General features: G+C 67.4%; 42 protein-coding genes (2 of these 42 cut by a window edge). 13 read left to right on the forward strand and 29 right to left on the reverse strand.

What is annotated here, in order from left to right; translation table 11 throughout:
* The 16 genes from ACSFB7_RS31445 to ACSFB7_RS31520 all read right to left on the reverse strand — a co-directional run.
* Positions 1 to 9,537: the 5' portion of a filamentous haemagglutinin family protein gene (locus tag ACSFB7_RS31445; RefSeq protein WP_435476261.1), read on the reverse strand. It extends 3,240 nt beyond the left edge of the window; the window shows 9,537 of its 12,777 coding nt (coding positions 1–9,537); its start codon is at positions 9,535 to 9,537; the stop codon falls past the left edge of the window.
* Entirely contained in the window at positions 9,534 to 9,929 is a 396-nt protein-coding gene (locus ACSFB7_RS31450) for a hypothetical protein (protein WP_435476262.1), read from the reverse strand. Before ACSFB7_RS31450 ends, ACSFB7_RS31445 begins: the two co-directional genes overlap by 4 nt.
* Before the next feature lie 79 nt (positions 9,930 to 10,008).
* Positions 10,009 to 11,019: a FecR family protein gene (locus ACSFB7_RS31455; RefSeq protein WP_435476263.1), complete on the reverse strand. Its 1,011-nt coding sequence runs from the start codon at positions 11,017 to 11,019 to the stop codon at positions 10,009 to 10,011.
* Positions 11,019 to 11,567 (reverse strand): RNA polymerase sigma factor, encoded by a 549-nt coding sequence (locus ACSFB7_RS31460; RefSeq protein ID WP_435476264.1) that lies wholly within the window; start codon positions 11,565 to 11,567, stop codon positions 11,019 to 11,021. Before ACSFB7_RS31460 ends, ACSFB7_RS31455 begins: the two co-directional genes overlap by 1 nt.
* Positions 11,564 to 12,331, reverse strand: a complete 768-nt coding sequence (locus ACSFB7_RS31465; RefSeq protein ID WP_435476265.1) for an STN domain-containing protein — start codon at positions 12,329 to 12,331, stop codon at positions 11,564 to 11,566. The genes ACSFB7_RS31460 and ACSFB7_RS31465 overlap by 4 nt, the downstream gene beginning before the upstream one ends.
* A gap of 139 nt (positions 12,332 to 12,470) precedes the next feature.
* Entirely contained in the window at positions 12,471 to 13,664 is a 1,194-nt protein-coding gene (locus ACSFB7_RS31470; protein WP_435476266.1) for a substrate-binding domain-containing protein, read from the reverse strand.
* Positions 13,665 to 13,807: 143 nt separating this feature from the next.
* On the reverse strand, positions 13,808 to 15,043 hold the full coding sequence (locus ACSFB7_RS31475; RefSeq protein WP_435476267.1) for a substrate-binding domain-containing protein: 1,236 nt from the start codon (positions 15,041 to 15,043) through the stop codon (positions 13,808 to 13,810).
* Positions 15,044 to 15,255: 212 nt separating this feature from the next.
* On the reverse strand, positions 15,256 to 16,461 hold the full coding sequence (gspF, locus tag ACSFB7_RS31480) for a type II secretion system inner membrane protein GspF (RefSeq protein ID WP_435476268.1): 1,206 nt from the start codon (positions 16,459 to 16,461) through the stop codon (positions 15,256 to 15,258).
* Between the two features lie 14 nt (positions 16,462 to 16,475).
* Positions 16,476 to 17,921 (reverse strand): type II secretion system ATPase GspE, encoded by a 1,446-nt coding sequence (gene gspE / locus ACSFB7_RS31485; protein WP_435476269.1) that lies wholly within the window; start codon positions 17,919 to 17,921, stop codon positions 16,476 to 16,478.
* On the reverse strand, positions 17,918 to 20,545 hold the full coding sequence (gspD, locus tag ACSFB7_RS31490; protein WP_435476270.1) for a type II secretion system secretin GspD: 2,628 nt from the start codon (positions 20,543 to 20,545) through the stop codon (positions 17,918 to 17,920). Before gspD ends, gspE begins: the two co-directional genes overlap by 4 nt.
* A gap of 23 nt (positions 20,546 to 20,568) precedes the next feature.
* Entirely contained in the window at positions 20,569 to 21,174 is a 606-nt protein-coding gene (gene gspM, locus ACSFB7_RS31495; protein ID WP_435476271.1) for a type II secretion system protein GspM, read from the reverse strand.
* Positions 21,171 to 22,361 (reverse strand): type II secretion system protein GspL, encoded by a 1,191-nt coding sequence (gene gspL, locus ACSFB7_RS31500; protein ID WP_435476272.1) that lies wholly within the window; start codon positions 22,359 to 22,361, stop codon positions 21,171 to 21,173. The genes gspM and gspL overlap by 4 nt, the downstream gene beginning before the upstream one ends.
* Complete coding sequence (gspK, locus tag ACSFB7_RS31505) at positions 22,358 to 23,383, reverse strand: type II secretion system minor pseudopilin GspK (RefSeq protein ID WP_435476273.1); 1,026 nt, start codon at positions 23,381 to 23,383, stop codon at positions 22,358 to 22,360. Before gspK ends, gspL begins: the two co-directional genes overlap by 4 nt.
* A gap of 4 nt (positions 23,384 to 23,387) precedes the next feature.
* Complete coding sequence (gene gspG / locus ACSFB7_RS31510) at positions 23,388 to 23,843, reverse strand: type II secretion system major pseudopilin GspG (RefSeq protein WP_435476274.1); 456 nt, start codon at positions 23,841 to 23,843, stop codon at positions 23,388 to 23,390.
* 236 nt (positions 23,844 to 24,079) lie between these two features.
* Entirely contained in the window at positions 24,080 to 24,892 is an 813-nt protein-coding gene (locus tag ACSFB7_RS31515) for a class I SAM-dependent methyltransferase (RefSeq protein ID WP_435476275.1), read from the reverse strand.
* Positions 24,893 to 25,120: 228 nt separating this feature from the next.
* Positions 25,121 to 25,756, reverse strand: a complete 636-nt coding sequence (locus ACSFB7_RS31520) for a hypothetical protein (RefSeq protein WP_435476276.1) — start codon at positions 25,754 to 25,756, stop codon at positions 25,121 to 25,123.
* A gap of 210 nt (positions 25,757 to 25,966) precedes the next feature.
* Here ACSFB7_RS31520 and ACSFB7_RS31525 point away from each other — a divergent pair, with 210 nt between their 5' ends.
* Both ACSFB7_RS31525 and ACSFB7_RS31530 read left to right on the forward strand, forming a co-directional pair.
* Complete coding sequence (locus ACSFB7_RS31525) at positions 25,967 to 28,663, forward strand: bifunctional acetate--CoA ligase family protein/GNAT family N-acetyltransferase (protein ID WP_435476277.1); 2,697 nt, start codon at positions 25,967 to 25,969, stop codon at positions 28,661 to 28,663.
* Between the two features lie 122 nt (positions 28,664 to 28,785).
* Positions 28,786 to 29,244, forward strand: coding sequence for a M48 family metalloprotease (locus tag ACSFB7_RS31530; protein WP_435476278.1), 459 nt, complete (start codon positions 28,786 to 28,788; stop codon positions 29,242 to 29,244).
* 39 nt (positions 29,245 to 29,283) lie between these two features.
* Here ACSFB7_RS31530 and ACSFB7_RS31535 read toward each other — a convergent pair whose 3' ends face one another.
* The gene (locus ACSFB7_RS31535) at positions 29,284 to 32,496 is read right to left on the reverse strand and encodes an amidohydrolase family protein (protein ID WP_435476279.1); all 3,213 of its coding nucleotides are present in this window, start codon (positions 32,494 to 32,496) and stop codon (positions 29,284 to 29,286) included.
* 166 nt (positions 32,497 to 32,662) lie between these two features.
* Between ACSFB7_RS31535 and ACSFB7_RS31540 the strand changes: the two genes are divergently transcribed.
* The 11 genes from ACSFB7_RS31540 to ACSFB7_RS31590 all read left to right on the forward strand — a co-directional run bounded on the left by ACSFB7_RS31540 (position 32,663) and on the right by ACSFB7_RS31590 (position 44,670).
* Positions 32,663 to 33,673, forward strand: a complete 1,011-nt coding sequence (locus tag ACSFB7_RS31540; RefSeq protein WP_435476280.1) for an Lnb N-terminal periplasmic domain-containing protein — start codon at positions 32,663 to 32,665, stop codon at positions 33,671 to 33,673.
* Positions 33,673 to 35,586: an esterase/lipase family protein gene (locus ACSFB7_RS31545; RefSeq protein ID WP_435476281.1), complete on the forward strand. Its 1,914-nt coding sequence runs from the start codon at positions 33,673 to 33,675 to the stop codon at positions 35,584 to 35,586. The genes ACSFB7_RS31540 and ACSFB7_RS31545 overlap by 1 nt, the downstream gene beginning before the upstream one ends.
* A gap of 294 nt (positions 35,587 to 35,880) precedes the next feature.
* Positions 35,881 to 37,119, forward strand: coding sequence for an MFS transporter (locus ACSFB7_RS31550; RefSeq protein ID WP_435476328.1), 1,239 nt, complete (start codon positions 35,881 to 35,883; stop codon positions 37,117 to 37,119).
* A complete protein-coding gene (locus tag ACSFB7_RS31555; protein ID WP_435476282.1) occupies positions 37,116 to 38,000 on the forward strand; it encodes a dihydroorotate dehydrogenase electron transfer subunit in 885 nt (294 codons plus the stop codon). Before ACSFB7_RS31550 ends, ACSFB7_RS31555 begins: the two co-directional genes overlap by 4 nt.
* A complete protein-coding gene (locus ACSFB7_RS31560; RefSeq protein ID WP_435476283.1) occupies positions 37,993 to 38,943 on the forward strand; it encodes a dihydroorotate dehydrogenase in 951 nt (316 codons plus the stop codon). Before ACSFB7_RS31555 ends, ACSFB7_RS31560 begins: the two co-directional genes overlap by 8 nt.
* 10 nt (positions 38,944 to 38,953) lie before the next feature.
* A complete protein-coding gene (locus tag ACSFB7_RS31565; RefSeq protein WP_435476284.1) occupies positions 38,954 to 40,219 on the forward strand; it encodes a hydantoinase/carbamoylase family amidase in 1,266 nt (421 codons plus the stop codon).
* 116 nt (positions 40,220 to 40,335) lie between these two features.
* Positions 40,336 to 41,244: a helix-turn-helix domain-containing protein gene (locus ACSFB7_RS31570; RefSeq protein ID WP_435476286.1), complete on the forward strand. Its 909-nt coding sequence runs from the start codon at positions 40,336 to 40,338 to the stop codon at positions 41,242 to 41,244.
* A 23-nt stretch (positions 41,245 to 41,267) separates the two neighbouring features.
* Positions 41,268 to 41,954: an orotate phosphoribosyltransferase gene (locus ACSFB7_RS31575; RefSeq protein WP_435476287.1), complete on the forward strand. Its 687-nt coding sequence runs from the start codon at positions 41,268 to 41,270 to the stop codon at positions 41,952 to 41,954.
* Between the two features lie 63 nt (positions 41,955 to 42,017).
* Positions 42,018 to 42,344, forward strand: a complete 327-nt coding sequence (locus ACSFB7_RS31580; RefSeq protein ID WP_435476288.1) for a hypothetical protein — start codon at positions 42,018 to 42,020, stop codon at positions 42,342 to 42,344.
* Between the two features lie 174 nt (positions 42,345 to 42,518).
* On the forward strand, positions 42,519 to 44,195 hold the full coding sequence (locus ACSFB7_RS31585; RefSeq protein WP_435476289.1) for an ankyrin repeat domain-containing protein: 1,677 nt from the start codon (positions 42,519 to 42,521) through the stop codon (positions 44,193 to 44,195).
* A gap of 4 nt (positions 44,196 to 44,199) precedes the next feature.
* The gene (locus ACSFB7_RS31590) at positions 44,200 to 44,670 is read left to right on the forward strand and encodes a hypothetical protein (protein WP_435476290.1); all 471 of its coding nucleotides are present in this window, start codon (positions 44,200 to 44,202) and stop codon (positions 44,668 to 44,670) included.
* Here the strand turns inward: ACSFB7_RS31590 and ACSFB7_RS31595 are convergent.
* From ACSFB7_RS31595 to ACSFB7_RS31650, 12 genes are all read right to left on the reverse strand, one after another.
* Positions 44,663 to 45,427 (reverse strand): ABC transporter ATP-binding protein, encoded by a 765-nt coding sequence (locus ACSFB7_RS31595; protein ID WP_435476291.1) that lies wholly within the window; start codon positions 45,425 to 45,427, stop codon positions 44,663 to 44,665. The two genes, ACSFB7_RS31590 and ACSFB7_RS31595, sit on opposite strands and share 8 nt — an antisense overlap.
* Positions 45,428 to 45,454: 27 nt before the next feature.
* Positions 45,455 to 46,777, reverse strand: a complete 1,323-nt coding sequence (locus ACSFB7_RS31600) for an ABC transporter substrate-binding protein (protein ID WP_435476292.1) — start codon at positions 46,775 to 46,777, stop codon at positions 45,455 to 45,457.
* Positions 46,778 to 46,828: 51 nt separating this feature from the next.
* A complete protein-coding gene (locus ACSFB7_RS31605) occupies positions 46,829 to 47,845 on the reverse strand; it encodes a branched-chain amino acid ABC transporter permease (RefSeq protein WP_435476293.1) in 1,017 nt (338 codons plus the stop codon).
* Between the two features lie 3 nt (positions 47,846 to 47,848).
* Positions 47,849 to 48,730, reverse strand: a complete 882-nt coding sequence (locus ACSFB7_RS31610) for a branched-chain amino acid ABC transporter permease (protein WP_435476329.1) — start codon at positions 48,728 to 48,730, stop codon at positions 47,849 to 47,851.
* Between the two features lie 169 nt (positions 48,731 to 48,899).
* Positions 48,900 to 49,724, reverse strand: coding sequence for an ABC transporter ATP-binding protein (locus tag ACSFB7_RS31615; protein WP_435476330.1), 825 nt, complete (start codon positions 49,722 to 49,724; stop codon positions 48,900 to 48,902).
* A gap of 74 nt (positions 49,725 to 49,798) precedes the next feature.
* Positions 49,799 to 50,938: a dimethylsulfone monooxygenase SfnG gene (gene sfnG / locus ACSFB7_RS31620; RefSeq protein WP_435476294.1), complete on the reverse strand. Its 1,140-nt coding sequence runs from the start codon at positions 50,936 to 50,938 to the stop codon at positions 49,799 to 49,801.
* A 43-nt stretch (positions 50,939 to 50,981) separates the two neighbouring features.
* Complete coding sequence (gene msuE, locus ACSFB7_RS31625; RefSeq protein ID WP_435476295.1) at positions 50,982 to 51,584, reverse strand: FMN reductase; 603 nt, start codon at positions 51,582 to 51,584, stop codon at positions 50,982 to 50,984.
* A 286-nt stretch (positions 51,585 to 51,870) separates the two neighbouring features.
* Positions 51,871 to 53,331, reverse strand: a complete 1,461-nt coding sequence (locus tag ACSFB7_RS31630) for an LLM class flavin-dependent oxidoreductase (RefSeq protein ID WP_435476296.1) — start codon at positions 53,329 to 53,331, stop codon at positions 51,871 to 51,873.
* A gap of 16 nt (positions 53,332 to 53,347) precedes the next feature.
* Positions 53,348 to 54,601 carry an SfnB family sulfur acquisition oxidoreductase gene (locus tag ACSFB7_RS31635; RefSeq protein WP_435476297.1) on the reverse strand — a complete coding sequence of 418 codons (1,254 nt, stop codon included), beginning with the start codon at positions 54,599 to 54,601 and terminating at the stop codon, positions 53,348 to 53,350.
* Between the two features lie 41 nt (positions 54,602 to 54,642).
* Positions 54,643 to 55,920 carry an acyl-CoA dehydrogenase family protein gene (locus ACSFB7_RS31640; RefSeq protein ID WP_435476298.1) on the reverse strand — a complete coding sequence of 426 codons (1,278 nt, stop codon included), beginning with the start codon at positions 55,918 to 55,920 and terminating at the stop codon, positions 54,643 to 54,645.
* A 7-nt stretch (positions 55,921 to 55,927) separates the two neighbouring features.
* Positions 55,928 to 57,076, reverse strand: coding sequence for an ABC transporter ATP-binding protein (locus tag ACSFB7_RS31645; protein WP_435476299.1), 1,149 nt, complete (start codon positions 57,074 to 57,076; stop codon positions 55,928 to 55,930).
* Positions 57,077 to 57,104: 28 nt separating this feature from the next.
* A protein-coding gene (locus ACSFB7_RS31650; RefSeq protein WP_435476300.1) for a carbohydrate ABC transporter permease crosses the window boundary here: on the reverse strand, positions 57,105 to 57,671 show its 3' portion. It continues 330 nt past the right edge of the window; only the last 567 of its 897 coding nucleotides appear in the window; the start codon falls outside the window, past its right edge — the gene reads right to left on this strand; the stop codon is at positions 57,105 to 57,107.

A 57,671-nucleotide genomic window follows, 5' to 3' on the forward strand; every position in this document is an offset into this window, starting at 1 on the left:
CAACCGGATGGCGCCTGCCGAAGCGGGGTTGAGCGCACGCCGGTCGGCGGCGCCGAGGTCGGCACCCGCCACCAGCTTCAGGTCCCACGAGGTGGCGCCCGCGCCCAGCATCGGCGCGACGGCCCAGTTGCGGCCTTGCGTGCCATCGACCACCGGCCGCAGGTTGACCGGCAGGCCATCCAGCAATTGCACCGTGGTCATCGACGGGATGACCGAGCCCCGCTTCAGCTCGATCTGCTCGGTCGTGATCATGGCCGCCGGCAAGGGCACGCCCTTGGGCCAGATCAGTGCGGCCACGTAGGCGTCCGAGCGCAGCGTCATGCCCGCGCCCAGTTGCATGTCGACCCCCAGCACCACGGCTGCCGACAGCACCGTGCCCGCGGCATAGGCCACGGTCCCGTCGGCGTTGTAGATATCGGCCCCCACGACGGTGCCCGCCGGCAGGTTCATTTCTCTCGTGAGCACGGCATTCACGGGCAGCCGCGTGCCGGCCGGCAATGGCGTGTCCGCATCGGTCATCACGGTCACGGGGTAATTGAGGACCGCACCGGCCCGGAACATCGTGCCGGCCTCGAGCTTCACGCCATCGATCGGCACCACGATGTCGCCACCGAATTTGCTGCTGCCGGTGGTCAGCACCCAGGTGCTGTCGCCGGGCGTGGCCGCGGGCGGCGCGAAGCCGTCGTTGATGCTGCCGTTGATGTTGAGGCTGCCGGCGGCACGGATCACCAGCCGGCCGGGCTCGCCGAAGCCAAGCCGCGCCGGATCGCCGCGGCTCGCGTCGGGGCCGTAGCGGTAGCTCGAGAAATCGAGGTCGCCATCGACCGTGAGGTCGCCGTGCGGATTCTTCACGCTGTCGCTGACGATCTCCACGCCGGGGCGCAGGTGATAACGGCCCAGGCCCGCGAGACGGTTACTCAGGGCCGTGTTGCCGAGCGCAGCGTTGATGAAGGCCTGGCTGTCGCGGTCGATGCGGTCGAGTTCGGCCTGGTTGATGAGTTGCGGCGTGTAGCCCGACACATCGGTCTGGGGTGCCAGCGGCATGTCGTCGTAGCGGCGGAAAGCGTTGACCGCCACGCTCTTCGCGCCCTGCACGACCGGCGCCCCATTGACCGTGACCGCCACGTCGTTGGCGCCGACGCGCCGTGCATTCAGGTCGAGCGTGCCGCGCGCGCGGCCGTCGTTCTGACCCGCACCGGTGCCCACGGCCACGTCGGTGCCGGCGCGCAGGTCGATGCGCGCATCGGCACCCAGCGTCAGCGTGCCGTCGCTGCTTGTCAGATCGACCACCGCCCGGTTCGGGCTGTCGATGATCTTTCCGTAGCTGTCCACGCGCAGGCCCGTGCCGTGCGCATCGAGCGTGCCGTTGACCATGAGGTCGCCCTTGGCCGCCAGTCGGATCGAGCCGACCTGGTAGCCGCTCGCGTCGATGCGGCCGTCGACGCGCAGGTTGCCGCCGTCGAGCGCGATCGACACTTCGCGCGCCTTCACGCCGTCGCCCACGACAAGGTCGCCCTGCTTGACCTGGAAGCGGCGCGCGCCGAACACGGCACCTTCGTTCAGCCGGCTGTTCAGGCCCGCGAAGTCGCCGAGGGTCTGCGCGCGCACCGTGAGTTCGGCCGCGTCGTAGGGCACGACCGTGCCGCCGGCGTCGTAGCTGCCGCTGCTGGCGCCGCGGATCGCGCCGGCCAGTTCGACATGGCCGGCATTCGCACCGAGCGCCGTGGCGTCGATGGTGCCGCCACGGTTGAAGCGGGCCGAGACGTCGATGAGCGAACCGCCCGCCTGGGTGATGTTGCCGGCCGCGCTCGACAGCACGAAGTCCCCGCCCCAGCTGTACTTGTCGACATCGAACAGCGACACCTTGCGGCCCGACAGGTCGATGCGCGAGGCGCCGCCGAGCACGATGTCTCCGTTGGCCGACAGCACCAGCCGGCCCGAAGGCAGCGCGATGTTGCCGTCGACGGCAATGCTTTGCCCCTTCAGTTCCAGCGTCGCGCCCAATGCATCGCTCGATGCGCCCGCGCCGGAGGCGGCGGCCACGGTGACGGCACCACCCGCGGTGATGCGCATCTTCGACGCTGCCTGCCCGGTCAGCACCGGCGCTTCAATGCGCAGGTTGCCGCCTTCGTAGGCGTAGCCCTCGCCCGGCGTGTAGACGGCGCCCTGGCTCCGGTAAACGGCGAGCGTGTTGCTGCCGCGGGAAGTGACGCGCTCGGAAGCCGTCAGCTTCACGTTCCTGAAGCCCAGTGCGATGCGCTCGTCGGTGGTGAGGCCGTCCGGCTGCGCATAGGGGCCGGGCCCGAACACGATCGAGCGGGCTGCAATGTCGAGCGTGCCGTCGCCCAGTTGCGGGACCATCGCCGCGCCAGGCGCCGCCGGGGAGCCGGTCCAGACGAATTCGCCCGCGCGGATCGCGGCCACGTCGCCGGCCGCGCCGTAGCCATAGATGGCTGGCGTGCCGAGCACCAGCCGCTGCAGGCTCGATGCGTCGAGCTTCACGGAACCGAAGACATTGACGGCGTCGCGCGCATTGAGCGTCAGCGTTTCCAGGGCCGGTGCGCCGATGGCGGTGTTGCCGGCCAGCAGCTGGTCGAGCTTCGCCTGGTTCAGCACGAGGCCGCGCGGCAGTCGGCCGTTGGCGTCCGCGTTCGCAATGCCTGTGTCTTCCCCCAGATTGATTGCGGCCAGCGCGAGCGACAGGTTGCGCGTGCCGTAGGAGACCTTGGGCGTCAGCGTCAGCGAGCCACCGGTGGCGATTGCCAGCGTGCCTTCGGACACAAGGCGGGTCGTACCGCCGCAGGCGGTGCTCACGCAACTGCCGATGTCGATGCCCACCGTGGTGGTCAACCCGTCCGGCGGTTGCCTCAGTTGCAGGTTCAGCCAGCCGTTGGAGAGTGCCACCACGCCGGAGCCGGTGAACAGATAGCCCGCGCGCGAATCGAAGCCTCCGTTACCCTTGCCGATCGTGCTGATCGATGCGCCCTCCTCGATGACGATGCTGCGATCGCTGTCGGAATCGCTGCCACCCGTGAGGAAGACATCGCCAGCCGACAGGCTGGCGCCGCTGCGCAGCACCAGGTTGAGCCGAAGGATGTCGGCGACGACCTCGGCAAGGTAACCGTTCTTCCCATAGCCCGTGGCGATCGCACCATTGAGCACGAGCCGTGGCGCGTGAAGCTTGTTCAGTTCGTCCGCATGGACGGAAGCACCGATCAAACCGTCAGTGGCAGCCTGTCCCGGCGCCAGGACTTCGCCGAGCAGGCGCACATTGACCGTACCGCTGTAGCCCGGCGTGCCGGGCTCGGCACCCAAGCGCGTTTCGCCGTCGAACTTCAGGCTGGTGCGCTCAGTGTCCGCATCCGCCGGCTTCACCAGCGAGATGTCCAGCGTCTTCGCGTCCGAGGTGATCATGCCGCGCAGAAAGCTGTGCCGCGCCGCATCGCCCACCACGAAGGCGTTGTAGTCGGTCTCGTTGTAGCTGGAATGCCTGCGCACATGGCTGCCCGGGGTGACGATGAGCTGATTCGGCAGCGACTCGCGCACCGCGCTGTTGGCCACGCTCAACTGCCCGGCCATGCGCCAGGAGCCGCCACCGACGTCGCTGACGCCTGGAATGCCGAGCGGGCCCACGGCCCCGATCTCCACCCGGAACGCGCCCGGCAGCAGGGCGTAGTTGGACGGCATCAGCGTGTAGGTGCCGGCAGGCAGGCCCGGCACGCCCGCCGGCACGGTGATCTGCTGCCCGATGCCCGGCGTACCGAAACCCGCTTCGGGCGCCACCGGCGCATAGCTCCCCGCGTAGCCGGGAACGATCGCATAGACCGTGTTCTTCGCGCTGCTGTAGCTGTTGGCCGGATTGGCATTGGCCAACGGCGTGGCCAGGATGTCGACCGAGCCGCCTCGGCCCGCGACGAAGCCCGCGCCCGCGAGCGTGCCGCCACCCGACAGGTCGAGCACCGCGCCGTCCTGCACGTCCACATGGCGGCCCTTCAGGCCGATGCCGCGCCCGACAGTGGCGCCTCCGGATGCCATGCCACCGACGTTGTCCGGCGTCACGGGCTTGCCGTTGTATCTGTAGCTCAGGCCGTCGGTGGTGCCACCGTAGGGCATCGCCAACCCTGCGCCGCTGACCGAGGTGAGGCTGCCCGCAAGCAAGTTCACCAGGCTGGGCGTCGCGTTTTCCCCATAAGAGCCCAACATGATCCGGCCCAGCGGCGCACGCACGACGCCGCCCTGCTCGATGGTTTCGGCGCCGAGAAGGAGGCTGCCGAAAGCCGAGTAAGGCATGGCTGGATCGGTATCGCCCTGTCGGTGGATGGCCAGCACGCTGCCCGATGCGAAATTGCGCGGCTGGCCTGTTTCGGGATCAAAGCCCGGAAGCGGGAAGCCGGCCAGGATCTGGGCATTGGCACCGGTCGCCGGATAAATCTGCGCGGCGGTCAACGTCATGCTCCCTGGCGTCGAGAGTTCGGTGGTGATCTCGCCGCTGAGGCCGAGCCCCGGCACGCCACCGAGCAGCCGAATGTCGCCGCTGCTGGCGAGGTCCACCATCGCGAAGCCGCGCCGGTCCACGGTGTAGCCACCAATCCCGAGGCTGACGTTGGCATGGGTGCCGAAGCCGACACGGTCGCGCACATCGATCAGGTCCGCCTGGACCGTGAAGCGGCCATCGCCCGCCTGGAGCGAGGCTCCGTTGGCCCAATTGGCTGCCGGCAGCACGGTGGTGTTCGATGCATTGGCGCGCGTCACGCCTGCCAGGCGCACATAAGGCGCGGACAGGCTCACGCTCGAGGCGGGTGCGCTGTTCTCGCCATGCGCGTAGGTGCCCGCATACAGGCGCAGGCTCTGACCCAGGTGCAACGCGACATCGCCATCGAAACTCATCGGCCCGTGCACGAGCATCGACAGGTTGTCGAAGCCGCCCGCGACAATCCGGTCGACACCGATGCGCGCGCTGCCGGTGCGCAGCATGCTCCTTGCCTCGGCACGCGTTCGCGCCGCGGCCAACGGGCTGTTGCCCTGCACCTGCGCCACCGTCAGTTCACGATGGCGCAGCACCTCACCGCGGGTGATCGCGATTTCGTAGATCGCGGAGTCCAGCGCCACGGCGAGCGTGCCACCCGCGGCGCCAGCACCGCCCGACGCAGCACGCAGCGTGCCGTCGAGGTACAGGCCCTGGTTGGACTTGAGCACGATCAAGCCGCCCTTGCTTGCCACCGTCGCCGGTGCGGGCAAGCCGATACCTTGATCGATCACGGCACTGGCCCCGGAGGCATCGAGCAGCGCGCCCGACCGGATCACGATGAAGGACTCGGGCACGCTGGCCTCGCCCGTCTTTTCCCAGTCCAGCGCACCGCCGATGGTGATGGTGCCACCGTCGACCACACGTCCATACGAGCGGCCCGTGTTGTCCCGTGCCACTGCCGCGCGCGCCGCGACATCGAGCACCGCATGGTCGCCGATCCAGACCAGGCCGGGTCGCCTGGGCAGCCCGATGCCATCGATTGCAATCGTGCCGCCCGAAGCGGTGAGTGTGCCGTCGACCGTGACGTCGCGGCCCTTCAGCGTGATCGACTGGCCTGGATCCACCGAGACGGACGCGCCCGGTCGGACGTCGACCGGACCGCCAGGCGCGGGCCTGCCGCCCGGGGTCATACCGATGGTCGATTGAAGCAGCAGGTTCGCGCCGCCACGCTGCGTGAGCACGGCTTTCAACGGATCTTCCGTCCAGACCGGTGGCGTCCACAACTCCAGCGCGCTGGCGGGTCGCTCGCCGGTGGCGAAGTTTCGCGATGTTTCGGCGAAGCGATAGACCGGCATCTTCACGTCGAGCTTCGCATCGGCGGCCACGACCACTCCCATGTGGCCGTTGAAGTCGTAGTTGCCGAAGCCCGACTGGAAGATGGCGGGATCGACGGCCAGGTTCGTGCTGGTGCGCACCTGCCCGCTGAACACGCTGCCGGCCAGGACCTGCGAGCCGCTCTTGACCGTGAAGTCGGCGGGTGCCACGCGGCCGGCGTACACCGTCACGTCCTCGGGGGCAATGGCGAAGCCATTCGGAAACACGGCACCCGGCACCACATAGTCGATCGGAAAAGTGCTGGCATTGGTGTTCAGCCGTGTCACCTTGGCGCCAGCCGGAATCGTCACGCTCACCCAACTGGCGTCATCCCTTTGATAGGACGTGAAGACCTGGGTCCTGCCATTGACGATAGCCTGCACGGTATAGCTGCGCAGGCCGCCGGGAGCGGCAGGCGGCAGCGTCCAGGGCGCCGCGAGGATGACGGCATTCGCGTTGGCATCGAAGATGGGCAGCCTCGCGACGACCTCGCCCGGCAACGCGCGGGTGCGTTTGTAGGTGTAGTCGACCGGCAGGATGTCGCCCGCGCGGACCCGGTAGTCCTGCAGCAGGATCGCATCGGTGGGTACGGGCTGGCCGGCTTCCAGCAGGCCGGAACCCGCGTCCTTGCCACCAATGACGATCCCCGTGCCCGACGCCAGCCGCAGCGTGCCGCCGCCATTGACGCCATAGCCTCGGACCTCGCCATCGACGGTCAGCAACCCATGGCTGTTCTTGTCCACCGGCTGCACGTCGGCAAACAGCGTCACGTCGCCACCGCGCCCGCCGCGCGTCTTGCCGCCGGGCAGCACCGCGCCGCCCGATGACACGTCGATCAATGCGTCGGCCGAAAGCGTCACCGCACCCGAGCTGCGAATGTCCACGCTGCCGCCGTCGATGTACGGCAGGCCGCGAGCGTCGCGTCGCTCGAGCTGCAGGTTGTTCCACAGGCCGCGCGCATCGAGCTTCACACCCTTGGCCACCACCACCTCGATCGGCGTATCGACGGCCGCGGGCATCGGGCCGTCACTGATGCCAGTGGGGGTTGTGTTGCCCAGCACATTGCCCAGCACGATGTTGCCGCCGCGCGCCGTGAGGTCGGCATCGACCGCAACCTGTGTTCCGTGCAGTCGGATGCGCCCGCCGGGCACCACCGACAGCGCGCTCTCGACCTTCACGCTGTTGCTCGCCAGCGCCGTGAGCTCGCCGAGCCCGAATCCGTTCAGGCGTTCGCTGTCGATGTAGAGCGTTTCCTTGCGCTCGGGCGGCAACGGCGTGTCGGGCGAGAGCCCGGCGCCGATGTCCGGTTGCGTGGTGCCGAAGACGACGCGTTTGAAGGTCGGCGCCAACAGACGGAAGGCGCCCACAGGGCCCAACGACGCATCGGCGTTGTAGCTGGTGAAGTAGCTGCCGAGGATCAGTTGCGCCGCCCGCGCCGCCGCGTCGTGCGACTGTGCGTAGCCGCCGAGCCCGGCATCGGGCCGGCTCAGCTGCCCCGGCCCCTGGTAGGCCGTGGAGGTGACGCCGCCTTCCAGCACTGCCGCATCGGTGGCCACCACCAGCCGGCCCGCGTCGCGGCCCACCGTGTAGCCGTTCTCCAGCCGCTGCTGCGGGCCGATCAGCGGGTTGTAGAAGAAGCCCGTGGTCTTTTCGCCCCAGCGCTTGTGCTCGTCTTCGAAGCCGCGGTAAAGGCCGGTGTAGGCGATGTCGTCGCGCGCCTTCGAGACTTCGTAGAGCCGTCCGTCCGGCCCCTTGAGCCAGCTCTGGCGGATCATGCCGGTCTGCACGTCGAGCGTGCCGCCCGACAGGTTGATGTTCGAGCCCGCGTGCGTGACCACCTCGCCGCCGGTGAAGGTCACGCTGCCGCCCTGCCCCGCCCACTCACCGATGCTGTGGCCCTGCAGGCCCAGGTAGCCGCCGACTTCGAGCAGCCCGCCCGGCGTGTACCAGCGGTCCTTGTCATAGCCGCCCGTGCCCGCGGCCAGGCGCTGCAGCTTGCGGCGGTCGATCCACACATTGCGGTTGTTCAGCAGCGCGTTGTCGCGGTTCAGCGGCGAATCGCGCTGTTCGTTGCCCTGGATGTTGATCTCGATGTTGTTCGATGCCATCGCGACCTGCACGCCCACGGCGCCCGAGACGTCGAGCCGCGCGCCGTCGGCCACGGTGGTGCGGCCGGTGGCCTTGCCCGCGCTCACGGCGAGCTGGCCGCCGGTGGCCAGCGTGATGGAGCCGCCCTCGAACAGCACGTTGCCGCCAGAGACGATCTCGATGCGCGACAGGTCGCGCCGGTCGTCCAGCAGCGAGAGGTTGTCGAAGACACCGGCCACACTCGCCGGCTCGCGCGGCACACCAGTCATCAGTGCATCGCGCTGGCTGTCCAGCGCCGTGCGGCCGTTCCGGTCGTCGATCAGGACAGCGTTCAACGCCTTCGGTGTCACGGTGACACTGCCGAGCTTGTCGCTCGCCGAATTCAGCAGGTGGATCGTGCCGCGCGTGTCCACGGTGGTGGTGGCCAGCGCCACGCCGTCCTGCACCACCTTGCGGCCGGCCAGCGTGATGTCGCCTTCGGGCGCTCGCAGCAGACCGGTGTTGAGCACGTGGCCCGCTGTGCTGTCGGCGTTGAACTGCGGCGCCACTTCGTTGCCGCGCGTGGTGGCGCCCTGATTGGCCGCCGTGCCCTGGCCGGGCCGCACGATGAAGAAATCGCCCGCGGCCAGTTGCACCTGGCCGCGTGGCGTGGTGATGGTGCCGGCGTTGCTCACGTCCTGGCCCAGCATCAGCACGTAGCCGCCGCCCTGCTTGACGGAGGCCGGTGTGGCCGTGGTGATCTGCGCGCCCGCCTCGACCTTCACCGCGCCGCCCGCGTCGGTGAAGCTCGGCGCGTAGCTGTTGCTCGTCTTCGCGCTGTGGATGCCGCGCGCCTTGAACTGCTCGTCGCTGATCTTCGCGGCGGCGGCCACGAGGTTGCGCGTGTCGACCTGGCTGGTGCCGTTGAAGACGATGCCGTTGCGGTTGGCAATCAGCACCGAGCCGTCGGCCTTGATCTGGCCCTGGATCTGCGAAGGTCGCGCCTGCGGATCATTGACGCGGTTGAGCACGGCCCAATCGGCCTGCTGCTGGAACTGCACCGTGGTGTTGCGGCCGACGTTGAAAGTTTCCCAATTCAGGATCGCGCGGTCGCCGGTCTGCTGGATCGCGACGTTGGTGCGGCCGTTGACCTGCGACTGCACCGGTGCGTTGGCGTTGAGCCAGCCCGCGGTGAGGCTGTTCGTGTCGACGCGCAGGCCGCCCTCGGCCAGGCCGTCGGGCACCGACGAAGGATCGTCCTGCGCCGCGCGGCGCGCCGCGGCCTGCGCCGCTTGCTGCGCGGCGATGGCCTGTGCCGCGAGATTCAGGTTGCCGATCGAGCGCTGCAACTGCGCTTCGGCCTGCTGTCGCTGCGCGGTCGGTCCGTTGAGCGTGGACACCGGCATGCCGTTGGGCAGCCGGCCCGTCTGCATCGCGTCAGCCTGGGCCGCGCCCTTCGCGGCCATCCACGCAGGGCTGAAGGCCTGGCCCGCCTGCGCCGTGGCCAGCGTGCCGAGCGTTGCGAGCGCGACGGCGATGGCGCGCGCCAGCGGCGCCCGGTGAAGTTCGCTCCCATCCGTGGTGCGTCGTGCCGCGAACGAACGCGTGCGTGAGAGATGCGAATTCAAGACCATGATTGCCTGGATTGCCTGCGGCGATAGTGCGTGGAAGATGTGTCGGAAACAGTGCCGAGTCCGGCCACGCGGATGTCGCCCGGCATGCTCGCGATCAGCGGGCGACGGGCACTGCCCCGGCGAGGTGCGACCCGTGGCGCGGCGATGCTGCGCGCGGCAGGCAGCAGCAGCGCCCACAGCGCCACGGCCTCGCGCCAGGCCTGCGCGTGCGCCGCACTGCGTGCGCACCAGCGGCGCAGCGCACGCGCCTCCTGCTCGGCTTGCTCATCCGCATCGCTGGCGCGCATCCGGTTCAGGCGCACCAGCAGGTCGAGCGCCTCGTCCAGACATGCCTCGGCGTCGCGCAAGGCGCGCGTCGCAGGATCGTCGGAGAGCGTCTGTTTCATCCTCCATGACGATCCTGTGGAGGACAACCCGTAAATTATTTTTTGCGGGAAGACGGCAATGACGACGCGATGGGCGGCATCAGCTCAGCAGCACGATGCCGCCGGGCAGGTTGCGCAACCTCGCGCCATACAGCTCGCGGATCATCACCGGCACGTTGTCGATGCTGCGCAACGCCACCTGCATCCGCACCGGCGTGCGGGCCAGTCCCTCGTTGCGCAGGATGATCCGGCCAGGGCGATAGCGGTTGATCTCGGCGACCACCTCGGCCAGTGGCGTCTGGTCGAAGGACAGCGTGCCGCTGCGCCAGGTGCTCACGCGCGCCAGGTCGGCGCGCTCTACGTCCTGCATGCCCGCACGGTCATAGATCAACTGGCGGCCGGCTTCGAGCGGGCGCTGCTGCCCGGCCACCGACACCGACACGCGGCCATCGATGCAGGTCACGCAGACCTGCGGCCCGGTGTAGCGCACGTTGATGCGCGCGGTGCGCGCCTGTATGCGGCCACCGCCGGCCTCGACGAAGAAATCGTCAGCGCCCCTGGCCTGGATCTCGGCTTCGCCGCTCACCAGTTCCATGCCGCCGCTCTCGCTGCCGGCCTTGCGGTTGATGAGCGTCTGCGTGTTCATGCTGACGTTGACGCGCTGGCCGAGCGCCACCTGGCGCTGCTCGCCGGTGGCGGTGCGGTAGTCGGCCGTCAGCTCGCCGACCGAAGGCCACAGCCCCAGCGGCGGCTCGACCATCAGCACGCCCGCGGCCACCGAAGCCGCGACCGCGCCGCCGAAGAAGGCGCGGCGACCGGGCGAATGCAGCACCTGCGACAGCCCGCTGATGGAGGGCCATGTCAGGGAGAAGGCACCTCCGCGCGAGGCCTGGCGCCGGGCTTCCTCGGCCAGCAGCGGATCGAGCGCGGTCCAGGTGCGCATCACGTCGCGCCAGGCCTGGGCGTGTTCCTTGCTGCGCGTGGCCCACTGCCGGAATGCCTGGGCATCGGCGCGGGTCGCCTGGCCCGAATGCAGCCGCACCCACCAGGCGTCAGCCTGGCGGCGAAGCATGCCGGGTTCGTTGTCGGGGGAGGTCATGATGGCGCTCATCAGTATTTTCTCGCACCGATGTAAAGGCCACGTTGAGCCGCTTCCACCTGCGGCAGGTGCTTCTTGCAGAACTCCAGCGCCGCACGGAGTTCCTTCTCCACCGTGCTCACCGACACATCGAGGTGCCTGGCGATCTCGCTGTTGAGCTGCCCCTCGACCCGCGCCGCCACCAGGATCGCGCGGCGTCGCGCCGGCATGCGGTTGAGCACCAGGCTCAGCGCCTGCACGTCGCTGCGTGCGCTCGCGACGCGTTCGGGGTCGCTGGCTTCGTCGACGATGTGTACCAGCTCGGCGATCTCGCCACGCACCAGCAGCACGTTGTCCTGGCGGTACTGGTCGGTCGCGATGTTGGCGGCCATGCGCAGCAGGTAGGCGTCGGGGTTGTGCACGGTGGCGCCCTCGCCCATCGCAGCCAGCCGCAGCCAGGTTTCCTGCATCGCATCGGCCGCGTCGTCGCGCGAACCGACGATGCGTTCGAGCTTGCCTCGCAGCTCGGTATAGCGCGCGACCATGCGCGCGCGCAGCGAGGACGAAAGGTTGTCGTTCATGGCGCGCGCGCGGTGTTGCGGCCGCAGTCGGATTCCGCGCCCGGCCCCTCGGGCAGCAGCAGGATCACCAGCGGCTGCGGCAGCGAAGGCGGCGGCGGCGCGCCGACCGCCAGGCCGCGCACCTTGCGTTGGACCGCCGCATCGCGAGCCGATTCGCCGGTGGTGCTCAGCAGCCGGAAGCGCTCCACCGCACCCTGCGCATCCAGTCGCAACTGCAGCGCGAGCCGATAGCCGCCGGGCCTTGTCTGCGCCGATTCGCACAGGCTGCCGCGCAGCGCCTGCTGCACCTGGGCCGCATACGCGCGGTGCGCGCCGTCTCCCGTGCTGAAGCCCGATTCCTCGATGGCCGTTGCCTCGCCTCCCGCCGCGCGCGTCGCGACGCCCGGCGTGCGCGCCGCGCGGATCACGATCGAGCCCGCGTTCGCGTAACGCGCCTCCAGACCAGTTCCTGACAGCATTGCCTCCAGTGCCTCCATTGCAGTCAGCGTGCCCCGCACCGCGCTCGAAGAACGCTGCGCCTGCTCGCCATCGATCAAGATGTCCAGCCCCGTCGCCTTGCTGAAGGCCTCGATGGCATCGCCCAGACGCTGGGCCGTGATGTCGAATTCGATCTGCGCCACCGGCGCCGCCTGCAAGGCCGGCACCGAAAGCTGTTGTTGTTCTTGCGGCTGGGCATGCACGCCGCGCACGGCGAACAACGCGGCCGCACCGGCCAGACACCACGTCAGTGCCAGCACACTGACCGATGCCGAATTCGCTGTCATACCGTGTTGACGCACATGTTCCTGAGTTGCCGCGTCTGCCAGACCGCACACCCGGGTGTGCCCTACACACCGGGGTTACGTTAGTCCGGCGTGGTGACGTTCCCATGACATTCGTTACACACATGTGTGCTTATGTCATTCAGTTCTGCAGCGGCCGCCCGATGCCGTTGCAGACGTTGACGTTGCCGATGCCCAGCGGGTTGTTGATGTCGAGGAAGGTGTTCGCAATGGCCGTCCGCCACGTGGCCGGCAGTGCAATCAGGCCGTTGCCGAAGCTCGTGGTGCTGTAGAAGCCGGCCAGGAAGTTCCGGAGCTTCGTCTGTACCGCCAGGTTGCGATAGCACTGGCCCAGCAGCAACTGGGTGGTGCCGAAGATGGGATAGGTGGCACCGGCGCCCGTGGCCGGCACCGGCTTCGCATAGGGCGGCACCCACGCGAGCAGGTTGCCCGCGGCGGCAGTGCCCACGCCCGGCAATGCCTGGACCGCGAGCGCTGACTGGATCGATGTCGCGACCGGCAGCAGGCCGTTGACCTTCGCGACCACCGCATTGCTGGTGCCCGTGAAGACCGCATCCGGCGTCAGGTAGCCGATGCGCCCGTCGGTGCCGAACGATGCCGCCATCGCACTGTCGCCGGCCACGCCGACCCAGTGCGAGGGGATGAGGCCGCCCGCAACCGCGCCGGCCACCACGGCCGCGAAGTTGCCCGACGCCACGAAGCCCGCACCCGGACAGGCCGCGACCAGATAGCGGCTCAGCCATTCGGTGGCGCCGCTGCCGTCGGTGCGATAGACCAGCTTGATCGCGGTGGTGTCGCTGGTGCCGAGCACCTGGCCCCAGGTCATGCCGCCCGGCTTGTGGGAGAAGACGGCGCACATCTGCGCGTCGGACAGATCGAGGTTGCTGACGCCGGCGCGCTTGTAGGGAACCAGCACGGGTGCAGCGATGGCGGGAACCTGGGCCATGCGGCCCCAGGTCGTCAGGTGAGCGACGTTGTAGTTCGAGACTTCCGGTGCGGTCAGCATGAAATCGCTGTCGGCGAAGTGCACCGATTGCGTGGATGGCCAGGCGGGACGCATGGCAAGCGATTCATTCCTGAAGGCCGTCGCATCGTTGTTGAAGAAAGCCGCCTTCCCGGCTGCGCTGCCGGTGCCGGTGTAGCTGAAATCGGTGAAGCCCACGCCGCTGGGCATCAACTGGTCGTAGGTGGCCTTGGGCAGCACCGAGCCGCCGCCGACGGCCATCTGCGCATGGGCCGTGGCGCAGGCCAGCAGGCCCGCCATCGCCGCAGCGGCCGCGCACACGAACGCAGCCATCTTGTGCTTTGCACGCATGGAAAGCTCCTTGGGTCGCATGGACAGGAAAAAGCCTCGAGGGCCGGGGCCGCACCGCATGCGGCACAACCCGTCGCCTCGAGGCAGGTCCGGAACCCGCCGCACCGTGGTGCGCCAGGTTCAGGTCTTCGGCAACTCTTCGATCAGTTGCTCAGCGGGCGGCCAATGCCGTTGCAGACGTTGGTGTTGCCGATGGCCAGGCTGCTGCTCGACGTCAGGAAGGTGTTGACGAGAGCGGTCTTCCAGTCGTTCGTGCTGCCGGTGGTGGGCAGGTTGACGAAGTTGTGGGCCGTGATCTGGCTGTCATAGGTCGTGCCGAACAAGCCCGTCAGCAAAGCGACGATCCGGCCTTGCACCACGGAGTCCTTGTAGCACTGGTTCACCAGCAGGTTGGTGGTGCCGAAGATCGGGTACTTGGAAGTCCCGTTGGTCACCGGGGGCTTCGAGTACGCGGGAACCCAGGCCAGCGGATCCGAGGCGGCAGAAGCGCCACCGACCGGCAGCGGCTGTGCAGCAAGCGCGCTCTGGATCGAGGCGGCATCCGGCAGGCTGCCATTGATCGTGGCGACGATCGCGGCGCTGCCGCCGGTGTAGCCCGGTTCGGGGCTCAGGTAGCCGAGGCGGCCATCGGAGCCCGTGGCGCCCATGGCGCCCGAAACACCGCTGCTGCCCGAAACGGCAACCCAGTGGGCGGGCGGGGCAACAGCGGTCGTGCTCGTCGCGCCCGGCAGTGCATTGCCGACCACGGTCGCGAAGCTGTTCGACACCTTGAAGCCGGAGGTGGGGCAAGCGGCCACGAGGTAGCGGCTCAGCAGTTCGGTGGTGCCGCTGGTGTCGCTGCGATAGACGACCTTGACGGTCGTGGTGTCGACCACGCCACGCACTTGGCCCCAGGTCTGGCCGCCCGTCTTGTTCGAGTAGATGGCGCACATCTTCGCGTCCGTCAGCGGCAGGGTGGTGACGGCAGCGCGCTTGTAGGGAATCAGCACGGCGGTGGCCACGGCGGGCACCTGGATCAGCGGGCCCCAGGCAGCCTTGTGGGCGTTGTTGTAGTTGGTCAGCTCGGTCGAGGTCAGCGCGGAATCGCTACCGGCGAAATGCACCGATTGCGCGGCCGACCATGCGGGTGCCGGGTCTTGCGACTCGTCCTTGAAGGCGGTTGCGCTGTTGTTGAGGAAAGCCGACTTGCCAGCGCCGCTGCCCGTGCCGGTGTAGCTGAAGTCCGTGAGGCCCACGCCGCTCGGCAGGATCTCGTCATACAGGATCTCGGGCAGGGTTGCGCCACCGCCGACAGCCGTTTGCGCCGACACGGCACCAGCAGCCATCAAACCCGCCATCATCACGGCCGACAGGGCGACCGTCTTGAACTTTGCATTCATGGAAACTCCTTTGAATGGACCAAAAGAAATGAGCTACCAAGGACAGGCGTTGTTTGTGTGGTTCGCCTGCCCTTTCGCTTCCTGCGTCGCCCCTCTGGCGACGCCTTTGATCTTGCTTTTGGGAGGTGACAGCAGCCCGAAAAAAGCTCGGGAACAACGCGTTGAAAGTTCCCGAACTCATCGCGTTTTTTTCGCGCGATGCTCCCGAAGATTCAATGCACCATCTGGTTGATTTCCATGATCGGCATGAGCACGGCGAGCACGATCAGCATGACCACGCCGCCCATCGCAAGGATCATCACGGGCTCCAGCAAGGTGGTCAGGCGCATCGCGCGGCGCTCCAGGTCACGGGAGAGGTTGAGCGCGGCACGCTCGAACATGGCCGCGAGCGCACCCGTCTTCTCGCCGCTGGCCACCAGGTGCACGAGGTTCGACGGAAAAATCTTTTGTGCTTTCAGTGCCGCCGCGAGCGGCGTGCCCTCTTTCACGCGGCCGGTGGCTTCGAGCACGCAGCGCTTGAGCCATTCGTTCACCAGCGTCTGCCGCGCGGCTTCGAGTGCGCGCAGCAGCGGCACGCCGGCATCCATGAGGATCGACAGCGTGGACGCGAAGCGCGCGGTGTCCACACCCAGCGCATAGCGCCCCACCATCGGCATGCGCAATATCAAACCGTGCCAGCGCAATCGCCGCCCCGCGTCGCGCAGCGACGTGCGTGCCAGTACCCATGCGCCCACGATCAGACCGGCAGTGAGCCAGCCCCATTCGCGCACGAAGGCGCTCGCGGCCAGCATGAAGCGCGTGATGGCCGGCAGCTCCTGCCTTGCCTGCGCGAACGCGCCGATGACCTGCGGCACCACGTACCCCAGCAGGAACACGACGATGCACAGCGACACGAAGCCGACGATGGCCGGATAGATGAAAGCCGTGAGCACCTTGCCGCGCAGGTTGTCGCGGTTCTCCAGGTAGTCGGCCAGACGCTCCATCACGCGCGCGAGGTCGCCCGAGTCTTCGCCCGCGCTCACGAGTGCGCGATAGATCTGCGGAAAGTCGCGCGGCCGCTCACCCAGCGCATCGGCCAGCCGCATGCCGGCGCGCACGCTGTCGCACACGGCACTCAATGAATCGGCCACGTGCTTGCGCTCGGCCTGTTCGATGGTCGCGACCAATGCGGCTTCGAGCGGCAGGCGCGCGCCCAGCAGGCTCGACAGTTCGCGCGTGGCCCAGCACAGGTCGGCCGCGCCGAGCTTGGGGCTGAGCCATGCGAGCGCACCGCCGCTTGCGGCCTTCTCGCGAATGTCGAGCGGCGTGAGGCCGCGCTCGCGCAGTTGCGCACGCACCGAACGCGCGGACTCGCCCTCGGTGGTGCCGCGCTGGATCTCGCCACCGGCAGTGGCGGCCTCGAACTCGAAACGTGCCATGTCGTGCAGCCTCCTCAGGCGTCGCGCGTCACGCGCAGGATCTCCTCGGCGGTGGTGATGCCGTCGCGCACCCAGCGCTGCCCGTCTTCGCGCATGGAGCGCATGCCGTGCCGCACCGCCGCGGCGCGCATGGCCTGTTCGTCGCCGCCCTCATGGATCAGGCGCCGGATGTCTTCATGCACCACGAACAATTCGTGGATGCCGGTGCGCCCCTTGAAGCCCGAATGGCCGCAGGCCGGGCAGCCCACCGGCACATAAGCCACGCTGCCGTCGGGCTTCGTCTGCTGCACCTTGCATGCGGGGCACAGGCAGCGCACCAGCCGCTGCGCGAGCACGCCGAGCAGCGAAGAAGACAGCAGGAAGGGCTCGATGCCCATGTCGCTCATGCGCGTGACGGCGGACACCGCATCGTTGGTGTGCAGCGAGGCCAGCACACCGTGCCCGGTGAGCGAGGACTGCACCGCGATCTGCGCTGTCTCCAGGTCACGGATCTCGCCGATCATGATGTTGTCCGGGTCTTGCCGCAGCGCGGCGCGCAGGGCCGCGCCGAAGGTCATGCCGATCTTGCTGTGCACGGGAATCTGGCCGATGCCCGGCAGGTCGTATTCGACCGGATCTTCGACGGTGAGGATGTTGCTGGTGCTCAGGTCGAGCTGCCCCAGCGCCGCATACAGCGTGGTGGTCTTGCCGCTGCCGGTGGGGCCGGTCACGAGCACGATGCCGTGCGGCTGGCGCACCAGCCGCGTGAGTTCGGCCAGCGTGTCGGGCGCCATGCCCAGCCTCTCCAGCTTCAGGCGGCCGGCATCTTTTTCTAGCAGGCGCAGCACGGCGCGTTCGCCGTGCGCGGTCGGCACTGTGGACACGCGCACGTCGATCGGACGGCCGCCCACGCGCAGCGTGATGCGCCCGTCCTGCGGCAGGCGTTTTTCTGCAATGTCGAGCTGCGACATGATCTTGATGCGCGAGATCAGCGCCGCATGCAGCGCCTTGCGCGGCGCCACGACGTCGCGCAGCGTGCCGTCGACGCGGTAGCGCACCACCGAGTGGGTCTCGAAGGATTCGAGGTGCACGTCGCTGGCACCGTCGCGCGCGGCCTGGGCCAGCAGCGCGTTGATCATGCGGATGACGGGTGCGTCGTCCTGCGCGTCGAGCAGGTCGGTGACGGCGGGAATGTCCTGCATCAGGCGGTCGAGGTCGACCTGCTGCTCCACCGCGCCGACCACCGAGGCGGCGTCGTCGGCATCGGCATAGCTGTTGCCCAGCAGCGCGTCCATCTCCTGCGGGCTGACCTGGCGCAGCGGCAGTTCGCCCAGCAGCAGGCGGGCCTCGACGATGGCCCAGCCGGGCGTGCGTTGGCACACCAGGAGTGTCGGCGCACCGTCGTCGTCGTGCTGCACGATGAGTCGTTGGCTGCGCGCCCAAGCATGCGGCAGCGTGGCGGCCTGCAGCACAGCGCTCATGGCATCACCACCATCTCCGGCCGGTAGCCGAGTTCGCGCAGCACGGTGATGGCGTTGTCCACCGACTGCTGATCGCGCGGAACGTCCGCGCGCACCGCGTTGCCCTCTCCGCCCGGCCCGCCCACGATGTAGGCGCCGATGCCGCTGATGCGCACCCGCTTGACGATGCGCACCGCGTCCTGTTCGTCCTTGGCGTCGGCGATCTGCACCACGGCGAGCTTGTCGTTGGCGCCGCCATAGAGCGCGGCGGGGTCCGAATCGACTGTCACGCCCCTGGGCAACTGCGAGCGCGTCACCGGTGGCGGCGGGGCCGCTTCCGCCGGCATCTGCCGCGTCTGGCTGGCCGAGGCGGTGGGCGGCGGTGGTTGCTCGCGCGTGCGCTCCCAGTTCTGCGGGCGCAGGTCGACCTCGGGTGTGCGGCCTGCCGTGGGCACGTCCGGCGGGGGCAACGCAGGCCCGCCGAGATCGGGCAGCAGGCCGTGGGGCATCGGCTTCGAGCGTCCCTGCCGCGCGCGCATGAAGTTGTAGCGGTCGAGCGTGAGGTTGCGGCTCGCGTTGGCATCGCGAATGACGTAGGGCCGCAGGAAGACCATCAGGTTGGTCTTCACGCGCTGGCGCTTGTCGTAGCGAAACAGGTTGCCCACCACCGGCAGCGAGCCCAGGCCCGGCACGGCATCAGTGCCGTTGGTGACGTTGTCCTCCATCAGCCCGCCGAGCACCATGATCTGGCCGTCGTCGACCAGGATGCTGGTGTCAAGCGCCCGCTTGTTGGTGACGATGCCGCTGGCCGCGCTCGATGCCTGGTCGTCGATGCTCGACACCTCCTGGTAGATGTCGAGCTTGACCGTGCCGCCTTCGGAAATCTGCGGCCTGATGTTCAGCTTGAGGCCGATGTCCTCGCGCTGGATCGTCTGGAAAGGGTTGGTGCTGCTGTTGCCGTTGGTGATGTACTGCCCGCTCACGAAAGGCACGGTCTTGCCCACCATGATCGAGGCCGCCTCGTTGTCCAGCGTGAGGATGTTGGGCGTCGACAGGATGTTGGCGCCGCCCTTGGTCTGCAGCGCGCGCGCCAGCAGCTTGAGATTGAGGATCTCGCCCACGCCCGGCAGGTTGACGGTGCCGTCGACCACGCCGATGTTCAGGCCGCGCGGCATGGCCTCGATGGTGTTGCGCGCGTTCGGGTTGAGCATGGCACCGCCGAAGTTCGCGCCGCCGATCACGCGGCCGTTGCCCCCGCCGGCCATCCACTGGATGCCGAGTTCGGAGGCGTCGGTCTCGGTCACCTCGACGATCAGGCTTTCGACCAGCACCTGCGCGCGCCGCTGGTCGAGCGTGTCGATCACGCGGCGCAGGCTGCGGTACATCGGTTCGGGCGCCGCGATGATGAGCGTGTTGGTGGTGGCGTCGGCCTGCACGGTGACGCCACCAGCCGAGAAAGCGGTGCCGCCGCTGCCACCGCTTGCAGCGCCAGACTGCGTGCCCGTGCCACCCGCGCCCCCGACGCCACGCAGGCCACCGCTTGTCGAGTTGCTGCTGCTGCCGCCGCTGCCTGTCGTGCTGCCCGTGCCGCTCGTGCTCCGGTTCGCCGAACTGCTGCTTGCCGAGCCATTGCCCGCGCCGTTCGCGCCCCCTGCCCCGCTCAGCATGCCGCCCGCGCCCAGCGCCGCGCGCACCGAACCGCTGCCGGTGGTGGCCGGGTCCGGCGACTCGCCCGTGAGCAGCCCGCGCAGCACGCCCGACAGGTGCACCGCTTGTGCATTGCGCAGGTACACCACGTGCAGGTTGCCCGGATCGCTCTGCGCGTTCTCCAGCTTGGCGACCAGCTCACGCGCCAGCGAGGTCCGCCCCGGGCTGCTGGAGCGGATCACGATGCTGTTGGAGCGCGGATCGGCCAGCACCACGATGTCGCGCTTGCCCTTGTCGCCGCTGCCTTCCAGCAGTTCGGTGGCGAGCCCGGCGATGTCCACCGCCACGCCGTTCTTCAGCTTGATGACTTCGGAGTCCAGCGAGGTCGGCGTGTCGATGCTCTCGATGATGCGGGCCAGCCGTTCGAGGTTGTCGATGTAGTCGGTCACCACCAGCGTGTTGTTGGCCTGGTAGGCGGTGATGGTGTTCTCCGCCGCGATCAGCGGCTTGAGCACCGGCACCATCGCTTCGGCGTTCTCGTAGTTCAGCCGGAAGGTGCGCGTGGCCAGCCCGCCGCCGGGGTTGCGCGTGTTGACCGAGCCGCCCTGCATCTTGGCGTCGGCCACGGGCACGACGCGGCTGACCTCGCCCACATCGACGATCGCAAAGCCGCGCATGCGCAGCGCCGACGTCAGCATGCCGTAGGCCGTGGCCGCGGGCACCTCGCCTTCGGAGACGAGGGTGATCTGCCCCTTCACGCGCGGATCGAACAGGAAGTTGCGGCCCAGGAAACGGGCCAGCGCCGAGACCACGGAGGTGATGTCCGCATCGACGAAGTTCAGCACGACCTTGTCGTCGCGGCCGCTGCGGGCGGGTTGTGGCGCAGGCGTGCGTTCCACGGCACGGGTGGCCGGTGCAGGTGCGCCGGTTGTCGCGCCGGTCGCACCCGGCGGCAAGGCGGCCAGCCCGATGCAACAGGCCACGGTCCATCGGCGCATCGCTGCGCCTTTCTTCTCTCGTATCACGGGCCATCCTTGTAGAGTGCGGTGGACTGAAGCTCCACCACGCCGCGCACATACCCTTGCGGGCCGGCGGCAGGGTCTGCGGCGGCGCTGTCCGTGCGGTCGAGCACAGCGCCGGTGAGTTCGATGTCGGTGCGGGCAGACACGGCCAGCAACCAGGGGAAAAGCTTTGCGGCGGCGACGGGCTTGGCGAACCCGATCCGCCATGCCTTCGCGGGTGGCGCCTTGCCGGTGGTCGGCGGCGCATCGGTCACCAGCACATCGATGCGGTACAGGCCTTGCAGGCCCGCGCGGTCCAGCCCCGCCTGCGGCGATTCGCTGGCGCCAACGACAGGTTGCGCAGTGGGCACATCCGACAGCACCTGATCGAGTTCGGCGGATTGCGCACGCAGCCTCGGCAGGTCGTGTTGCCAGCGCGTGACGTTGTCGAGCGCCGGCTTCGCGAAAGCCAGCCACAGCACGGCGAGCGTCATCAGGAGGGCCGCGCCGCCGACCGCCAGACGGTCGCGCGAAGACAACGCCTGCCAACGGGCCGAGCCTTCCCTCATCCATTGCCGTGCGGGGGCCAGTCGATGAAGCATCGGGCGCAAGCGGTCGAGGATCACGGCGCGCCTTTCTTGACGGCCGCGCCGTCAGCGGCCGGCGCACCGCTTGCCACGGTCACGCGCATGCCCTGTGCATCGCTTTGAACGGTCAGCCCTTGTTCGGTGGCTTTCGCCTGCAGGGCGTGCCATGCCTCGGCACTTGGTGCCGCACCTTCGCGCCAGCGAACACGCAACTCGCCCGCCGCATAGCGCAGCCCTTGCACCTGTCCGGGCGCGGCCTGCGCCAGCAAGCCCGTGGCCGCGCGCATGAGCCCCGGGGCATCGCCGGTGGCAGACGGCACCACGCCGGCCGCGAGCGCTTCTTTCTGCTGCCTGGCCTGCTTCACCGGATCGACGACCACCGGCACATCCGGAAAGGCCGCCTTCACGCGCGCCGCCATCTGGCGCTTCAGCGTCTGCCCTTGCGATGCGAGCTGGTTCGCGTAGACATTCAACCCGGTCAGCCACACGGCGATGACGACGACGCCCCAGCCCACCGCCGGCCCGACCAGCGCCGCGCCGACGCCGCTGCCCGCCGCATCGCCCGCCGACAGCGCCCAGCGCCAGCCGTCGCCCGACCAGCCTTCGGCCGGATCGCCATCACCCACCCACTGCACGGCCGGGAGCGGCGCGTCGCCGTCGGCCTGCGCCGCCATCAGGCCCGCAGTGCGGTCCGTGCCTTCGGGCAGCCACTGCGTGAAGCCGTGGCCCGGCCCGGTGCGGACCACGAGCCAGCGGTCGATCTGGCTCGCGACCCAGCCCTGCGCCGGGCACGGCAGGAAGGCCGCGGGAAGCTGCAGCTCGCGCACCGCCAGCCCGTGTTTTCTCAGCAGCGCGAGCCAGCCGTTCATTGCTTGGCGCGCGATCCATGCGGCGGGCACCACACCGTCGGCCCCGCGCGGGCCAAAGCCGGTCATGAGCTTGTCCAGCGGTTGCAGCGCGCAAGGCTCGATGGCGCCCTGCACCGCCGCCTGCAGGCGCCGGCCCGACAGCGGCGGCAGCGTGAACGCGGCCATCGGCACATCGCCGGGATGCAGGGCCACTTCCAGCCGCCTCGCGCTGAAGTCTGAGGCGATGGACGACAGCGCCCGCACGCCGCCATCGCGCCAGCGCCCGTCGGGCTGGCGGTAGCCGCATCGCACGGCGACATCGGGCGCATCGCCACCGGTCCACGGCGGCAGCATCAGGCGCAACAGGTCGACCTTCACACGCCCTCCCGCAGCCACACCACGCGCGGCAACGAACGCTTGTCGTCATGCAGCAAGGCCGTCAGCACGAACTTCGTGCGCACGGTGTCGAGCACGCTCGCCACGCGAAACCAGTTGCTGGTGATGCCCATGCGCAGCTCGGTGAAGTCCTGCTCCGGCATGCGCAGGCGCTGGGTGAAATCGCCACGGTTGATGAACCACTGGCCCTTGTCGCGCGCCGCCAGCAAGGCGCGGGCACGCTCCAGCGAAAGCCCCGGCACGCCCGAGGCCACGACCTCCGCGCTCGCGGTGTTCGAGTTGATCCAGGTGCGCTCGGGCAGCACGGTCACGAAGGGCAACAGCCTTGCGAGCACGCTGGCGTCCACGCCGGGCACGGCCAGCAGGTCTTCCAAGGCGCGCAGCCGGGGCGCCTGTGGGGTGCGCGGCAGTTCCGCCGGCAGGCCGAGGCTTTCGGAGACCTTGGCTGCCTGCGCGCGAACGGTGTCCGGCACATTGCCGGCCGATTGCACATCCGCATCGCCCAGGCTCACGACCACGCGCCGCATGATCGACTGCGCCTGCGGCGCGGGCACGCCCAGCAGCGCGCACAGCCGCGTGAACACCTCGGCCTCCGCAGGATCGATGCGCCCCCGGTCCACCAGGTTGCGCAGGTTGAACTTGCCCTGCTCGTCCGTGATCTCGCTGACCAGCCGCCCGCCATCCGCGGCCACCTGCCCCGAGCCCTGGCGCGAGAAAGACTGGTTCCACAGCCCGTCGAGCCGCGTGGTCGGCTCGCGCACCGCCTCGGCACGCAGCGTGCGCTGTGCCTGGCTGACTTCGCCGCGCAACAGCCACCGGGCCTGCGCGCGGAACTGCTCGCCCTGCGTGGTTCGGATGAAGGCCGACTGCCGCCCCAGCAGGCTGGCCGCCAGCACCGCGATCACCGCGACGATCAGCAACGCGCTCACCACCGCCATGCCGCGCTCGCGTTCTGGCGCAGACGGGCACCCGCCCGCCTTCACGCCCCCCGGTTCGTGGGGCATGGCGCTACCAGGAGCCGATGTCGGCGTTGGCTTTCTCGCCGCCGGGCTCGCCATCGGCGCCCAGCGAAAACACGTCGATCTCGCCGTGGGTGCCCGGGTTCAGGTATTGGTAGGCGTTGCCCCAGGGGTCGGCGGGCAGGCGCTCCAGGTAAGTGCGCCAGTTGGCCGGCGGCTTGCCGGCCGTGGGTTTTTCGACCAGCGCGCGCAGGCCCTGCGTGCTGCTGGGGTAGCCGCCGTTATCCAGGCGATAGAGCTTCAGCGCCTGCATGATCGCGGCCACGTCCTGCTTGGCGGCGGTGGCGCGGGCCTGGTCGGGCCGGTCCATCAGGCTGGGCACGATGAGCGCGGCCAGCACCCCGATGATGACCAGCACCACCATCAGCTCGATGAGGGTAAAGCCGCGCTGGAGCGGGGAGACGGAGCGCCGACCTGCGCGACAACGGGTTGAACGTGCGGCCATCTTCCACTCCCGGAACAAAGGACATCAAGGGCTTTCACGCGGTCGATCCTCGCAGCGCAGCATGTCAGTCCGATTGAAAATCCTCGGGAGTTCGCGGCCGACGGTCGTCGACGGAGCAGGCGGACGCGGTGCGGGCCGCGTTCTGATTCGCACAGGCAAAGGCGCACCGCGCCTCGGATGACCGCGCTTGTCGCAAACGCCAGTCGGGCTTGCAACAGCCTTGCGCCGGGGTTCCGCTATCCCGCCGCCACGATCACATGCGCCTGAATCTTGCCGGCCACCGGGCCTTCGCCACTGCGGCTGGCAATTGCCTCCGTCGCGCGGTCGGTGGCGAGCTGGAGCAAGCTGGCGTCGCGCGCCTCGATTTCGTTGCGCAGAGGCGTTCCCTGGCAATAGGCAGTGGCGACGTCGCGTGCCGAGGGCGCGCGGCTCGTCTTCTCGCGCGTTTCGATCTCGATGTTGGCGAACCCTGCGCGACTCAAATCCTCGCGGATCAGCGCGATATCGTGATAGCCGTGCGGCGTGCGGGCGAGGAATCGCGGAGGGTCGTGCGGAAACACCGCGGCGACGGCGTTGGTGACGTCGTCGGCAAAGGCGTTCTCTTCGATGCGATCCCAGACATTGAAGACAAAGCGCCCGCCTGGCCTCAGCACGCGACGCGCCTCGGCGTAACCGGCGACCCGGTTGGGGAAAAACATCGCGCCGAACTGGCAGCAGACGACGTCGAACGAGGCAGCGTCGAACGGCAGGGCCAGCGCGTCCGCCTGTCGCCATTCGATGCGGCTGTCGGACGCCTGCCGGGTGACGGCATAGTCGAGCATGGCCTGGTTGAGGTCGGTCACCACGTAGCGTGCGTCGGCGCCGAGTTTGGGCGCAAGCGCCCGCGTGACCGCGCCGCTGCCGGCCGCCGTTTCAAGCACCGAGCTGGGCGAGAAGGCAGCAACAAGCTCCGCCAGGTCGGTGGCGTAGGCCTCGAAGATCAGGGGGACCATCAGCGTGTCGTAGAACTTCGGGATCGAGCCCGCGAACACCTTGTCGCTTGCAGTCATGAGATCTCCTTGAAAGCTCTGAACGGCGCCCTTGACCACCCATTCCAGAGAGGGCCAGGCCTCTCCAGTGAGTCTGCCGCCGAGTGGGGCATTCGCGACGATGCACCATGGTGGCCCTGCATGCAGCCCTCGTCAACGTCGTTCTGTGGTCTTCTCCATCATGCTTGCCGGTTGCTTTATTCGTCCGCAAACGGACGCTCACCGGCCGGGTGGAAAAAACCGGCGCTTCTATGGCCGTGGCGCGCGAAAAACCCCATCAATCACCGTCTTGAATTGCCCATCCGTCGGTGGCTGATAAAGGATGGGGCTGTCGAAATCCGAGAGCGCGCCAACAAGCGCGGCCCCGATCCCCGCTCCCACGCCGGCATGCAGAGGAGACATCGTCGGTGGAGCGCTTTGGATGGCGATGGCCGTCGCCGCATCGATGCTGCCGTCGCGAGCAGGACTCCCCTGTGTCGCCAGCGCCCTCCTCTGCGACAGAGCATCGGCCAGGTTTTTTGTCCTGATCTCCTGATAGCCGTAGTAGAAGTAGATGCGCGGCGACTTCGATGAATCCGTGGGCAGCCACACACCGCCCCTCAAAAGCGCCAGGTCCGAGCCGAGCATCCACCACACCGAATGCAGATCGCCGAGATAGAACTGACCGGCTGCGTTCTCCTTCTCGAGGCGATATGTCCCCTGCAAAAGATGAACCTCGGTCTCCTTTCCAAAGGCTCCCGGGAACTTGTACGAGGCGTCGGCTTCAAGGTTGACGATGCGCGGCGATGTCGCCTTTTGAAGGCTGGAAACTTCAGGCGGGGCCGCACACCCGAGCCCCAGGGAGCAGATGACGCAGGCCAGCAAGATTCTCAGAATCCCCAGCATCAAAAATCCTTCCTTGTCTTCGTTTCTGTCGCTGCGTGACGCAAGTGAGCACGGCCCGCGAGATTCTATGGGTGGGCCGGAGCCCATAGCCTGCCTGGGTGCGGTCGTCGGCGGACTTCTGCTCCCGGCCTCAGCCGACGGAACCGATGCCCGCTGTGCGGCACACGAAAACCCGTTTGGATTCATCCCCCGATCAAGGCAGACTAAGGCATGGACAAGCATTTCCTGACCCCGCTTTTCGCCCCGGCCTCCATCGTCGCCTTCGTCGGCCACACCGATGACCCGGGCGGCCACGCCCCGGCGGGACGCACGCTGCGCGAGGCCTTTCGCGCCGACCGCTTCGACGGCACGCTGCGCTTTCTCGATGTGCGCACGAAGGGCACGCTGGAAGAGCTGTCGCAAACCCATGCCGACCTTGCACTGATCGCCCTCGCCCCGCGCGACGTGGCCGCCGCGCTGGAGATCGCCGGGCGCATCGGCTGCAGCGCCGCCGTCGTCATATCGAGCGGCATCAGCGCCGAGCAGGCCGACCAGTGGCGCAAGATCGCGCGCCGCGAAGGGGTGCACCTGCTGGGGCCGAACTCGCTGGGCTTCCAGCGTCCGCTGCTGCATCTGAACGCCAGCGTTGCGGGGCCGCTGGCCAAGGCCGGGCCGCTCGCGCTGGTGTCGCAATCGGGCGCCCTCACCGCGTCGATGCTCGACTGGGCGCGGCACAACGGCGTCGGTTTTTCCAGCGTGGTGTCGCTCGGCCCGCACACCTCGGTCGACATTCCGCAGGTGCTGGACTTCCTGGCCAACGACCAGGCCACGCACAGCATCATCGTGTACCTTGAAGGCATCGCCGACGCGCGCCGCTTCATGAGCGCACTGCGCTCGGCCTCGCATGCCAAGCCGGTGGTGGTGCTCAAGGCCGGCCGCAAGCCCGCCGGCAACGAAGCCGCGCAGACGCACAGCGCCGCCATCGTGGGCAGCGACGACGTGTTCGATGCCGCGCTGCGCCGCGCGGGTGCCGTGCGGGTGCGCTCCTTCGTCGAGCTGTTCTCGGCCGCCAAGTGCCTGGCCTCGCGCTACCGCCCGGTCGGCAAGCGGTTGGCCGTGGTCACCAACGGCGGCGGACCCGGTGTGCTGGCGGCCGACTGGATCAACGAGATCGGCCTCGACCTGGGCAAGCTGTCAGCCCCCGCGCAGCGGCTGCTGCAACCGACGCTGCCACCGCTCGCCTCGCTGGCCGACCTGATCGACCTGTCGGAAGATGCGACACCCGCGCACTACCGCGCCGCCATCGATGCCGCCTCGGCCGACAGCCAGGTCGACGGCGTGCTCGCCATCTTCTCGCCCAAGGCCGGCGCCGATGCAGCCGCCACCGCCAAGGCGCTGGCCGACATTCCGCGGCCGATGAACAAGCCGCTGCTGTCCTGCTGGATGGGTGATTCGTCGGTCGGCAAGGCGCGCACCGTGCTGGCCGATGCGACGATTCCGAGCTTTCGCACGCCCGAGGCGGCGGTCGGCGCCTTCGGCAACATCGCGGCCTTCTATCAGAACCAGCAACTGCTGCAGCAGACGCCGCCGCCGCTGTCGGAGATGGGCAAGCCCGACATCGAAGGCGCGCGCCTTTTGATCGAAAGCGTGCTGGCCGAGCGCCGCCGCGTGCTGACGGAGATGGAATCGAAGTCGCTGCTGTCGTCCTTCCATATTCCGATCACGCGCACGCTGCTCGCGCGCAGCGCCAACGAAGCCATGATGATCGCCACGCAACTGGGTTTTCCGGTGGCGCTCAAGATCGATTCGCCCGACATCCCGCACAAGTCCGACGTCGAGGGCGTGACGCTCAACGTGCTGAACGGCACCAGCGCGCGCGACACCTACGTCGAGATGATGGAACGCGTGGCGCGCCTGGCGCCCGAGGCGCGCATCAACGGCGTGACCGTGCAGAAGATGGTGCGTGCGCGGCGCGGCCGCGAAATCTACGTGGGCATGGTCACCGACCAGCCCTTCGGCCCCGTCATCGTGTTCGGCGCGGGCGGCACCATGATCGAGCTGCTGAACGACCGCGCGATGGAGTTGCCGCCGCTCAACCAGTTCCTGGCGCGGCGGCTCATCGAACGCTCGCGCGTGGCCGAGACATTGGGCGAATGGCGCGGTGCGAGCGCCGTCGACATGGAGGCGCTCGAACACGTGCTGCTGCGCGTCTCGGAAATGGTGTGCGAGCTGCCCGAGCTGCGCGAGATGGACATCAACCCCATCATCGTGGACGAGTCGGGCGCGATCTCTGTCGATGCACGCATCGTGGTCGACAGCAGCACGCAGGCGGTGGCAGCAGGCCATGTAGGCAACGGCTACCAGCACCTGGCGATCATGCCGTACCCCGCGCGCTACCGGCGCGAATGGCCGCTGCCGGGTGGCGGCATCTACATCGTGCGGCCGGTGCATCCGAACGACGCGCAGATGCTGCAGGCGCTGGTGCAGGGCCTGTCGCCCGAAAGCCGGTGGTTCCGTTTCGTCTCGCGCTTCCACGAGCTGCCGCCGTCGATGCTCTCGCGCTTCACGCTGATCGACTACGACCGCGAGATGGCGCTGGTGGCTGTAGTAGTCGATCGCAACGTCACGCCCGACGGCACCGTGCTCGACACCGAACGCATCGTGGGCGTGTCGCGCTACATCACCAACCCCGACCAGACCAGTTGCGAGTTCTCGCTGGTGGTGGCCGACGAGTTCAGCGGCAAGGGCATCGGCTCGCGCCTGATGGAAAGCATCATCGACGTGGCGCGCGACAAGGGCCTGGCCGAAATCGACGGGCTGGTGCTGGCCAACAACCCTGACATGCTGAAGCTGGTGCGCCGGCTGGGGTTCAGCGTCAAGCCTTTCCCGGAAGATCCGGACTTCAAGCTTGTGACGTACATGCTGTAGCCCGGATTCTTCGCATTGAAAACCCCCGGGGCATCCCCTGAACAAGGGATGCGGATTGCCTCCAACCCGCTAATGTGTCGCTGCGAGGAGTCGAAGGATTTCATTAAAAAGCGGAGAAGCACATGAATGCCTGGACAGGAAAGATCGGCCAGCAGCTGCTGCGCCTGACATGGGGAGGTCTGTTCGCAGCCTGGGGCAGCATGGCATCGGCCCAGATGCTCCAGGTGCCCGAGATTCCGGACAGCACCATCAACGACATAGCGGTCACGACCTACGTCAACGGGCAGATCGTCATCGTCTGGAACCCCGTTCGCTGCAATCAGTTGGGCTTGCTGGTGTGCCGCTTCTTTCGGGCCCATGAGTACGGCCATGTGGCGCTCGGCCACCTGATCACCGGCACCTTCCCCCAGCATGCCGAGTTCCAGGCCGACTGCTATGCGGCAGCCAACGCCCCACTGCCCGAAGTAAAGGCCGCTTACGCCTACTTCTACAACACGGGCTACAACGGCAACTGGTCCCATGGCAATGGCTTCGACAGGGCCGCCCGGGTCAAGCTCTGCGCGCAGAACCGGGTGGGCTGATGGCAGGCCGGACGGGCCGGACAGGTCCGGCCCGTGTGCTCAGTCCGCGTGGTTCATGTCCGCGCACTCATGGGGATCGGCGCGGCACATCTTCTCGTAGGCCACCACGGCCTTCTTCCGTTCGCTCAAGGCCAGCGGCGTGCGGAACGGCGCGAGGATTTCCGCGAGCGACAGGCTCACGCCGTTCTTCACCACGTACTCGACGGCGGCGGCGGCCTTCAGGTCCTGCAGCGGATTGCCGCGCACCACCACCAGGTCGGCCAGCTTGCCGACCTCGACCGTGCCCAGGTCCTTGTCGACCCGGCTCATCTTCGCGGCATTGATCGTCACGTCCTGCAGCGCCTGGAAGTTCGAGGCCGCCATGCCGGCCGCGCGCAGGTTGGTCTGCAGCGCGATGCCGGGCGCGACCAGCGGCGTGTCGGTGCCGATGGCCATCAGGCCGCCTGCACGCTGCACCTTGGCCGATTGCTCGGCGTCCTTGCGCGCGCCCTGCAGGATGGCATCGGTGGGCACCGCCGTGCCGGTGAGGCCGGTCAGGAAGTTCGGCGGAATCAGCAGGTTGAAGCGGTCGTCGGTGGTCATCGCCGTGTCTTGCCCCACCAGCGCGAGCGACGAGAACAGCGTGTCGACCAGATGGAAGTCGGCCTTCGCGTGCAGGTCATACGCATCCTGATAAGTGAAGCCGCCGACCGACTTCGACCAGCCGTAGCCCATGCGCTGCGTGGCTGACAGGTGCGTGGTGCCGGCAATGCCCGCCGCCGCGCCCGGTGCGAGCATGTGCGTGCCGGTGGGCACACCCATGTCGAGCCCGGCCTGCGCGATCTTCGTCATGATCGGGATCGGTGCACGCACATAGGACTTCAGGTAGTCCACGCCCATGGCCTTCGCCTTGGCGATTTCCAGGTCGGCCACCTCGGGCGTGCGCAGGGTTCGCGCGAAGCTGTAGAAGAGCCGGTTGCCCTCCCACAGCGGCGGCGAGACGAACAAGCGCGGCCCGACGAGGTTGCCCGAGTCCAGTGCCTCGCGCATCTCGATGCTCTGGTGCAGCGGACCCGCGACCGATTGCGTCGACGTGATCCCGTAGGCCAGCATCGACGCCGCCACCTGCCCGAACTGCCCGCCCTGATAAAGCGTGAGCGGATGGAAGTGCGGGTCCCACAGGCCCGGCATGACGGTGAGCGCCGAAGCGTCGATGAACTTGGCAGCCGTCTTGGCCGACGACGGATCGTGCGGCCGGATCGCGGTGATGCGGTTGCCATCGATCACGATGTCCACGTCGGTGCGCAGGCTCTCGCTGTTGCCGTCCCAGAGGCGGCCGGCATGCACGATGGTCGTGCCCTTCGACACGGCCTGCGTCCACGAAAGGCTGAGCGGCACTTCGGTCGCGCTCGATCCGTCAGCGGCAATGGTCTTGAGCTTGTCGGTGGCCTTGTAGAGGATCGTGCGCGAATCGCCGGCCCATGAAGGCAGGTCGGCCGCTTCCTTGGTGATGGCCACGGGCGCACCGGCCGGTGAGCCATCGGGCTTCAGCGGCATCACATGCAGCACCGAGTCCATGATGAAGGCGACCTTGCTGCCGTCCGGCGACACGGTGGCGGCGCCCTCCTCGCGGTCCGATATCTGGCGCGGCACCTCGGCGACCGGATAGAAGGTGCCGGTCTTGGCCCCAACGTCGATCACACGCAGCTTGTTGTAGCCCTCGCGGAAGCGGTTGTTCATGCGCTCGTTGTCGACCAGCACCACCTTCTTGCCATCGGGCAGCCACGACGGCGTGCTCACCTGCGAGCTGACTTGCGCAATGACGGTCTGCGCCGTGCGCGAACCCACGTCCCACACTTCGAGCTGGCCCGAGCCGGTGGTGTAGGCGATGCGATCCCCCGTGGGCGACATCTTCGGCGTGACCATCGACCTGGCGCGGATCGCCGCCAGCCGCGTGCGCTTCTTCGTCGCGATCTCGACCTGGTCGATGGCCAGCGCGCCCGCGTTGTCCTTCTCGGTCGAGAAGTAGACCGACAGCCCATCGGGCGTGAACTGCGGGCTGCCGTCGCGAGCGATGTCGTTGGTCAGGCGCACGGGCGTCTGGCCGATCTTCATGACCCAGACGTCGTTCAGCGCTACGAAGGCCACGCTCTGCCCGTCGGGCGAGATCACCGGGCCGCTGATGCCGCGCACCGGCTGTGGGCCCATCACGTTGAAGCCTCGGTCCTTCACCTTGGTGATGGCGGGGCGGCGCACCGTCAGCATTGCGCTGAAGGGCACGTCGGCCGGCTCGGTGCCGGTGGCGCTGCGAATCCTGATCTTGCCGTCGGCCGTGTACATGAAGCGGCCGTCCGCCATGTAGCGGACCGGGAACGGGAAGAAGTCTTCACCCGGTGCCACGTCCTTGCCGGCGACCGTCAGGGCCTTGCGGTCGTTCTGGAACACGAGGCTTGCCCCGTCAGGTGTCCACGCGGGCATGGTGCCGGCGCCGATGAGCTTCGGCACCTCACTGCTGCCGATGGTCTTTGTGAAGACGCGCGCTGTATCCACGAAGGCGATCTGCTTGCCGTCGGGCGACACGACCGGGTTGCTTTCCGCGCCGGGGCCGGTGGTCAGGGCCACGTAGGTGGGCTCGTTCAGCGATACGCGCCAGACCTTGTACTGGCCGTCGTTGCTGCGGTCCGATGCGAACACAAGGCCGTTGCCGTCAGGCGTCCATGTCGGCTCGCGATCGTCAAAGGGGCCGGTCGTCACGCGGCGCAGGTCCGCACCGTTGGGCCGCACCACCCAGATGTGATAGTTGCCTTCCGCGTCGTAGTTCTGGAACGCGATCACGCTGCCGTTGGGCGACCACACGGGCGCAGTAGGCTCCATGTCCCAGCTCGTGATGCGCGTGGCGGTACCGCCGGAAAAGGGAATGGTCCACAGCGCCCCCATGGCGGTGAACGCGATGCGCTTGCCATCGGGCGACGGCGTGGCCGCCATGTTCGTGCCCTCGTGGAACTCGACCGACATGTCCTTGGTCGAGCCCTGCAGGGTGTTCACGCTCACCACCGGCACGGCCGGCGGCGTGATGCCCGAGAGATCGACATACGGAATCCGGCCGCCGCCGTCGCCACCGCATCCCGCGACGAACAGCGACGCTGCAGCCACGGCAACGAATGTCGCCCTGCGGGTTCTGCCGAGCCGATTCGGAAGGGGGTTCGATTGAAGTACCTGGCGGTACGAAACCGACGGACGTGCGAGTGCCGCCGCATGCTTGCGCATGTTCATGAGCTTGTCTCCTGTTGTCTTTTTTCTATTCGCAACTTCGCTTGCGAACGCGCGACACGCGACATAACAGTTGCAACGTGCCGGCCCACTTTGGTTGCGCTTTCTGACAGTCCGCTTACCTGTTACGGATGGAGATAATTGCGGCACTCACTTTTTGAAGCTCCGAATGTTCCTGCGCTTTTGCGGCCGCCTCTCGGCATCGTTCCTTGTGTTGCTGTCCGCACTGTGGGCCTGCCTTGCGCTCTGGTATCAGTTGCCGGTGCCGCAAGCCGTGAAAATCGCAGCAGCCGTGCTGTGGGCCGGCTTCGGCCTTGCCGCCATCGCGCTGCTGTGGCGCGGCAGGGCTGCGCGCGCCCTGCTCTCCTACGCCGTGGGCTTCGCGATGCTGATGGCGTGGTGGGGCACCATCCTGCCTTCGCAGAACCGCGTATGGGCCGACGACGTCGCGCGCCAACTGAGCGCGCATGTGGACGGCAGCGTGGTCACCCTGCAGAACGTGCGCAACTTCGACTGGCGCAGCGACACCGACTACACCCAGCGCTGGGAAACGCGCCGCTACGACCTCGACCGCATCCGCTCGATCGACGTGGCCCTTTCCCACTGGTCCGGCCCCGCCATCGCGCACACGCTGGTGTCCTTCGGCTTCGACGACGGCCAGTTCGTCACCTTCTCCATCGAGATCCGCAAGGAGCGCGGCGAGAGCTTCTCGTCCATCGGCGGCTTCTTCAAGCAGTTCGAGCTGAGCCTCGTCGCGGCCGACGACCACGACATTCTTCGCGTGCGCACCAACGTGCGCGGCGAAGACATCTACATGTACCGCGTGAGCCTGCCGCAGCCTGAAATGCGTTCGCTGTTCCTGGCCTACGTCGACGAGGCCGCTGCGCTGGTGCGCGCGCCGAGCTTCTACAACACGCTCACCGCCAACTGCACCACCATCGTCTATGCGCTGGCCAAGCGCATCGTGCCGGGCCTGCCGATGGACTGGCGGCTGCTGGCCTCGGGCTACCTGCCGGGCTACCTCTACGACATGGGCGCCCTGCCGGCGGGCTACAGCCTGGAAGCGCTGCACGCGCAAGGCCGCATCACCGACCGTGCCATCGCCGCCGACAAGACCCCGGGCGCCAACTTCTCGCAAGCCATCCGGCAAGGCCTTCCGGGCACCGGGGCCACGCCGTGATGCGTGCGCGCCGCCTCTCGCTGCCCGCATTGCTGCTGTGCCCCGCCCTGCTGCTGGCAGGTTGTGCAGGCGTGCAGGTCGGCTCGATCTCGCCGTCCGAATACCTTGCGCAGCGCCGTGGCGACGTGCTCACCACCGGCCGCCTGAGCACCTCGGCGCAAGAAGTGCTGCGCGTGATCGGCTCCGACGCCGACCTGTGCAGCAAGGACGGCCGGGCCTGCCGGCGAGCGTTGGTCGACTCGCCGGGCATCACCGACGAGCAGCGGCTGTCGGCGCTGTCGGAAGTCTGGCTGCAGGTTGCGCTGACGGAAGAAAAAACCGGCGCGGCCACCAAGACGCCCGCCGCCGCCGCCATCGACGCATGGCTGGAATCCGCCCGCTACGCCTACGCCTACCTCTTCTTCACCGCGCGCAATCCGCGCGACCGCGCCTTCGAAGACCGGCAGACGCAGGTGCGCGACTACTACAACTACGCGGTGCAGCAGGCCATCACCGGCCTGTTCAGCCGCTACCAGAAGAACAACCCGTCCGGGCCCGATGGATCGCAACCAGCCATTCCGCAAGTGGGCGACTGGCACATCGACAGCGACCTGTCGGCGCTGCAATTGCCCACCGGCGCGATGCTGCCGCGCGAGCTGATTCCGGCCGCGTCCCTCACCTTCTCGGGCCTGCGCAACATCTACCGGCGCGACGGCTTCGGTGCCGAACTGGTGGCCGTGACCGACGAGCGACCGCACCAGGACAAGGTGCCCTACCGCGAAACGCCATTCCCCGCGCTCACCGCCGTGTTGAAGTTCGACGGCGCCGACCTCGCGCAAGTGCTGGCCACGCGTTCGCTGCAGATCGTGGCCTTCGACCCCTACAAGACGTCGACGGTGAAACTGGCCGGGCAAGACATTCCGCTGGCAGCCAATTTCACCTCGGGCTACGGCCTGTGGCTCGCGCGTTCCGACTTCGCGCTGCAGGCCCTGCGCAGCCTGTTCGGCAGCGCCGACGGACTCACGCAGCCGCGCATCTACCTGATGCAGCCCTACGACCCGAACCGCCGCACGATCATCATGCTGCACGGCCTGGCCAGCAGCCCCGAAGCCTGGATCAACGTGGCCAACGAAGTGCTGGGCGACGAGACCCTGCGCCGCCGCTACCAGATCTGGCAGGTCTACTACCCCACCAACGCGCCGCTGCCGATCAACAACCTCGCCATCCGCGAGGCCGTCACGCAGACGCTGGCGCACTTCGACCCCACGGGCCAGGCCGAAGCCTCGCGCAACATCACGCTGATCGGCCACAGCATGGGCGGCGTGCTGTCACGGCTGATGGTGTCGTCGTCGGAAGACAAGCTCTGGGACGCGCTGCTGGAGAGCTATCCGATGCAGGGCGCGCAGCAGCTGCGCATTGAAAAGCGGCTCGCGCCTTATCTGCGCTTCGAGCCCTTGCCGCAGGTGAGCGATGCGATCTTCATCGCATCGCCGCATCGCGGCACCGACTTCGCCAACAACCGGATCTCGCGCTGGGTGGCCAACCTCATCACGCTGCCGGTGACGATGCTCGGGCAGCTCAGCGACATCTCGCGCGAACTGATCCGCATCGCGCCCGGCAAACAAGACCTGGGGCCGCTGCGCATTCCCAACAGCATCGACAACCTGAGCGACCGCGATCCCTTCGTGCGCCTGTCATCGGGCCTGCCGATGAACCCGCGCGTGCGCTTCCACTCGATCATCGGCAACGACACGCCGGGCGTGCCGCTGGCCGAGTCGAGCGACGGCATCGTGCCGTATGCGAGCGCGCATCTTGATGGCGCGGCATCGGAGCTGGTGATTCCGTCGCAGCACAGCGTGCAGGAGAACCCGCTGGCGATTCTGGAGATTCGGCGGATTCTGAGAGAGCAGTTGCGCACAGCGCCCGCGCGCTGATTCTTTGCGACTCATCGCGCGCGACAGTCTTTCGCCATGCGATCCGGCCCGCGAGCAGCGGCGCCCTGCATCGTTCTCATCGCTGATACCCCTGCACAGGCCCGGTCGCCTCCGCGGCCGTTGCGCTTTGCGCTGCAAAACACCCCGTGCAGCACCCCGAGGGTTTGCCTCAGTCTCGAAAACTTCACCAGTCTTAAAAAAGATACTAAGATCAGAACCTGAACAAACCCCAGGCGCGGACTTCATCGCGCACAGCTTGGAGACCACGACGTGGAAGCAAGAGTGGACAACGCGGTGTCAGCCGCCAACGGCAATGCAACGACCGCCGGCAAAGACAAGGTAACCGGCTACGGCTGGAAGGCCCTGGCCGGATCGGCCGTCGGCTACGCCATGGACGGCTTCGACCTGCTGATCCTTGGCTTCATGCTCTCGGCCATCTCGGCCGACTTGCATCTCACGCCAGGCCAGGCCGGTTCGCTCGTCACCTGGACGCTCGTGGGCGCGGTGGCCGGTGGCATCGTCTTCGGTTCGCTGTCCGACTACTACGGCCGCATCCGGGTGCTGACCTGGACCATCGTGATGTTCGCCGTGTTCACCGGTCTGTGTGCCTTCGCGCAAGGCTACTGGGACCTGCTGGCCTACCGCACGCTCGCGGGCATCGGCCTGGGCGGCGAGTTCGGCATCGGCATGGCGCTGGCTGCCGAGGCCTGGCCCGCGAAGCACCGGGCGCGCGTGTCGTCCTACGTGGCGCTGGGCTGGCAGACCGGCGTGCTGGGCGCCGCCTTGCTCACGCCACTGCTGCTGCCGCACATCGGCTGGCGCGGCATGTTCCTGATCGGCGTGGTCCCGGCCATCGTGGCCTGGGTCATCCGCAACAGGCTGCACGAGCCCGAGGTGTTCGTGCGCCGCCCAATGGCCAAGGGCTCGAAGCTCAAGGCGTTCAAGCTGCTCGTGAAAGACGGCCGCACCGCGCGCACCAGCCTGGGCATCGTCACGCTCTGCGGGGTCCAGAACTTCGGCTACTACGGCATCATGATCTGGATGCCGAGCTTCCTTGCGAACAAGCTCGGCTTCAATCTCACCAAGTCGGCGTTGTGGACCTCGGTGACCATCCTCGGGATGATGGTCGGCATCTTCGTGTTCGGCCAACTCGCGGATCGCATCGGCCGCAAGCCCAGCTTTCTGCTGTTCCAGGTCGGCGCCGTGGCCATGGTGCTCACGTACTCGCAGCTCTCCGACCCGGTGTGGATGCTGTGGACCGGTGCGGTGATGGGCATGTTCGTGAACGGCATGCTCGGCGGCTACGGCGCGCTGATGTCCGAGGCCTACCCGACCGAGGCCCGCGCCACCGCGCAGAACGTGCTGTTCAACATCGGGCGCGGCATTGGCGGCTTCGGGCCGGTGGTGGTCGGCGCGCTGGCCACCGCCTACTCGTTCCAGGTGGCCATCGCGCTGCTCGCCTCCATCTACGTGCTCGACATGCTTGCCACCCTCTTCCTGATTCCGGAACTCAAGGGCAAGGAGCTCGAATGAACTTCGCGCAGACCCAAGTGATGGAACAGGCCCCGGCCTGCTTCCAGCGCAACGCCGACAGCGTCTCCTCGCACCGCTGCGAGGTGGCCGAGCACCGCTGGGTGAACGACCGCTACCGTTATCTGCGCCTGTCGGCTGTCTCCGAGGGGGCCGATCTGGCCGGCACCACGAAACCCGGCCAGTTCTACCAGTTGCGCTGCCCGCAGACGCAAGGCTTGCAGCCCTTTCTGCTGCGCCCCATGAGCGTGTACGGCGTGGGGCCCGAGGCGGGCACCATCGAGTTCCTCTACAACGTCGCTGGCATCGGCACCCGCGCGCTGGCAGGCCTGGAAGTCGGTGGCCACATGGACATCGTGGGCCCGCTGGGCAACACCTTCGCGATGGCGCAAGACTTCGAGCGCATCCTCGTGGTGGCGCGCGGCGTGGGTCTGGCCACCATGGCGCCGCTGCTGCAGCAGGCCGCCAAGGCCGGCGTGAAAATCACCGCCGTCATGTCGGCCCGTGCACCGAAAGACCTGATGCGCGACGAGTTCCTGCGCGGCATCGAGGCCGACGTGCACTGCGTGTACGACAGCGACGGCAGTTCGTCGGTCGAGGCCATGGACGTTCTGCTGCGCGGCCTGCTCGACGCGGCGCACCACGACGTGGTCTACACCTGCGGCTCGCACCGCATCCTGATGCTGCTGCAGCGCGTGCTCGAAGACTACCCGCGCACCCGCGGCGAGGTGGCGATGGAGCAGCGCATGGCTTGCGGCATGGGCGTGTGCCTGTCGTGCGTGCGACTGTTCGACAAGGACGGCGACAAGCAATTCCTTCGCGTCTGCCGCGAAGGCCCGGTGTTTCCCATCCGCGACGTCGTCGGGGAGGTGGAGTTTGGCTGATCTCAACGTCCGCATCGGAGAACTCGACCTGCGCAACCCGGTGATGCCGGCCTCGGGCTGCTTCGCCATCGAGTACAGCGAGGCCCTCGACCTGAACCGGCTCGGCGCGCTGGTGATCAAGAGCGTGTCGCCCGCCAGCCGTGCGGGCAACCCCACGCCGCGCGTGACCGAGACCCACGCCGGCATGCTCAATTCGATCGGCATCCCGAGCAAGGGCCTGGATCATTACCGCCGCGAGGTGCTGCCCGCCTACACCTGCTTCGACACACCGGTGGTGGTCTCCATCTCGGCCGACACGGTGGACGAGTTCGCCGAAGCGGTGGCCGAAATGTCGCTGCCCGAAGTGGCCGTGATCGAGGCCAACATCTCCTGCCCCAACCTGGAGGCCGACGGCATGGCCTTCGCGATGACACCCGAGACCACCTACAAAGTGGTGAGCGCCATCCGCCGCAAGACCCGTCACCCCTTCTGGGCCAAGCTCACGCCCAACGCGTCGCACATCGCCGCCGTGGCCAAGGCCGCCGAGGAAGCCGGCGCCGACGCACTGGTGATGGGCAACACCGTGCTCGGCATGGCAATCGATGCGCGCACGCGCAAGCCGAAGCTCGGCAACGTGATGGGCGGCCTCTCGGGTCCGGCCATCAAGCCGATCGCGCTGCGCATGGTGCACCAGTGCTACCGCAGCGTGCGCATCCCTGTCATCGGCTGCGGTGGCATCTCCAGCGCGGATGACGCGGTGGAATTCATGCTGGCCGGCGCGAGCGCGGTGCAGGTGGGCACCGCCTCGTTCGTCGACCCCGGCGTGATGCAGAAGATCATCGAGGGGCTGCAGGCCTACTGCCGCGAGATGGGCGTGGCGCATGTGCGCGACCTCACGGGCCAGGTGAAGCTCGACCGGCAACTGTCGGACCGCTGGCTGCGCTTTGCGCAGCAGTCCGGCTAGGGGCGCAGCGATGGATTTTCTTGCACTGCGCCCGCTCGCGGAGAAGCTGTTCAACGAGGTGCGGGCCCTGTCCTTCGACGGCGTGGGCGTCACGCGCGAGAGCTACGGACGCGGCGAGTCGGCAACGGCTGAGTACCTGTGCGATTTCGCGCGCAGCGAGGGCCTGGAGGCCGAGCCCGACCGGGCCGCCAACATCGTGTTCCGGCTGCCCGGTACGGCGCCCGATGCGCCTGTCGCGTGGATCGGCTCGCACATCGACTCGGTGCCGCAAGGCGGCAACTTCGACGGGCTGGCGGGTGTGATCGCCGGACTGTTGTGCCTGGTCGCACGCCGGCGCGAAGGCCACACCGCCGGACTCGCGCTGGAAGTGCTGGCCTTTCGCGGTGAGGAAAGCGCATGGTTCGGCAAGGCCTACATGGGCTCCGGCGCGCTGTTCGGAAAGATCGGCGAGGCCGACCTCGAACTCAGGCAGCGCAACACCGGCGAGACCATGGCCGAGTGCATGCGCAAGGCCGGTGCCGACGTCGATGCCATCGGCGCACAGCAGACGCTCTTCGACAAGTCGCGTGTGAAGGCGTACATGGAGCTGCACATCGAGCAGGGGCCGGTGATGGTCGCGCGGCAATTGCCGCTGGCGGTGGTGTCGGGCATTCGCGGCAACGTACGACACAACCGCATCGTGTGCACCGGCGACGCACAACACTCGGGCGTGGTGCCGCGCTGGCTGCGCCATGACGCGATGTTCGCGGTGGCCGACCTGATCATGCGCATCGACGAGCACTGGCGCGTTCTGCTGGAGCGCGGCACCGATCTGGTGGTCACCACGGGTATCGTGCAGACCGACGCGGCCGAGCATTCGATCTCGCGCATCCCCGGGCGCGTGAGCTTCAGCCTCGAGGTCCGCAGCAAGAGCGTCGACACGCTCGAAGCCTTCTACCAACTGATGCGCACCGAGTGCACCGCCATCGAACGCGAGCGCGGCGTGGGCTTCGCGTTCGACCGCCGCCTGACGAGCGAGCCGGCGACGATGAACGAACGCATCTGCGGCGTGCTCTCGAAGGCCTGCGGCGGCCTCGACGTGCCGTTCGAGGTCATTCCGAGTGGCGCGGGCCACGACGCATCCCTGTTCGCCAATGCCGGCATTCCGAGCAGCATGCTGTTCGTGCGCAACCAGAATGGTTCGCACAATCCGCACGAGGCGATGGACATGGCCGACTTCATGCTGGGCGTTCAGGCGCTCGGCGGTGCCCTGGAGCAACTGGATTCGCCTGCATGAACCTTCGTTGTCTTGATCGATGGGCCGCACGTCCCGGCAGTTGTAAGGCCATGTTCACTGTTGCGCCAACACACTCGCCTATAGTGCCTTTTTCGATCCCTGAGCAGTAAAAAGAGATGGCAGCAAAACCAACCGAAACGTTCAGGACCTCCATCGACTACGCCGCGCTGGGCGATCGCCTGCGGGCCTACCGCATCGGTGCGTCGCTGTTGGCCGAAGACGTGGCCGAGCAGTTGGGTATTTCGCGCGCGGTGGTCTATCGCATGGAAAAGGGCGAGATCGTCAAGATCGAAACGCTGGAGCGGCTTGCCACGCTGCTCGACACCTCGCTCGCGTCGCTGCTCGGCGTGGAGGTCGAGTACTACGGCACCGCGCTGGGCCTGTTCGAGCGCATGCGCCAGCTCGAAGAAAACTCGGATCGCATCCTTGCGCACTTCGAGCCCATCTCGCTGCTGCTGACCTCCGACGACTACCTGCCGCATCTGCGCGAGATGCTTCTCGAAGCCTCACCGCGCGCGCCGGGCAAAGGCCCGAAGGCTGCCGACATCGACAAGATGCTGCAGATCATGGCCGAGCGAAAAGCATTCTTCGAGAAGCGCAAGCCGCAGATCGTGAGCCTGATCGGCCTGCGCGAGCTGGAGCGCTTCGTGCAAACCGGGCTGGTGGGCCGCGTCGACCTGCCGGCGAAAGTTCGCGCCGAGCGCGTGCAGGCCGCGCGCCGCGAAGTGGTCAGGATCGCCGACCTGATGGACAGCGAACCCTTCCACGTGCAGATCGGCCTGATCGACGACGCCATGCCGGCCTCGACCTTCCAGTTGTTCTCGGGCCCGAAACACGCGGTGCTGGCCGTGAGCCCGTTCCGGCTCGGCGAACTGCCCAACGTGCGCAACGGCATCGCCACGGTGACGGCCTCGCCTGAAGCGGTGCGCATGCACGAGGACATGATTGCGCGGCTCTGGAAGAGCGCCTACAAGGGCCGCGTCGGTGCACAGCACCTTCGCAGGCTGCTGGAGCGCATTCATTGACCGACGACACAACAGGAGCCGCCTTGTCCGATTCCACTGCCCATCGCGTGGCGGCCAGCCTGATCGATGCAGGCTGCGTCAGTGTGCGCACCGACGAGCCCTATCGATTGCCTTCGGGCTGGGCCAGCCCGGTCTACATGGACTGCCGCCGGCTCATCTCGTATCCGGTGCTGCGCCGCGACCTCGTGGCGCACGGTATCGCCCTGCTCGCCTCGCGCGGCGCCACCACCGGCCTGGCCTCGGTGGCCGGTGGCGAGGCCAGCGGCATCGCATTGGCTGCATGGATCGCCCAGGCGCTCGATCTGCCATTGCAGTACGTGCGCAAGCGCGCGGCGGCGCAAGGCCAGGTCGAGGGCACGGTACAGCCCGGCGGCCGGGTACTGCTGGTCGACGACCTGATGGCCGCGGGTCATTCCAAGCTGCGCTTTTGCCGTGCACTGGCCGAGGCCGGTGCGCGCGTTGCCGACATCTTCGTGGTGTTCGACTACGGCACATTCCCGACCGCGCCACTGCTGGCCCCGCTCGACGTGCGGGTTCATGCGCTGGCGACCTGGCACGACGTGCTGGCCGTGGCGCGCGAGCGCGGCGACTTCAACGCCGCCGCGCTCGGCGAACTGCATGACTTCCTGGCCGACCCGGCCGGCTGGTCGCAGGCCCATGGCGGCCTGGGCGCCACGCCGCCGGCGCAAGGCACCACCGCTCACGCCTAGACAGTCAGACAAGCAGATAAATAGATAGATAGATAGATAGACAGACACACAGGAGCTCGACACATGGCATTCCAGGACATCGCACAGCGTTTCGACAGCGCCCCCTCCGGCACCGACGCCTTCAAGTCGTTCTACAAGGACGCCTTCGACCTCATGAAGGCCGACCCCGAGAATGCCGGCCTCTACTTCGTGGTCGGCATTGCGGCGCAGTCGTACGTTCGCACCTACGAAGACCAGGGCATCAGCGGCGAGTTCGCCGACGCAGCCAAGGCCACGCTGTCGGGCTTCAACGCCAAGCTGCTCGAGGCGCTGGCCTCGCAGCCGCCCACGCGGCTGCAGTTGCTGGGCGAGATCGCCATCGCGTACGAGTGGAACGTGCACGACTTCTGAGCCGCCTGGCACGCGGGGGCGCCGGGAGAATGCACTACCATACCGGCCGCGGTACAAGCCGCGCCCGGGCCCGCGGGAAGGGTTGAACCCACTTGTTGTCTTCATATGCCAATCCATCCACCTTTTGTGCAGCCGGATTTGCGGGCCATCGGCATCTGATGCACGGAGGTTCATGTGAAACGCATTCCCGCCCGGCCCGACATCGACCATCTGAAGAAGCAAGCCAAGGCGCTGCTTGTTCTTTGTCGAAACAACGACCCCACCGCCCTCGCCCGATTCCGCGACGCCTTGCCGGCCGCCGCGAACAAGAGCGATACCGCCATCGCCGCCCTCGGCTTGCGCCTTCACGATGCGCAGTCATGCATCGCGCGTGAATACGGTTTCGCGTCGTGGGCAGACCTGAACGGTTTTGTGCTCGCGCGCCGGGCGCAAGCGGACGATCCGGTGAAGTCGGTCCTGCATTGGCTGCGCCTTGTCTATGCCGGTGACATCGCCGGCGGGTCTAACCGGGCCCAGCCCTCCGTGGCCCTGCGCCTGCTGGAAGAAAGCCCGGGCCTGCTGGGCGACGACCCCTACCTTGGCTGCGCCATCGGCGACGAAGCCCTGCTGCGCCGCACGACCGAACGCGATCCGGGCTGGGTCCACCGCGCGGGCGGGCCGCTAGGGCTTGTGCCGCTTGTGGCCGTCACGCATTCCGGCCTGATGCAACGCCCGGAGTTCCGCGAGCGCCTGCATGCCTGCGCCAGCTTGCTGCTCGCGGCCGGCGCCGATGCGAACCAGTCGATCGGCAACCGCTGGCCGCCTGCATCGCTTGAAGCACCGGACGAAAGCGCACGCATCTCGGCGCTCTATGGCGCCGCCGGCCAGAACCATGACCCGATGCTCACCAAGCTCCTGCTCGATGCCGGCGCCGATCCGAACGATGGCGAATCGCTCTATCACTCGCTCGACAACACCGACTGCACGCGGCTTCTGCTCCAAGCGGGAGCGCGCGTCACCGGCACGAACGCGCTCTATCGCGTGCTGGACCTCGATGCGGTCGATGCGCTGCGACTGCTGCTGGCACATGGAGGCGACGCGAACGAGGCGGCCGGGAACCAGCCCATCACGGACTGGGGTTCGCCGCTGCTGTGGGCGATCCGGCGGCGGCGTTCGCCCGCGCACATCGAGGCGTTGCTGGCTGCCGGTGCAAACCCCGCCGCAGTCACCTCCGACGGCATCCCCGCATACACCGTGGCCCTGCGCTTCGGGCTGCCCGAGGTGGCCCGTCTGCTGCAGCAGGCTGGTGGAGGCGCACCGCTGCCGGTGGAAGAAGAATTCATCGCCGCCTGTGCCGCAGGCGATGAGGCAGCGGCCCGGCGCATTCACGCAGCGCACCCCGGGCTCATCGGCACGCTCTCCGACAAGCAGTTGCGCCTGTTGCCCGAACTCGCGGCCCAAGGTTGCAGCGATGCAGTGAAGCTCATGGTCGAGATGGGCTGGCCTATGGAAATCCGCGGTGGCGACTGGGACGCATCGGCACTCAACAAGGCCGTGTTCCGTGGCGACGCCGGACTCACCCAGTTCCTGCTGGAACACGGCGCCGACTGGAAGGCGCCGCATGGCTATGGCGACAACGCCTGCGGCACGCTGTCATGGGCTTCAGTCAACGAGCCTGTCGAAGGCGGCGACTGGCTCGGTTGTGCGAAGGCACTGGTTGCGCACGGCATGCCGACCGCGCGGCCAGACCCGGCAAGCGCGAGCAGCGTGCTCATGAACGGGCAGCGCTGCGTTTTCTCCGATGAGGTCAGCGACTTCCTGCTCGAAGCATCGATGACGAACGCGGCAGGATCGTCAGACAAACAGGACTGAAGCAATGCAACCTCCCGTTCGTACGCATCAAGAAGCACCCATCGACCGCGTTGCGCGGTGGTTCAGGACGCCAGGCCGTACCCAATCCGTTGTCAGATGGGCACTGCTGATTCCCGCAGCACTCGGCATTGCGGTGCTCTCTCAATTCCTGTTCCTGATGGCGTTGTCGACGATCGCCCCATCCACCGGGGAAGCCGTGGAGAAATTCGTGCTGCCATGGCTGATCCATACGTTCAACGCCGTGGTGGTCCCCTTTCTGGTCATCGTGCTGGGCACGCCCATCGCGCCGCGCTTCAAGCGAGTGGCGGCAGTGGTGCTTGCGATCCTGGCGGTGCTGCTTGTATCGATCGTGAGACTCTCCTTCGAACTGTCTCATCCCGACTGGAGTCCGGCCCGCACGGCCTGGCTGGTTGTCTCCGCAGGGCTTTGCCTTGTGAGCGCCTGGCAGGGGCTGCGGCGGGTATGGCTCAAGTAACGGCTGCGGCCGCAACGCCTTCGCCGAAATAGAAGGACTGGATGTCGGCGCGCTGGCGCAGGGCCTGCGCGTCGCCGCTCAACACCGCGATGCCGGCATCGAGCACGGTCGCGCGGTCGGCGTACCGCAGCGCCACGGTGGAGTTCTGCTCCGCCACAAGGATCGACAGGCCCTCTTCGCGGTTGAGCCGCCGCAGTTGCTCGAAGATGTCGCGCACCACCAGCGGCGCAAGGCCCATCGAGGGTTCGTCCAGCACCAGCAGCCGGGGCCGCGACATCAGCGCGCGGCCGATGGCCGTCATCTGCTGTTCACCGCCGGAACTCAGGCCCGCGAGGGTCTTTCGCCTGTCCTTGAGCTTCGGAAAGATCGCGTAGACACGCGCGAGGTCTTCAGCGGCCTCTGAGCGCCGGGCGCTGCGGCCGAGTGCGCCGGTCAGCAGGTTCTCTTCCACCGTGAGGCTGCGAAAGCAGTGGCGCCCCTCCAGCACCTGCACCAAGCCGAGCCTCACCAGATCGGCCGGGCTGGTGCGGCCGACCTCGTGCCCGTCGAACACGATGCGCCCGGTCGTGACCTGCCCGCGCTCGGCCGGCAGCAGGTTCGACACCGCCTTGAGCGTGGTCGACTTGCCCGCGCCGTTGGCGCCGAGCAGCGCATGGATTTCACCGGCGCGCACATCGAGGCTCACGCCGTGCAGCGCAACGATGGAGCGCTGGTACGCCGCCTCGACGGCTTCGATGCGCAGCAAGGGCGTGGTCATTTCAGTGCGTCCTTCTACCGCTTGCCATCAGTCGTCGATGCTCTTGCGCACCTTGACGTTCTTCTCCTTCGCATAGGCGAGCGAAGATTTTTCGATGATCGGCCGCAGCAGCTTCCAGTCAGGCGCGATCCAATCGGACACCACGTTCCACTTGCTGCCGTCCCACTGCTGGAAGGCCACGCGGCCGTCGCCCTCGTGGTTGTCCCAGGTCACGTTGATCGAATGGAACAGGCCCTTGGCGCCGAGCGCGGCGGCGCGTGCCTCGTCGATCTTGAGGTTTTCCAGGCCCCAGCGGATTTCGTCGCCGGTCAGCGTGCGCTTGCCGAACTTCGCCTGTGCGATGCGGATGGCCTCGACGTTCAGGATGCCGTTGAGCACGCCGAGGTTGTGATAGACGCTGCCGATGCGCTTGGTGTCCTGCAGGTTGCCCTTGCCCGCGCCGTAGACGATCTTCGTGATGTCCTGCAGCACCGGGTATTGCGCGCCTGCCGCCACGGTGGTGATGGCCACATAACCCTTGGCTGCGTCGCCGGCCGGGATCACGTCTTCCTCGGAGTTGGACCACACATTGCCCACGATGTGATCGACCGGAAAGCCCGTCTTCTGCGCCGTCTTGAGCGCCACCGGGTTCATCACGCCCCAGCCGCGCAGCACCACGTAGTCGGGCTTGGTGCGGCGGATGGTGAGCCACTGCGACTGCTGCTCGTTGCCCGGATGCGGCACTTCGATCTGCTGCAGCGTGAAGCCGTACTTCTTCGCGAGCAGCTCGTAGACCGGAATGGTCTCCTTGCCGTAGGGCGAGCCGTGATACAGCACCACGATCTTCTTGCCCTTGAGCTTGTCGGTGCCGCCCTCCTTGCCCGCGATGTAGTTCACGATGCCAGAGGTTTCGCTGTACGGGTTGAGCAGCAGCGGAAAGATGTACTTGAACACGCGGCCGTCCGTGGTGTCGGTCCGCCCGTGGTTGATGGTGAGCAACGGCACCTTGTCGGCCGTCACGCGGTCGATGAGCGCATAGGCGATGCCGACCGACAGCGGGTTCCAGGTGGCGATGCCGGGGCGTTGCTTCAGGCGCTCGTACACCTCCACGCCGCGTTCAACCTCGTACTGCGTCTCGCCCTCTTCCCAGGTCAGCTTGACGCCGCCCACGCCGCCGTCGCGCGTGTTGACGAGGTTCAGGTAATCGATGAAGCCCCCGAAGAAGCCGGTGCCGCCGGCCGCATACGGGCCGACGCGGTAGCTCTGTAGCGGGAAGAACTGTTCGTTGGCATCGGCATGCGCGAGCTGCAGGCCGCTCGCGGCCAGGGTGACGGCCAGGGCCGCGGTTTTCAGGTGCTTGATGAAGGACATGGTGATGAAGGCATCCTGCGATGCAAAGAAAAAAATCGGAGAGATGTGCGCTCAGGCCGGAGAGAGACGTTTGCGCGCGCGGTCCCAGAGGGCGACCAGCCCCTGCGGCTCCACGGCCAGAAAGAAAATGATCAGCGCGCCCAGCACGATGCGCTGGCTCATGTCGAGCACGCCCGAATCGAACCAGCCGCCGAAGAGAAAGCTGCCGGCGCGCGAAAGCAGCAGCGGAAACACCACGATCAGCGCCGCACCGAAGAAGGCGCCGCGGATCGTCGCGAGCCCGCCGATGATCACGATGAACAGGATCTGGAACGAGCGGTCGAGGTTGAAGCCCGCCGGCTCCACGGTGCGCAGGTACACGAAGCCCCACAGCACGCCCGCGACGCCGACGATGAAAGACGACACAGCGAACGCCAGCAACTTGGTGCGCAGCACCGGCACGCCGATGACGCGCGCCGCCAGTTCGTTGTCGCGCACGGCGATGAAGTGATGGCCCGTCTGCGTGCGCACGAGGCGCCACGCCAGCAGCGTCAACACCGTCACCACGACCAGCGAGAAGATGTAGCGGCCCACGGGCGTGTCGAACACGATGCCGGCCACTTCAAGCGCGGGCGCATCGATCACGCCCGAGGCGTTGTCGTTGCTGAACCAGCTGAACTTGGTCAGCGCCCATTGCACGAAGAACTGCGCCGCGAGTGTCGACACCGCAAGGTAGAAGCCGCGCAGCCGCAGGCTCGGCAGGCCGAACACCAGGCCTACGGCCGTGGCGGCCAGTCCGGCGAGGCCGATGCTCACGAGCAGTGGCAGCCCTTCCACGCGCAGGTTGAAGTTGTAGGCGGCGAAGGCGCCTACTGCCATGAAGGCGGCGGTGCCCAGCGACAACTGCCCCGCGTAGCCGGTCAGCAGGTTGAGCCCGACTGCCGCGAGTGACAGCGCGAGGAACGGGATCAGCAGCGCGTCGAACACATAGCCGGATGCGACGAATGGCACGACGCCGAAAGCGACAAGCAGCACGACGGCTGGCCAGGTCCACACAGGCAAGCTTTTGGGCAAAGCGACAGTGCTCATCGCTCAAGCCCTTTCGACAAGTTTTTGCCCGAACAACCCGCTCGGCCGGATCAGCAGGAAGGCCAGCGCCGCCACATAGGCGAACCAGCTCTCGATGCCACCGCCCACGAAAGGCCCGATGTACACCTCGGCCAGCTTCTCCAGCGCGCCGATCACCAGCCCGCCGACGATGGCGCCCAGGATCGAGTCGAAGCCGCCCAGCACCAGCACCGGCAGCGCCTTCAGCACCACGAGCGAGAGCGAGAACTGCACGCCCAGCCGCGCGCCCCACAGCAGCCCGGCCACCAATGCGATGACGCCGGCCGCAGCCCACACCGTGGCCCAGATGCGCGGCAGGCGCAGGCCCACTGCGATGGCGGCGTAGGTGTCGTCCGCCACCGCGCGGAACGCGAGGCCCACGCGGGTGTAGCGGAAGAAGGCCGAGAGCAACGCGACCATCACACCGGCCGTGGCGGCGGCGAACAGGTCGAAGGTCGAGACCATGATGCCGAGGAACTGCAGCGGCTCGTCCGCAATGCCGAGTTCCAGCGCGTGCACCTGCGTGCCCCACACGAGTTGCGCAACGCCCTCGATCACGTACGACAGGCCCAGCGTCGCCATGAAGAGCGTGATCGGCGGCTGATTCACCAGCGGACGCAGCACGGCGCGCTCGATGGTCAGGCCCAGCAGCACCATGAGCGCGAAGGTCAGCACGAGCGCGAGCGCGAATGGCACGCCGCGCTCGACCAGGCTCACGAAGGTGAGCGCGGCGAACAGCAACTGCGCGCCCTGCGCAAAGTTGAGTACGCCCGATGTCTTGTAGATCAGCACGAAGCCGATGGCCACGAGGGAATACATCACGCCTGAAAGCAGGCCGCCGATGAGGACTTCGGCGAAGAAGCTGATGTCGGCGGTGGTCATTGGGGGCCCCCTGCCTTCGGGGTTTGCTCCCTCCCCTTCCGGGGGAGGGTTGGGGTGGGGGCAGTAGGCCGTTCCATCGACGCGGCGGTATCCAGCGCACAGAGCCCCCATCCCTGCCTTCCCCCAGAGGGGGAAGGAGAAATACCGGACGTGCTCATGCGCCCTGCTCCTCGTGATCGACGCCCAGGTAGGCATCGATCACGGCCGGGTCCTTGCGCACTTCAGCCGGCGTGCCATCCGCAATCTTCCGGCCATAGTCCAGCACAGCCACGCGGTCTGACAGGCCCAGCACCACGCCGATGTCATGCTCGATCAGCAGGATGGTGGTGCCGAACTCATCCCGCGCGGCGCGCACGAAATGCGCCATCTCGCTTTTCTCGGTAACGGTCATCCCGGCCATCGGCTCGTCGAGCAGCAGCAGTTGCGGCGCGGCAACCAGCGCACGCGCCAACTCGACCCGCTTCTGCAGCCCATAGGCCAACGTGCCGGCCGGCCGCTCGCTCACGGCGCCCAGCCCGAGAAAACCGATGATCGCGTCGGCCCGTGCACGCCCATCTTCGCGTTCACGCCGTGCGCGGCCGAGGCCGATGAGCTGTTCGATGAAGGTGGAGCGCGCCGCATCCACACGGCCCAGCACGATGTTGTCGCGCACGCTCAAGCCCTTGAACAGCGCGAGGTTCTGGAAAGTGCGTGCAATGCCCAGCCGCGCCAGGCGCGCCGTCGGCACATGGCCGAAGCCGCGCCCGCCGATCCACACCCGCCCCCGGTCGGGCCGGTACAGCCCGCTGATCACGTTGACCAGTGAGCTTTTGCCCGCACCGTTGGGGCCAATGATGGCGCGGATCTCTCCCTTGGCGATCGAGAGATGAACGCCCGACAGCGCAGTGACGCCGCCGAAAGAAAGGTCGATGCCTTCCAGCCGCAACACCGCCGAGGTGGTCGCGCCCTCACCGGTCAGCGACGCACGGCCCGCCGGCATGAAGGCCACCGGATCGACACCGAGCGAGACCGGCCCCGCCTCGAAGAAAAGATCGGGCATCGCCATCGCCAGGTTCACGCCACTGCTTCCAATGCCGGCTTGCTTTGCTTGCCGGCATTCGCTGCGCCCTGCTCGGCTTCGAGCTTGCGCACCAGCGGCAGCACTTTCTCGCCGAAGTACTCCACCTCTTCGATGAAGTGCAGGAACCCGGTAAGGATCAGATCAACGCCGATGGCCTTGAGCGCCACGATGCGCTCCGCAATCTGTTGCGGCGTGCCGATGAGGTTCGTGCGAAAGCCGTCGTTGTATTGCACGAGGTCTTCGAAGGTCGACTTGGCCCAGTTGCCCTCGCCTTCGGGCGACGACTTGCCGGCCTGCTTGGCCGCGTCGCCGAAGGCATGCACTGCCTCCACATGCGCGTGCTTGATGATGTCCGCCAGCACGGTCTTGGCTTCTTCCTCGGTGTCGCGGGCGATCACGAAGGCGTTCACGCCGATGCGCACCGTGTGGCCGTTCTGCGCGGCCTTGGCCTGGATGTCGTCGATCTGCGCCTTCAGGCCTTCGGGCGTGTTGCCATTGGTGAAGTACCAGTCGGACACGCTGGCCGCGTTGTCGCGTGCGGCGCGCGAGCTACCGCCCTGGAAGATCTCGGGGTGCGGCTTTTGCACCGGCTTCGGGCTCAACGTGTAGTCGCTGAAGCGGTAGAAGTCGCCCTTGAAGGTGAAGTTGTCCTGCGTCCAGATGCCCTTGAGCGCGCGGATGAATTCGTTCGATCGGCGATAGCGCTCGTCATGCTCCAGCCACGGCTCGCCGATGGCCTGGAACTCGCCCTTGAACCAGCCGCTCACCACGTTGATCGCGATGCGGCCGTTGGAGATGTGGTCGATGGTGGCGATCTGCTTGGCGACCACGGCCGGGTTCCACGGACCGGGCAGGATCGCTGCCAGCACCTTGAGCTTGGTGGTCGCATGCAGCAGCGCCTGGCTGAACGACACCGACTCGTGCTGGTACTCCGCGCCATAGCCCGCGGTGAAGCGGATCTGGCTCAGCGCGTATTCGAAGCCGGCCTTCTCGGCCGCGAGCGCGAGGCGCTGGTTGTATTCCAGGCTCCAGTCGGTGCGCTGCTCGATGGTGCTGACCACGAGACCGCCGCTGACGTTGGGCACCCAGTAGGCGAACTTGACGGGGTCGGCGATGGAAGACGGTTGGCTCATGGCAAGGTTCCTCTTTCTCTCTCTGTGAACGGGCGGATGGGTTTCAGGCGGCCAGCGCCACGGGCGCGGGCTTGCGGATGGCAGGTGCTGCCGCTGGCGTGGCATCGCGCAGGTCGCGCAGTTGGGGCACGGCACGCGCCACGGCCAATGCGATGCGTTCGCGCAGCGCGGGGTTGGCGATCTCGTAGCCCTCGAAATCCTTCTCAACCGCGTAGACGCCGATGGGCAGCGTGCGCGCCTGGAAGAAGCTGAAGAGCGGGCGCAACTGGTGGTCGATGACCAGCGCATGGCGGTCGCTGCCGCCGGTGGCCGCGAGCAGTACCGGCTTGTCGGTCAGCGCTTCGTGATGCACGAAGTCGAACAGGTGCTTGAAGAGCCCGGTGTACGAGCCGCGATAGACCGGGCTCGCCACCAGCAGCAGGTCGGCGGACTCGATGGCCGCGATGCTTTCTTCGACCACTGCGGGCAACTGGTTGCGATACAGCACGCCCGCGAACTGCGGGCCGATCTCGCCGAGCGAGATCACGCGCGTGTCGATGGCGACTTCATCGCCGAGCGCGGCCAGCAGTTGATCGACCAGCACCAGCGTGCGCGAGGGGCGTTGCAGGCTGCCGGAGGCGGCGACGACTTTCAGTTTCTTGCTCATGTTGATATGACCTCTGTTTGGAAGCTGCGACCCATTCGCGGCGCACTGCATATAAGCGAATGGCGTGCCACTTCCGATGGCCTTATGAATCAACGAGTTAGAGCGAAATAGCTGTTGCGGCGCCTGCTGAAGCGACAGCAGGCTGCGGGTCGGTTGCTGCTGGATCAGCAAGGCCGCGGCCATAGTTGTTTGGAGCAGATCGGTATGCGCGCACCGCATGAACGCCCAGCAGCAACATGGAAAGAAAGTGCTGCCCTTGCAGCAGCACGAGGTGCGCGCGAAGCGGTCAGCCTTCTTGTTCGAGCTGCGCCGGCTCTTGTGCATGCGACGACGCGGCGGGTCCGGCAGCGCGGACTTGCGCTGCCAGAGCCTCTTCGCGCTTCACGCGCTCGATGTCGCGGTAGCGATGCGCGGGATGCGTGTCCGGCAACAACGGCCCCTGGCCGAAGAGCTTTTCGCGCAGCGTGCCCGGCAGGTAGGCCGTGGGGTACACGCCCCGACGCTGCAACTCGGGCACGAGGTGCGTCACCACGTCTTCGAAGGTCTCGTGCGCCACTGCATAGGCCAGGTTGAACCCGTCCACGTCGGTGTGCTCCACCCATTGCTGCAGGATGTCAGCCACCGTACTGGCGGAGCCGACGAACACCGGCCCCATGCCGCCCACTCCCCCCCACACGGCCAGCTCCGCGATGGTCCACGACCTGTCGCCTCCGACCAGGTGCTCCACGGCAGAGACGATGGCATTGGTCTCGACCCTGCGCACAAGATCGGTCGGCGCGTACTGGCCGAAGTCGATGCCCGTCCAGCCCGACATGAACACCAGCGCGCCGTCATACGACACGTAGCGCTTGTAGTCCTCGAACTTGGCCTGTGCCTTGGCATCGGTCTCGTCCACGATCACGGTGACGAGGTTGTAGATGAGCAGCTTGCGCGCATCACGCCCTGCCGCCGCGGCCTGCTCGCGCACTTCGCGCACATAGTTCTTCAGCACGCCCTGGCTGGGCGCCGCCACGAACACGCACTCAGCATGCTGCGCGGCAAAGGCCTTGCCCGAACCCGAGGCGCCCGCCTGGTAGAGCACGGGCGTGCGCTGCGGCGAAGGCTCGCTGAGGTGATAGCCGGGCACCTCGAAGTACTGGCCCTTGTGTCCGATCTCGTGGATCTTTTCAGGGTGGGCGAAGATGCCCGAGCGGCGGTCGCGCACCACGGCATCGCTCTCCCAACTGCCTTCGAGCAGCTTGTAGAGCACCTGCACGTACTCCTGCGCAACCTCGTAGCGGTTCTCGTGCTTGCGCAGCCCGCCCTGGCCGATGTTCTTGGCGCCGCTTTCCAGGTACGAGGTCACGACGTTCCAGCCCAGGCGCCCTTTCGAGTGGTGGTCGGCCGTGGAGAGCCGCCGCGCAAAGGTGTAGGGGTGCTCGAACGAGGTCGATGCGGTGATCCCGATGCCCAGGTGCTCGGTCACCATGGCGATGGGCGCGACCAGTTGCAGCGGATCGTTGACGGGGATCTGTGCCGCCTGCTGCAGTGCGTGGTAGTTGCCGCCCTTGTACACGTCGTAGTAGCCGATGACATCCGCGATGAAGATGCCGTCGAAGATGCCCTTCTCCAGCACCTTCGCCAGGTCGGTCCAGTAGTGCAGGTCCTTGTATTCCCAGGATCGATCGCGCGGATGCGACCACAGCCCGGGGGACTGGTGCACCACGCAGTTCATCTCGAAGGCGTTGAAGCGGATGGTTTTGCTCATGTCGGCCGTCGCTCCTTCAGCTCCAGGCGTGGCGCGGCAGGTGCACGCCGTTGAGCTGGTAGTTGCCCAGGTGATAGAACTTCCAGCGCACCGGGTCATGCAGCGTGTGTACGCGCGCATTGCGCCAGTGGCGGTCGAGGTTGTGTTCGGCCAGCGTCGAACGGGTGCCGGCCAACTCGAAGAGCTTGTTGGTCGCGTTGATCGCCACCTCGGTGGTCAGCACCTTGGCTTCGGCCGTAGCCAGCGTGGCGGCGTTGACGGCGCTCTCTTCGGGGTCGGCAAGCGCCCGGTCGATGGCACGGCCCGCGCGCTCCAGCAGTGCTTCCGCCGCGTGCAGGCGCAGCGTCAGGTCGCCGATCGTGCTGATGGTGAAGGGGTCTTCGGCGGCGGTCTCCTTGCCGCTGTCGATCCATGGGCGGCTGCGCGTGCGCACGAAGGCGATGGTTTCCGCGATGGCAGCGGCGGCAATGCCTGCGTCGATGGCGGCCTGGATGATCTGCGAGATCGCGCCGGCCGCCGTAGGCCGGTCGAACGCGGCCACGGGCAGCAGGCGGCTGCGCGGCACGCGCACATTGGCGATGTGTATGGAGCCCGATGCGGTGGTGCGCTGGCCGAAGCTCGACCAGTCGTTGTGCACCGTGAGGCCCGGCGCATCGCGTTCGGCAAAAGCCAGATAGCCCTTGCCCTCTACCGGGTCGACCGCCACGATGGGCACGATGTGCGAGAGCAGCGCACCGGTGGTGTAGAACTTCTGGCCGTTGACCACGACGTCGTCGCCATCGAACACCAGCGTCGTTTCGAACGCGGCTACGTTCTTGCTGTTCTTCTCCGAGAAGGCGTTGCCGAAACGGATGCCTTGCAGCACCAGGCCGAACAATTCTTTCTTCTGCTCGGGCGTGCCGTCGAGGTCGATGTGGCCGACCAGCGCCAGATGGTTCTGCGTGATCTGGGCAATGCTCGAATCGCCTTCCGCCACGATGCGGATCACATCGGCCAGCGTGGCGAAGGACACGCCCGCCCCGCCGTAGGCCTTGGGTACGGTGATGCCCCACAGGCCGCTTTGCGAATAGGCATCCAGCTCGGCCAATGGCAGCAGGCCGTCGCGGTCGCGTAGCGCCGATTCGGTGCCGAACTCGGCGGCGAGCTTGCGGGCCACGGTCACGGCCTCGGCATCGCTGCGGATGACATGGGCGGGTTGCACCGGGCGTGGGCGCGGCGCAAAGGGTTCGGAAGAGTTGACGCGGGGACGGTCAAGGGTCGCAGTGGTCATGATGAACTCCTAGGGGAAAAAGGGAAAAGAACGGGTAGCGGTCAGGAACGCGGTGCGGATTCATCCTTGCGACCGGGGCCATTGCCGATCTGCCACACATAGGGCGGCTCGGTGCCATTCACGCGCCAGTCGCCGACGACGCGGGCCTTGTAGACGGTCGGGTTGTGCGAGGACACCGTGCGCGCATTGCGCCAGTGGCGGTCGAGTGCCTTCGAGGTGCTGGCGGCCGATGCACCCAGCGCGTTGAACAGATCAGTGCCGGCACGCAGCACCAGTTCGGACACGACGATCTGGCCTTGCGCCGATTCGATCTCGGCATCGATGTTGGCTTGCCTTTCGGCGGCTTCGTCGTCGCCTTTCAGCCGTGCCTCGTAAGCCCGCTGCGCAGGAAGCGTCGCGCGCAACGCCGTGGCCTGCGCGGCATAGGCCAGCGCCGAAACCTGCCCCACCACCTGCAGGATCTGCGCGTCTTGGCTCACGTGCTGTGCATTGCCGTTGCTGTAGATGCGTTGGCGGTTGCGCACCTCGTGGCTCACGTCACGCTCGATGGCGCGGCCGATGCCGGCCAGCGTGGCCAGGTGGAAGAGTTGGTAGAACGCGGTCTGGTACTTGAAGCGCGTCTCGAACGGGAACACGTTCTCGTCGTCGATGTGGGCGTTCTCGTACACCGAGGTACCGCTGCCGGTGGTGCGCTGGCCAAAGCCGTCCCAGTCGTCGTGCTGCGCGACACCGGCCTGATGCGTGCTGACCGCCGCCGTCACGTCGGCGTTGTCGTCGGCGCGGCGGGCATACAGGTCGATCCAGTCGGCAAAGATGCTGCCGGTGCTGTAGAACTTGCGGCCGTTGGCCACCCAGTTGCCATCTTTGCGCGAGATCCGGGTGCCCACGTCACCGATGGCGACCGCACCGACTTCGGACCAGGCATTGCCGACCAGATCGCCCTTCACGAAGCGGCGCAGCCACACGTCGCGCGCTTCGCCGGGCGGTGCGTTGAGGCGGTCTTCCACGAATGCGAAGTGCCCGCGCAAGGCTTGCGGTACGTTCGAGTCCGCTTGCGCCAGCTCGATCAGCAACTCGAAAAGCTGCGGAATGGTTGCACCGCCACCGCCGTATTCGACCGGCACGCGCACGGCGCCGAAGCCCGCTTGCTTGAGCCAGTCGATGGGCTCGAAGGGCAACTGCCGGTTGTGCTCGCGCGCCAGTGCCGTATCGGCAATGCGCTGGAAGACGGGGCGGAATTTCTCGGCCAGCGCGGGATGCGCGCCGGGCGTGCGCGCTGCGGTAGCGGTGGTGGGTTCTTGGATGGATTCGACGGTCATGGCGATGCTAGGTCCTTGCTGCCTTGGTTGAAATGGAGTCCGCGCCGCCGGAGCGAACCGGTGACTGCAGACGTGTGCCCGATGCCGGGTCGAACAGATGGGTGTGCGATGCGTTCCAGGTCAGCGTCACCTGCTCGCCCGCACTGGCGCGGTGGCGTCCTGCGATCCGTGCGAGCCACGGGCGCGTATCGAGTGCACCTGCCACGGTGCCGTGCAGCTCGGTGACGGAGCCGAGGTAGTCCACCGCCGACACCTGCAGCCGAAGCTGCGGCGCGCCCGGCGGCAAGGCGCCGTCGCTGCTGCGCAGCAGCAGGTGCTCGGGCCGCACGCCCAGACGCACCGCGTCGTCGTGCCGCCCCGCCAGGCCTTGCGGCGCTGGCAGGCGAACGCCCTCACCCAGCGACAGCTCGCCCTGCGCCCACCGCGCGTCGATCAGGTTCATCGGCGGCGAGCCGATGAAGCGCGCCACGAACTCGTTGACGGGCTCGTCGTAGAGCGTCAACGGGTCGCCCACCTGTTCGATGCGGCCGGCCCGCAGCACTGCGATGCGGTCGGCCATGGTCATCGCCTCTTCCTGGTCGTGCGTGACGTAGACGGTGGTGGTGCCCAGTTGCCGCTGCAGCGCGCGGATCTCGGCGCGCATCTGCACGCGCAGTTGCGCATCGAGGTTGGACAAGGGCTCGTCGAACAGAAAGGCCCTCGGTTCGCGGACCATCGCCCGCCCCATCGCCACTCGCTGGCGCTGGCCGCCCGAGAGTTCGCGTGGGTATCGGCCCAGGTAGTCGTCCAGGTGCAAGGCGGCCGAGGCCTTGGCGATGCGCTGGGCGATCAGGGTTTCGCTCTGGCGCTGCTCGCGCAGGCCGAAGGCCATGTTGTCGTGCGCCGTCATGTGCGGGTACAGCGCATAGCTCTGGAACACCATGGCCAGCCGGCGCTGCTGCGGCGGCAGATGGTTGGCCACCTCGCCATCGAACGCGATGGTGCCGCCGTCCGTCGTTTCGAGCCCGGCAATGGCGCGCAGCAGCGTGGACTTGCCGCAGCCCGACGGCCCGACCAGCACGACGAATTCGCCTTCCCCGATGCCCAGGTGAACGTCGCGCAACACAGGCGTGGCGCCGTACTTCTTGGACAGGCCCGTGATCTGTATGTGAGACATGGAACTCGAATGAAATGATGGAAGCCGCTCAGCGGCCTGCGCCCAGCCCGCCGACCAGATGCTTCTGAAAGGCCAGCGCCAGCAGGTACACCGGCGCGATGCCGACCAGTGATGCCGCCGCCATCTGGCCGAAGTTCACCACCCGCTCGCCCTGGAAGAGCGAGATGGCGACGGTGATGGTGCGAATGTCGGGCCGGCTGTTGAGCACCGAGGCCAGCAGAAACTCGTTGTAGGTCAGGATCAGGCAGATCAGCGCCGTGGAGATCAGGCCCGGCCACAGCAGTGGCAGGTTGATGCGCCACAGCGTGCGCCAGTAGCCCACGCCGTCGAGCCACGCGGCTTCGTCCAGCGCCACGGGAATCTGCTTGAAGAAGCTGCGCAGCAGCCAGAACGCGACCGGCACATTCATCAGGCCGTCCACGAGGCCCAGCCCCAGGATGCTGTTGTTCAGGCCCGCATAGCGCATCATGAAGAACAGCGGCAGCAATGCCACCACGGGCGGCGCCACATAGCTGGACAGCAATGCACTGGCCAGCGCAGGCCCACGCCGCAGCTTGACCACGGCATACACCGCCGGCACGGCGATCACCAGCGT

This window comes from Variovorax raffinosi (genome assembly GCF_051216615.1).
Classification (GTDB): Bacteria; Pseudomonadota; Gammaproteobacteria; order Burkholderiales; family Burkholderiaceae_C; genus Variovorax.

Bases quoted from the DNA above. Each gene is read 5' to 3' on its own strand.
- ACSFB7_RS31460 (WP_435476264.1), bottom strand. From the start codon at position 11,567: ATGAACGACAACCTTTCGTCCTCGCTGCGCGCGCGCATGGTCGCGCGC.
- ACSFB7_RS31605 (WP_435476293.1), bottom strand. From the start codon at position 47,845: ATGAGCACTGTCGCTTTGCCCAAAAGCTTGCCTGTGTGGACCTGGCCA.
- ACSFB7_RS31450 (WP_435476262.1), bottom strand. From the start codon at position 9,929: ATGAAACAGACGCTCTCCGACGATCCTGCGACGCGCGCCTTGCGCGAC.
- ACSFB7_RS31565 (WP_435476284.1), top strand. From the start codon at position 38,954: ATGGATTTTCTTGCACTGCGCCCGCTCGCGGAGAAGCTGTTCAACGAG.
- ACSFB7_RS31630 (WP_435476296.1), bottom strand. From the start codon at position 53,331: ATGAGCAAAACCATCCGCTTCAACGCCTTCGAGATGAACTGCGTGGTG.
- ACSFB7_RS31475 (WP_435476267.1), bottom strand. From the start codon at position 15,043: ATGAATGCAAAGTTCAAGACGGTCGCCCTGTCGGCCGTGATGATGGCG.
- gspF (WP_435476268.1), bottom strand. From the start codon at position 16,461: ATGGCACGTTTCGAGTTCGAGGCCGCCACTGCCGGTGGCGAGATCCAG.
- gspG (WP_435476274.1), bottom strand. From the start codon at position 23,843: ATGGCCGCACGTTCAACCCGTTGTCGCGCAGGTCGGCGCTCCGTCTCC.
- ACSFB7_RS31535 (WP_435476279.1), bottom strand. From the start codon at position 32,496: ATGAACATGCGCAAGCATGCGGCGGCACTCGCACGTCCGTCGGTTTCG.
- ACSFB7_RS31515 (WP_435476275.1), bottom strand. From the start codon at position 24,892: ATGACTGCAAGCGACAAGGTGTTCGCGGGCTCGATCCCGAAGTTCTAC.
- ACSFB7_RS31540 (WP_435476280.1), top strand. From the start codon at position 32,663: ATGTTCCTGCGCTTTTGCGGCCGCCTCTCGGCATCGTTCCTTGTGTTG.
- ACSFB7_RS31590 (WP_435476290.1), top strand. From the start codon at position 44,200: ATGCAACCTCCCGTTCGTACGCATCAAGAAGCACCCATCGACCGCGTT.
- ACSFB7_RS31640 (WP_435476298.1), bottom strand. From the start codon at position 55,920: ATGACCGTCGAATCCATCCAAGAACCCACCACCGCTACCGCAGCGCGC.
- ACSFB7_RS31645 (WP_435476299.1), bottom strand. From the start codon at position 57,076: ATGTCTCACATACAGATCACGGGCCTGTCCAAGAAGTACGGCGCCACG.
- ACSFB7_RS31525 (WP_435476277.1), top strand. From the start codon at position 25,967: ATGGACAAGCATTTCCTGACCCCGCTTTTCGCCCCGGCCTCCATCGTC.
- sfnG (WP_435476294.1), bottom strand. From the start codon at position 50,938: ATGAGCCAACCGTCTTCCATCGCCGACCCCGTCAAGTTCGCCTACTGG.
- ACSFB7_RS31520 (WP_435476276.1), bottom strand. From the start codon at position 25,756: ATGCTGGGGATTCTGAGAATCTTGCTGGCCTGCGTCATCTGCTCCCTG.
- ACSFB7_RS31545 (WP_435476281.1), top strand. From the start codon at position 33,673: ATGCGTGCGCGCCGCCTCTCGCTGCCCGCATTGCTGCTGTGCCCCGCC.
- gspE (WP_435476269.1), bottom strand. From the start codon at position 17,921: ATGAGCGCTGTGCTGCAGGCCGCCACGCTGCCGCATGCTTGGGCGCGC.
- ACSFB7_RS31465 (WP_435476265.1), bottom strand. From the start codon at position 12,331: ATGACAGCGAATTCGGCATCGGTCAGTGTGCTGGCACTGACGTGGTGT.
- ACSFB7_RS31470 (WP_435476266.1), bottom strand. From the start codon at position 13,664: ATGCGTGCAAAGCACAAGATGGCTGCGTTCGTGTGCGCGGCCGCTGCG.
- gspK (WP_435476273.1), bottom strand. From the start codon at position 23,383: ATGCCCCACGAACCGGGGGGCGTGAAGGCGGGCGGGTGCCCGTCTGCG.
- ACSFB7_RS31635 (WP_435476297.1), bottom strand. From the start codon at position 54,601: ATGACCACTGCGACCCTTGACCGTCCCCGCGTCAACTCTTCCGAACCC.
- ACSFB7_RS31555 (WP_435476282.1), top strand. From the start codon at position 37,116: ATGAACTTCGCGCAGACCCAAGTGATGGAACAGGCCCCGGCCTGCTTC.
- ACSFB7_RS31615 (WP_435476330.1), bottom strand. From the start codon at position 49,724: ATGCCGGCGGGCCGTGCGTCGCTGACCGGTGAGGGCGCGACCACCTCG.
- gspD (WP_435476270.1), bottom strand. From the start codon at position 20,545: ATGCGCCGATGGACCGTGGCCTGTTGCATCGGGCTGGCCGCCTTGCCG.
- ACSFB7_RS31570 (WP_435476286.1), top strand. From the start codon at position 40,336: ATGGCAGCAAAACCAACCGAAACGTTCAGGACCTCCATCGACTACGCC.
- msuE (WP_435476295.1), bottom strand. From the start codon at position 51,584: ATGAGCAAGAAACTGAAAGTCGTCGCCGCCTCCGGCAGCCTGCAACGC.
- ACSFB7_RS31600 (WP_435476292.1), bottom strand. From the start codon at position 46,777: ATGTCCTTCATCAAGCACCTGAAAACCGCGGCCCTGGCCGTCACCCTG.
- ACSFB7_RS31530 (WP_435476278.1), top strand. From the start codon at position 28,786: ATGAATGCCTGGACAGGAAAGATCGGCCAGCAGCTGCTGCGCCTGACA.
- ACSFB7_RS31595 (WP_435476291.1), bottom strand. From the start codon at position 45,427: ATGACCACGCCCTTGCTGCGCATCGAAGCCGTCGAGGCGGCGTACCAG.
- ACSFB7_RS31580 (WP_435476288.1), top strand. From the start codon at position 42,018: ATGGCATTCCAGGACATCGCACAGCGTTTCGACAGCGCCCCCTCCGGC.
- ACSFB7_RS31455 (WP_435476263.1), bottom strand. From the start codon at position 11,019: ATGAGCGCCATCATGACCTCCCCCGACAACGAACCCGGCATGCTTCGC.